This is a genomic window from Thermobacillus sp. (genome assembly GCF_003390775.1).
GTDB classification, from domain to species: Bacteria; Bacillota; Bacilli; order Paenibacillales; family Paenibacillaceae; genus Thermobacillus; species Thermobacillus xylanilyticus.
Genome location: NZ_QEWA01000039.1, coordinates 57,672 through 115,342, shown reverse-complemented (window position 1 = coordinate 115,342; position 57,671 = coordinate 57,672). Strand labels below are relative to the sequence as shown.

Here is a 57,671-nt window from a genome sequence, read left to right as displayed (position 1 = left end):
CGCGTCTCCGCCCCGGAGCAACCGCAGCTTCACCGGAAGACGGCACGGCTGCCCCGGCTTCCTTAACCTCATAAAATATTAATTTCGAAAATGGCTAACGGCAGCAGGAATCTGCTGTCAGGTGGCGAATAGAACATGCTAAGTGGTGGAAAGTGGGGCATAGTGGGAGACTTGGGGGAAGGAGTGGAGCGGCCGAATGTTCATGGGTGAATACCAACATTCCATAGACGACAAGGGCCGTCTCACGATTCCATCCAAGTTCCGCGAACATCTCGGCGTGAAATTCATCGTCACCCGCGGTCTCGACAACTGCCTGTTCGTCTATCCGTCCGCCGAGTGGAGCGTGCTCGAGCAGAAGCTCAAGTCGCTGCCGCTCATGAAGTCGGACGCCCGCGCGTTCGCCCGGTTCTTTTTCTCCGGGGCGGTCGAATGCGAACTGGACAGACAGGGCAGGGTAAATCTGCCGAATCATTTGATCGACTACGCCAAGCTCGAGAAGGAATGCGTTGTGATCGGCGTATCCAACCGCGTGGAAATCTGGAGCAAGGCGGCCTGGGAAGGCTACTACCGGCAGTCTGAAGAGACGTTCAACGAAATCGCCGAGAAACTGGTCGACTTCGACTTCAATCTGTAGCCAGCCGGATTCGGACGAACATGCCCCGGGAGGAAAGACCTTTGTTTCATCATGTGACGGTGCTGCTTGAAGAAGCCGTGGACGGCCTCAACGTGAAGCCGGACGGCATATACGTCGACTGCACGCTCGGCGGAGCCGGCCACAGCGAGTTGATCGCTTCGCGGCTCGGCGAAGCCGGCCGCCTGATCGCCTTCGACCAGGATGAGTCGGCGATCGAACATGCACGCGAGCGGCTCGCGCCATACATGGACCGCGTCACGCTGATCCGGAGCAATTTCCGCCGCCTCAAGGAAAGGCTTCTGGAAACCGGTGTCCCTACACATGAAGGCGTGCCGCAGGTGGACGGCATCCTGTTCGATCTCGGTGTCTCCAGCCCGCAGCTGGATGAAGCCGAGCGGGGATTCGGCTACCGGCACGACGCGCCGCTCGACATGCGGATGGATCGCGCGTCCGGCCTGACGGCGGCGGACATCGTCAACGGATGGGACGAGCGGGAAATCGCGGACATTCTCGACCGCTACGGCGAGGAACGGTTCGCCCGGAGAATCGCGAAGGCGATCGTCGAAGCCCGCAAGCGGCGCCCGATCGCCACGACCGGCGAACTGGCCGAGCTCGTGAAGGAAGCGATCCCCGCGGCGGCGCGGCGGACGGGCGGCCATCCGGCGCGGCGATCATTCCAGGCGCTCCGGATCGCGGTGAACGACGAGCTGGGCGCGGAGGAAGACGCGCTTCATCAGGCGGTCGCCTGTCTGAAACCCGGCGGACGGGTCGCGGTCATCACGTTCCATTCGCTGGAAGATCGAATCTGCAAGCAGATTTTCGCGAAATATGTCCAATCCTGCACCTGCCCGCCGGATTTTCCGATGTGCGTCTGCGGCGCGAGCAGCACCCTGCGGCTGGTCAACCGGAAACCGATCGAACCCGGAGCGGAAGAAATCGCGGCGAATCCGCGGGCGCGTTCGGCGAAGCTGCGGATCGCGGAGAAGCTGCCGCCCGGACCGTGAAATACGTGAATTGCGATCTGAACAAGCAAGGGGGATTGACAATGGCCTACATGCACGGCAACCTGGCCATGAAGCCGAACAAGCGGCCGGAACATAACGCTTCCGCCCAGGAAAGGCGGAAGACGGTCATCCGGCGCAAGCCGCTGCCCGTTCAGGAGAAGCTGCTGTATCTGTTCACCGTTGTCGTCTGCGTCATTACGGCCAGCGTCATCATTTTTCGATATGCGGAAATTTATCGCATGAATCTTGAAATCCGCGAACTGACGCAGCGTTACGAGCAATTGAATGTGCAGATCAAAGAACTGGAGCGGAAAGTGGAGACGCTCAGCGACCCGAACGAGATTACGGAGAAAGCGCTCGAGCTCGGCATGGTCTATCCGGAGTTCGATGACGTCATTTCGTTGCAAGTCAGCGGCGAATCGGCGCGCACGGCGATGAAAGATTAAGGTGATCACGTGATCAGGCGCATCAAGCTGAGATCCCTGGCGATCGGGGGGGTTATGACCCTCCTGTTTGTCGTTCTCGTCATCCGCATCTATGTCGTCCAGGTCGTACATGCCGAGTTCTGGCTTGCAAAAGCGAAGGAGACGTGGTCGGCATCCGAGAAGATCCCGGCGGTGCGCGGCAAGATTACCGACCGGGACGGCAATGTGCTCGCCATGGATGTCGCCGGCTATACCGTGGCGGTCAGCCCGGAGGTGCTGAACAAGCTCGGCATTGTCGACGAAGTCGTGGACAAGCTGCATGAGCTGCTCGGCAAGCCGAGGGACGAACTGTACGAAATTGCGACGAAGCGCAACGCGGAAGGCAAGTTCTACCGCCAGCGCGAAGTGCGCAATGAAGGCTGGAAGATCGACAAGGAACTGGCCGACCAGATCTCGGCTTACCGCGAAGAGCTGAGGAACAGGATCGGGGAGAAAGAAGTCGGCATCTACCTGCTCGAAGAGCAGAAACGCTTCTATCCGAAAAATTCGCTGGCCGCGCATGTGATCGGCTATGTGAACAAGGCCGGCGAAGCGATGAACGGCATCGAGCTGTCGCTGGACGAGCTGCTGCGCGGCAAGGACGGCCGCATCAAGTACGAGCGCGACGGCAACCGCGTGCAGATTCAGAACGGGCATGTTGAAATCGATCCGGTCGTGCACGGCAAGAACGTGCAGCTGACGATTGATGCGGACATCCAGTATTACCTGGAGAAAGCGATCAAGGATACCTACGACAAGTATCAACCGAAGAGCATCACAGCGATCGCGGCGGATCCGAAAACGATGAAAATTCTCGGCATGGCGTCGCTGCCGTCCTACAATCCGAACGAGTATTGGGAGACGAAACCGGGCGCCGATTTCGACTACGCGATCAAGGGATTGTACGAACCGGGCTCGACGTTCAAGATCGTGACGCTGGCTGCGGCGGTCGAGGAAGGCGTATTCGATCCGAACGAAACCTACATGTCCGGCAGCATCCGGGTCGCCGACCAGACGATCCGCGACCACAAGCGCGAGGGCTGGGGCGAAATCACGATGCTGGAGGGGCTCAAAAAGTCCAGCAACGTCGCGTTCGTCAAACTCGGCTACGAGAAAATGGAAACCTCCACGCTGAAACGGTACATCGACGCGTTCGGCTTCGGCCAGCCGACGGGCATTCCGCTCAAGGGAGAACTGTCCGGCATGGTTGCGCCGCGCTACGCAACGGAATGGGCGACGCTCACCTTCGGCCAGGGACGGGTGCAGGTGACGCCGCTCCAGCAGGTGGCGGCGGTTGCGGCCATCGCGAACGGCGGCGTGCTGATGCAGCCGCAGCTCGTGGAGAAGATCGAGGATCCGTCGGACGGCAAGGTGCAGCGTGTCGAACCGAAGGCGGTGCGCCGGGTCATCTCCGAAGAGACGGCGCGGAAAGTCGGCGAATATCTCGAACAGGTCGTCGCCGACGGAACGGGGCAGAACGCGTTCATCGAAGGCTACCGCGTCGCGGGCAAGACCGGCACGGCGCAGAAAGTCGTGAACGGGCAATACGAAGAAGGCAAGTACATCGTCTCCTTCATCGGGTATGCGCCGGTCGAAGACCCGAAGATCGTCGTCTACGTCGTCGTCGACGAACCGAACGACCCGTATGCGGGCGGCGGCTCGGTGGCGGCCCCGGTGTTCAAGGAAATTACGCTGCAAAGCCTGCGCCATCTGGGCATCGGTCCGTCGAACGCGGTGAAGGCGCTGAACACGGGCACGCGCAATGAGAAGGTGATTGCGGTCCCCGACGTGACAGAGCTCGCCGTATCGCAAGCCCGCGAGGAGCTGCGGGCACGCTCGCTCAATCTCGAAGTGGTGGGCGAGGGGACGACGGTGCTCCAGCAAATTCCGCAGCCGGGCACGAACATGTCGCTGTCGCAGCGGATCTATCTCATCACGGAGGAGCGGAGCAAGCTGCAGGTGCCCGACCTGACCGGGCTGCCGCTCCGCGACGCGCTCGAGATCTGTTCGCTGCTCGAGCTGAGCTGCCGCATCGAAGGCGAAGGTTTCGTTACCGCGCAGTCGCTGTCGGAAGAAGCCGGCGGACGGGTGCTGAGCCTGAAGCTCGAGCCGCCGGGAACGCCGGCCGTGCTTCCCGACGGCGCCGCCTCGGACGGAGACGAAGCGGAGGAAGACGGATCAACCGGAGAGGAAGGCGCATCGTCCGAAGCGGACGGCGAGCGGCAAGGCGAAACGGAGGATTAAGGCGACGGCGGAGGGGGATGAGGCCTGTTCTACTCGCGGACTCGTCCGAATAGGCTGTGAGAGAAGCGGTCCCACGCTTCGAATTCCGCCCGTTCGGAGGAGATCGGCATGCGCAACCGGATATCGGGCCTCACGGTCAGGCGGCGGCTGTTCCAGATTCTGCTCGGCGGAATCGCCCTGTTCCTGGCGCTCATCATCCGGCTCGGATACGTACAGCTCTGGGAAGGCGGGGAACTGGCCGCCCGCGCGGAAGAATCTTGGCGGCGGAACATTCCCGTCACGGCAAAGCGCGGCGAGATATTGGACCGAAACGGCGTCCGGCTCGCCTACAACATCAGTTCGCCGACGGTCATGGCCATTCCGGCGCAGATCGAAAATCCCGGTGAGACGGCCGAACGGCTGGCGCTCGCCCTGGACATGAAGAAGGAAGACGTCTACCGGCTCGTGACGAAGCGCGAGCTGATCGTCCGCATCCAGCCGGGAGGACGGAAAATTTCGGCGGAGAAGGCGGCGGAAATCCGCGACATGAACCTGCCGGGCATCGTTGTCGCCGAGGACAACAAGCGGTATTATCCATACGGCAGTCTTGCGGCGCATGTGCTCGGCTTCACCGGCATCGACAACCAGGGTTTGACCGGCGTCGAACTGTCGTATGACAAAATGCTGAGCGGCATTTCCGGCAGCGTATCCTTCCTGTCGGATGCGGGAGGCCGCAGAATGCCGGGGTCTTCTGATACGTACAACGAGCCGAAGGACGGACTCCATCTGCAGCTTACCATCGACTACATGATCCAGACGATCATCGAGCGCGAACTGGACGACGCGATGGTCCGGCTCCAGCCGAACGCCGCGCTTGCGATCGCGATGAATCCGAACACGGGCGAAATTCTCGGCATGGCGAGCCGGCCGACGTACGAGCCGGACCGATACCGGGAAGTGCCGTCCGAAGTGTATAACCGGAACCTGCCGATCTGGATGACCTACGAGCCCGGCTCCACGTTCAAGATCATCACGCTGGCCGCGGCGCTCGAGGAAGGGAAGGTCGATCTGCTGGGCGAGCGGTTCCACGACCCGGGCGCGATCGAGGTCGGCGGCGCGCGGCTCCGCTGCTGGAAAAAAGGCGGCCACGGCAGCCAGACGTTCCTCGAAGTGGTGGAAAATTCGTGCAACCCCGGCTTTGTGACGCTCGGACAGCGGCTGGGCAAAGACGTGCTGTTCCAATACATCCGCAACTTCGGCTTCGGCACGAAAACCGGCATCGATCTGAGGGGCGAAGAGAACGGCATCCTGTTCAAGCCGGAACGCGTCGGTCCGGTCGAGCTGGCGACGACGTCGTTCGGACAGGGGGTGTCGGTGACGCCGATCCAGCAGGTCGCGGCGATCTCGGCGGCGATCAACGGCGGCACGCTGTACCGGCCGCATGTCGCGAAGGCGCTCATCCGCCCCGATACCGGCGAAGTCGTGCAACAATTCGAGCCGGAGGCGGTGCGGCGGGTCATCTCGCCGGGGACGTCGGACAAGATCAGGGAAGCGCTCGAAAGCGTCGTGGCGCGGGGAACGGGCCGCAACGCCTTCATCGACGGCTACCGCGTCGGCGGCAAGACGGGCACGGCGCAGAAAGTGGTGAACGGCCGGTATTCGCCGACCGAGCACATCGTCTCGTTCATCGGCTTCGCGCCGGCGGACGATCCGCAGATCGTCGTCTATGTCGCCGTCGACAACCCGCGCGGCATCCAGTTCGGCGGCCTCGTCTCCGCGCCGATCGTGCGGAACATTCTCGCCGATGCGCTGCCGGAGCTGGGTGTGAAGCCGCGCAAAGAGCAATTGGAAAAGAAATTGAACTACGGCGACACGCCGATCGTCACCGTACCGAATCTGGTCGGCAAGACGGTGTCCGATCTGTATGAAGATCTGAACATGAACTTCAACCTGGCCGCCTCCGGTTCCGGCTCTGTGGTTATCCGGCAGGCGCCGGCGGCGGGCGAACGGGTGGAGCGGGGATCGACGATCCGCATCTACCTGGGCAAGGACGATGCCTAGATTCGGCCAGGCCCGTCTATAATGGAAAATATCAGGCTTGCTTGCAAGGAGGTACGGCGCATGCTGCTCAGCGAACTTGCGGGGCTGCTCGTCACGGCAAAACTGGAAGGCGGCGATCTTCGCCCCGGAGGGCTGTGCACCGATTCCCGCAAGGTGAAGCCGGGCGATCTGTTCTTCTGCCTGCCCGGCCATACGGTGGACGGCCACGACTATGCGGCGGCAGCCGTGGAGCGCGGCGCCGCGGCGCTCGTCGTCGAGCGCCGGCTGCCTCTGGACGTGCCGCAGATTGTGGTGAAGGACAGCCGGCTGGCGATGGCGGTCATGTCCGACCGGTTCTACGGTTCCCCGAGCGCGCGGGTGAAGCTGATCGGCGTCACCGGCACGAACGGCAAGACGACGACGACACATCTCATCGAGAGCATTCTGCAGGAAGCGGGAAGAACATGCGGTGTCATCGGCACGATCGAAGCGCGCTTCGGCGGCCGCTCCCTTCCGATGTCCGGCACGACGCCTGACGCGCTCGAGCTGCAGCGGCTGCTCGCCGGAATGGCGGCCGAGGGCACGGCCTACTGCGCGATGGAAGTGTCGTCACACGCGCTTGAGCAGGGCCGGGTCAAAGGCGCAAAATTCCGCACGGCGGTTTTCACCAATTTGACCCAGGATCATCTTGATTACCACGGTACGATGGAGCGATACGCCGCGGCGAAGGAGCTGCTGTTCGCCCGGCTCGGCAATGTCTATCCGGCGCAGCCGGACGAGCGGGCATACGCCGTGCTGAACGCCGACGATCCGGCGTCCGCCGCCTTCGCGCGGGCGACGGCGGCGGAGACGATCACCTACGGCATCGACCGTCCGGCCGACGTCCGCGCGGAAGACATCCGCATTACGGCCAGGGGTACGTCGTTCAAGGCGGTCACGTTCCGCGGCGAGGCGGACATCACGCTGCGTCTCGTCGGCAAGTTCAACGTGTACAACGCGCTGGCGGCGATTGCCGCGGCGCTCGTCGAGGACGTGTCGCTCGAGGACGTGAAAGAAGGGCTGGAGCGGGTGCAGGGCGTGCCGGGCAGGGTCGAGGCGGTCGACGCCGGGCAGCCGTTCGCGGTCATCGTCGATTACGCCCATACGCCGGACGGGCTCGAGAACGTGCTCAAGGCGGTGAAGGAGATCGCGGAGCGCCGGCTCATTCTCGTCTTCGGCTGCGGCGGCGACCGCGACCGCGGCAAGCGGCCGATCATGGGCCGCATCGGCGCCCGCTACGCCGACCATGTCATCCTGACGTCCGACAACCCGCGCACCGAGAATCCCGAGACGATCCTGGACGACATCGAGGCGGGGCTGCGGGAGGACGGCGTACCCGCGGAGCGCTACGAGCGGATCGCGGACCGGCGCGCGGCGATTGAAAAAGCGGTTGAAATGGCAAGCCCCGGAGATGTAGTATTGATTGCGGGCAAAGGTCATGAAACTTATCAGATTATCGGGGATCGCAAGATCGATTTCGACGACCGGCTCGTCGCCGGCGAAGCGATAAGGAGAAGACGGCCGTGATCAGACGAACGACGGTGCAGCTGGCCGCCATGTGCGGCGCGGAGATGAACGAAGCCGCGGCGCGGCGCGCGGACGCCGTGATCTGCGGCGTGGCGACGGATTCCCGGCGCCCCGCGGAGGGGCGGCTGTTCATTCCGCTCAGCGGCGAACGGTTCGACGCGCATGACTATGTGGGGGACGCGTTCGCCGGCGGCGCGGCAGCCTCGCTCTGGCAGGCCGGCCGCCCTGTGCCGGAAGCGCTGGCCGGCCGTCCGCTGCTGCTGGTGGACGACACGCTGGCCGCGCTGCAGCGGCTGGCCGCCGCCTACCGCGGCCAGCTGCCCGCAACGGTCATCGGCATCACAGGCAGCAACGGCAAGACGTCGACGAAGGACATGACGGCGTCCGTCCTTGCCCGGCGGCTGCGCGTCCACAAGACGGAAGGCAATCTGAACAATCATATCGGACTGCCGCTTTCAATTCTCGCGATGGACGAGAATACGGAGGCGGCCGTGCTCGAGATGGGGATGAGCGGCTTCGGCGAGATCGAGCGGCTCACCCGCATCGCCCGGCCCGATGTCGCCGTCATCACGAATATCGGCGACGCCCACCTGCTGCAGCTCGGCTCACGGGAGGGCATCGCGAAGGCGAAGCTCGAGATTGCCGCCGGACTGAAAGAAGGCGGCGTCCTGCTCATTAACGGAGACGAGCCGCTCCTCCGGGAAGGCGCGAAGCGGGCGGAGGGATACGGCAAGTGGCGCCTCGAGACGTTCGCGCTCGGCCGGGAGGACGGCTGGTCGGCGAAGCTGCTCGCTGCCACGGCGAAGGAATCGGCATTCACGATCCGGCCGCCCGAAGGTCCCGAGTGGCCTGGCGAGTTCCGGGTGCCGGTCCCGGGGCGCCACAACGTGGCGAACGCGCTGGCTGCCGCCGCCGTCGGCGCGCTGCTCGGCCTGGATCCGGAAAGCATCCGGCAGGGCCTCGGCGCGGTCAAGCTGTCGGCCATGCGGCTCGAGACGACGCATGCCGCGAACGGCGCGGTCGTGCTGAACGACACCTACAACGCCAGTCCGGCTTCCGTGAAGGCGATGATCGCGTTCGTCGGCGAGCTGACGGGCTACCGGCGCAAATGGCTCGTCCTCGGCGACATGCTGGAACTCGGACCGGACGAGAACCGGCTGCACTATGAGACCGGCGCGGCCGCAAACCCCGATCGGATCCACGCGGTGCTGGCCGTGGGCGAACGGTCGAAGCACACGGTCCGCGGCGCGGCGGAGCGGCTCGGGCCGGAGCGGGCGATCCATTTCGCGGACAAGGACGCCCTCGTCCGTCGGCTGCTCGCCGAACTTGCGCCGGACGATCTCGTTCTGGTCAAGGGATCGCGCGGCATGCGGATGGAAGAAGTCGTGCACGCGCTCGTCCGGGGTTAGGAGGAGACCTTTTTTGGATATACCTGTACTGTTGCTCCCGCTCGGCGTATCCTTCCTGCTCGCCGTGCTCCTGGGGCCGCTGGCCATCCCGCTGCTCAAGCGGCTCAAGTTCGGCCAGCAGGTGCGGTCCGACGGGCCGCAGACCCATCTGAAGAAGTCGGGCACGCCGACGATGGGCGGCATCATCATTTTGTTTGCCGCCGCCGTTTCTTTTCTTCGATACGCCGAATATACGGCGGAATTCTGGGTGCTGCTGATTGCAATGCTCGGGTTCGGCCTTGTCGGTTTTCTGGACGACTATATCAAGATCGCCCTGAAGCGTTCGCTCGGCCTGACCGCGCGGCAGAAGCTGCTGGGCCAGCTGCTGTTCGGGATCATCATCTGCATCATCCTGTACCGCGCCGGGCACGACACGTCGATCGCGCTGCCGGGGACGGATCTGAGCCTGGATCTGCACCTCTTCTATTATCCGTTCATCATTCTGATGTTCATGGCGGTCGGCAACGCCGTCAACTTCACGGACGGCGTCGACGGCCTGTTGTCCGGGACAAGCGCGATCGCGTTCGCCGCGTTCGCGATCGTGGCGCTCCGGGCCGCCGAGCCGGAAGCGGCCGTCTTCTCCGCCGCGATGATCGGCGCGGTGCTCGGGTTTCTCGTCTACAACGCCCATCCCGCGAAAGTGTTCATGGGCGATTCCGGCTCCCTCGGCATCGGCGGAGGACTCGCGGCCGTCGCGATCCTGACGAAAACCGAGCTGCTGTTCATTGTCATCGGCGGCATTTTCGTCATTGAAATGCTGTCCGTCGTGCTGCAGGTGGCTTCGTTCAAACTGCGCGGCAAACGGATTTTCCGCATGAGTCCGATTCATCACCATTTTGAAGTGGGCGGCTGGTCGGAATGGAAGGTCGTCACCATGTTCTGGGCGGCCGGATTTCTGTTCGCCGCCGCCGGCCTGATGCTGAACGGCGCGGTGTAGCCGTCCGGCGTCACGGTTCGACATCCAAAGGAGTGGCAGCATGCAACATCCCTCGACTTACCGGAACCGCCGGGTCGTCGTGCTCGGTCTGGCGCGGAGCGGCGTCAGCGTCGCCAAAGTGTTCCACGCGCTGGGCGCGGAGACGATCGCGAGCGATGTCAAACCGCCTGAACAGTGTCCCGAAGCGGCCGAACTGACCGCTTTGGGCATTTCCGTTCTCTGCGGCGGTCATCCGGAGGGGCTCGTGACGCCGGACACCGCCCTGGTGGTGAAAAATCCGGGCATTCCCTACTCGTCCCCGCCCGTGCGCGAAGCGCTTGAGCTGGGCATTGAAATCGTCACGGAAGTGGAAGTCGCCTGGTGGCTGACCGACGCGCCGATCATCGGCATTACGGGATCGAACGGCAAAACGACGACAACGACGCTGATCGGGAAGCTCCTCGAAGCGGCGGGGCGAAAGACGATCGTCGCGGGCAACATCGGCCGGCCGCTCACCGACGCGGCGCGGGAAGCGGGGGCCGACAGCTGGCTCGTCGCCGAACTGAGCAGCTTCCAGCTGAAAGGAACGTCCGCCTTCCGGCCGCGCATCAGCGTGCTGACCAACGTGGCGGAGACGCATCTTGACTACCATGGCGGCATGGACGATTATACGGCCTCGAAGGCGAAGCTGTTCGCCAACCAGACGGAGGAGGACATTGCGGTCGTCAATTGGGACGACCCGGAATGCCGGCGTCTGGCCGAAGGCATCCGGGCGCGGATCGTGCCGTTTGCCATCCGGCAGCGGCTCGAGGAAGGCGTCTTCGTCGATCCGCCTTATCCCCCGTCGCCGGAAGACGACGGTGCATCCCGGACGATCGTCCGGCGGACCGGCGGCGTCAGCACCGCCATCATCGCCGTGGACGAGCTGGGCATTCCGGGGCGCCACAACGCCGCCAATGCGGCCGCGGCGGCGGCGGCGGCGCTGGCCGCCGGCGTGCCCGCTGAAGCGCTCGCGGCACCGCTGCGCGCCTTCCGCGGCGTCGAGCACCGGCTCGAATTCGTGCGGGAGAAGGCGGGCATCCGCTTCTACAACAGCTCGAAGGATACGAATCCGACCGCCACGACGATGGCGATCCGCTCGGTGAAGGGGCCGGTTGTGCTGCTGGCCGGCGGACTGGACCGCGGATCGGACTACGCGGAACTGGTGCCGGTGCTGCGCGAGAAAGTGAAGGCGCTCGTCGCCATCGGCGAGACGCGGCGGAAGCTCGCGGAGGCGGCGGAAGCGGCTGGCATCCGGCATATCCGCGTCGTCGAGCCCGAAGCTAGCCCGGAAGCGACGCTCGAGCGGGCGGTGCGGGAGGCGGACGCGCTCGCCGAACCGGGGGACACCGTCCTGCTGTCGCCCGCCTGCGCCAGCTGGGACATGTTCAAGTCGTATGAAGAGCGGGGGCGTATTTTTAAGAAAGCGGCGCATATCTTGTAACGAAGGGGGCTGTCCCCCAATCTGATTGCAAGAGGTGTCGCATCATGCCGAAAGCCCGAACCGCCCCGGACATGTGGATGATCGGAGCCGTCCTGCTCATAATGGCCGCCGGCCTGGTCATGGTGTACAGTTCCAGCGCCGTGCTCGCGCTGCGCGAATACGGAGATGCTTTTTATTATTTGAAGCGGCAGCTGCTCTTCGCCGCGCTCGGAATCGGCATGATGATCTTCATGGCGGGTACCGACTACCGGGTATGGAAGAAATACGCCCTGGCGGTCCTCGTCGTCTGTTTCGCGCTGCTCGTCATCGTGCTCATTCCCGGCGTCGGCGTCGTGCGCGGCGGCGCGCGGAGCTGGCTCGGCATCGGCTCGTTCGGCATTCAGCCGTCCGAATTCATGAAGCTGGCCATGATCATCTTCATGGCGAAGTATCTCTCGGACCGGCAGAAGGAGATCGCCGTCTTTACGCGCGGACTGTTGCCGCCGCTTGCGATCATGGGCTGCGCGTTCGGCCTGATCATGCTGCAGCCGGATCTCGGCAGCGGCGCGGTCATGGTCGGCGCGACGATGTTGATCATCTATGCGGCAGGCGCCCGGCTGCTTCATCTCGGCGCATTGGCCGGGATCGGCGCGGCCGGCCTCGTCGGCCTCATCATCGCCGAACCGTACCGGATGAAGCGGATCACCGGTTTTCTCGACCCGTGGCAGGATCCGCTCGGCTCCGGCTATCAGATCATCCAGTCGCTGTACGCAATCGGCCCCGGCGGCCTGATCGGGCTCGGGCTCGGCGAGAGCCGCCAGAAATACAGCTACCTGCCGGAGCCGCAGACCGACTTCATTTTCTCCATCTGGGCGGAAGAACTGGGCTTCATCGGCGGGACGGCCCTCATCCTGCTGTTTCTCGTCCTGATCTGGCGCGGCCTGCGCACCGCGATCACCGCGCCGGATACGTTCGGCAGCCTGCTTGCCGTCGGCATCACCGGCATTATCGCCGTGCAGGTGTTCATCAACATCGGCGTCGTCATCGGCCTGCTGCCGGTCACGGGCATTACGCTGCCCCTCGTCAGCTACGGCGGCTCGTCGCTGACGCTGCTGCTGACGGCGCTCGGCATCCTGTTGAACATATCCCGATATTCGAGGTGAACGCGCAATGCGAGTTGTACTGACCGGCGGCGGCACGGGAGGCCATATTTACCCGGCCGCATCGATCGGCCGCCAGCTGAAGCGGGAAGATCCGGATACGGAACTGCTCTACATCGGTTCTTCCACCGGGCTGGAAAGCCGGATCGTGCCGAAGCTCGGCATTCCGTTCGAGACGATCGAGATCAGCGGGTTCAAAAGGAAACTGTCGCTCGACAACGTGCGCACGGTCATCCGCTTTCTGCGCGCCGTCCGCCGGTCGAGGGCGCTGCTCCGCGGCTTTCGTCCCGATGTCGTCGTCGGCACCGGCGGCTACGTGTGCGGACCGGTCGTCTACGCGGCCGCCCGGCTCGGCATTCCGACGCTCATCCACGAGCAGAACGTCGACCCGGGTATGGCGAACGCATTCCTGAGCCGCTATGCGGATACGATTGCGGTCAGCTTCCCGGAATCGAAAGCGCGGTTCCGCCGGGGGCGGCGGATCGTCCATACCGGCAACCCTTGCGCGACGAACGTGCTGCACGCGGACAAGGCGAAGGGGTACGCCTCGCTCGGCATCCCCGAAGGAAGCCGCATCGTCCTGGTCGTCGGCGGCAGCCGCGGGGCCAGGGCGCTCAATGAAGTCATTCCCGACATCGCCGGCGCCGTCGGCCGGCTGGACGGCGTCTGGCTGGTCGCCGTCACCGGGGACGTCCATTACGAACAGACGAAGGAGCGGCTGAACCGGCTGCCGGCGGAACTGTCCCGCCGGCTCCGCGTCGTGCCGTATCTCGACAATATGCCGGAAGTGCTCGCGGCGTCATCGCTCATCATCAGCCGCGCCGGCGCTTCCATGATCGCCGAAATCACCGCGCTCGGCGTGCCGTCGATTCTGGTGCCGTCGCCCAACGTGACGCACAACCACCAGGAAGCGAACGCGCGGAGCCTGGCGGATGCCGGGGCGGCGGTCATGATTCTCGAACGCGAACTTGCCGGTCAGAAACTGGCCGGAACGATCGCCCGCATCATGGGGGACGAGGCGGTCCGGCGCGCGATGTCGGAAGCCGCGAAGTCGCTTGCGATGCCGGATTCCGCGGAGCGGATCACGGCAGAACTCCGTACGCTTGCCGCCCCGAAACGCGGCTGTTGACGGCGCGTCTGGGCGATTGTCACACTCGACATGTGCCGGGCATAGACTGTCACATGATCGTGACCGCCGACTCCGCGGCAGCCGCGGCGCAAGGCCGCCGGGCGCCGGCTGCCCTACATGTCCATTCCGGCTGAGAGGAAGGAGGATCGTCCATGCAGCAGTTGATTGACGAATTGAAGCGCGCCGACATCGGCGAACTGCTGCCGAACGAACCGCTGGCCAAGTACACCACCTGGAAAATCGGCGGCCCCGCCGATCTGCTGATCATACCGAGAGGCAAGCGGGAGCTGGCTGCCGCCGTCGCGCTGCTTCACCGGCACGGCGTGCCGTGGACGAACCTCGGCCGCGGCTCCAACATGCTGGTTCTGGACAAGGGCATTCGCGGCGTTGTCATCAAGCCCGGACCCGGTCTCGATTACGCGCGGTTCGACGGGCATACGGTCATCGCAGGCGCGGCCTTCTCGTTCATCAAACTGTCCGTGCTCGCCGGCAAGCACGGACTGACCGGCCTGGAATTTGCGGGGGGAATTCCGGGATCGGTCGGCGGCGCCGTCTATATGAACGCCGGCGCCCACGGATCGGACGTGTCACGCATCTTCAAGTCGGCCGAGATTGTCACGGAAAACGGTGAAATTGTGCGTTTCGACCGCGAGGCGATGCAATTCGGCTACCGGCACTCCATTCTGCACGACATGCCGGGCATTGTCGCCGAGGCGACGTTCGAGCTTGCGCCCGGCGACCGGAAGGAAATCGCGGCGGCAATGGCGTCCTACAAGGACCGCAGGCAGCGGACGCAGCCGCTGCAGGCGCCGACCGCCGGTTCGGTCTTCCGCAACCCGCCCGGCGACTACGCGGCCCGGCTGATCGAAGCGGCCGGGCTCAAGGGCTGGCGGTCGGGGGGCGCGGCCATATCGGATGTGCATGCCAATTTCATCGTGAATACGGGGCAGGCGAAGGCCGAAGACGTCCTCACCCTCATGGAGCATATCCAGCGGACCGTCAAGGCGCGTTTCGGCGTCGAGCTGGTCCCCGAGGTATTGGTGGTGGGTGAGCGGTAAATCGGAGGTGTAGCTTTGGACACATTGGTGATTGAAGGCGGCAGGCCGCTCTCCGGTACTATCGCCATCCAGGGCGCGAAGAACGCCGCGCTGCCGATACTGGCGGCCGGCATGCTGGTGGAAGGCACGGTCATTGTCGATCAGGTGCCGAACCTGCTCGACATCGACGTGATGCTGGACATCCTTCGCTCGCTCGGATGCCGCGCGGAGCAGATCGGCCAGTCCGTTGTGCTCGACACGACCTCCGCGAATTCCGCGCACATTCCGGAATCGCTCATGGGACAGATGCGTTCGTCCATCTTTCTGATGGGGCCGCTGCTGGCAAGATTCGGGGAAGTGGAAGTGTACCAGCCCGGCGGCTGCGCGATCGGTGAACGGAAGATCGATCTTCATCTGCTCGGCCTGCGAATGCTCGGCGCCGAGATCCGCGAGGACGGCAACCGGATCGTCTGCCGCGCGAGCAGGCTGACCGGCACCGACATCCATCTCGATTTTCCGAGCGTGGGCGCGACCGAGAACCTGATGATGGCGGCCGTTCTGGCGGACGGTGTGACGACGATCACGAACGCGGCGCGCGAGCCGGAGATCGAGGATCTGCAAAACTTCCTGAACAGCATGGGGGCGCGCGTCACGGGCGCCGGCACGGGCACGATCAGAATAGAGGGCGTGAAGCGGCTTGTGCCTTGCCGCTACCGGATCATCCCGGACCGGATCGTCACCGGGACGCTGATGGTCGCCGCTGCGGCAACGCGCGGACAGGTGACACTGACGGGTGCGAATCCTTCCCACCTGACTTCGCTCATCCATGTGCTGCGCCGGGCCGGTGTTCAAGTGACCGTGGACGATGATATAATTAAGGTCGGGGGCGTTATCCGCCCGAAGGCGGTGGAACGGATCGTGACGAGTCCGTATCCGGCCTTCCCGACCGATCTGCAGGCGCAGATCATGGTGCTGCTCGCGCTGGCCGACGGCGTCAGCGTCGTGAAAGAGATGATCTTTGAAGGCCGTTTCAAACATGTCGACGAACTGGTGCGCATGGGCGCCGATATCCGCGTCGACCTGAACTCGGCGATCATCCGCGGCGTGCCGCGGCTATACGGGACAACGGTCGAAGCGACCGACCTGAGGGCCGGCGCGGCGCTCGTCATCGCCGGTCTGGCCGCGCAGGGCAAGACGGTCATCGAACAAGTCTATCATATCGATCGAGGTTACGAGCGGATCGAAGCGATGTTCGCGAGTCTCGGCGCACGGATCATGCGGTACGCCGCGGTGCCGAACAACCGCGTGATTCCCGGATGAAGGACCGCCGCCCGGCTTTCCCCGCTGGGAATGCCGGGTTTCATTTGTGGCGGCGTCGGACAAGCTTGCGATTCCCTCGTCAGGAGAATGGAAATGACGGAACGCATGCCCGTACTGAAGGAGCCGAGCCCCAAGCGAAGGAGCAACAGGCGGCTGCTCGGCGTAATCTACGCGCTGTTCATCGTGCTTCTCCTTGTCCTGTTCTTCCGCTCCAGTCTCAGCAAAATCTCGGAAGTGACCGTATCGGGCGGCCGGTTCGCCAGTGAAAGCGAGATTCTGGCCGCTTCCGGCGTCGAGCCGGGCGACCCGTTCTTCTGGCCGGCCGCGGACGCGATTGCCGGGCGGGTGGAGAAGCTGGAGCCGGTTGCGTCGGCGGTCGTCCGCAAGACGTTCCCGGGAAAGCTGCACATCGAGGTGACGGAATATCCGGCCGTTGCCTACGGACTGACGGCGGACGGCGCAATCACGGCCATCCTGTCGAACGGGAAAGAGCTGTCGATCGGCGCCGACTCCGTCGTGGACAGGCCGGTGCTGCGCAGCTGGAACGGACGGGAGGCGGACAAGCTCAAGCTCGTCGACGCGCTTTCCCGGCTGCCGGACGACCTGCTTGCCGATTTTTCGGAAATCGCGCCGTACCCGTCGGAAGCCTGGCCCGACCGGATCCGCATCTACACGCGCACCCGGTTCGAGATCATCACCGCCGTTTCCCTCCTCGAAGAGAAGGCGGAAACGATCCGCGCCGTCATCGAGACGCAGGAACCGGGCAGCATGACGCTGCTGCTGGCGGACCGCTACGTGCTTTACACGGAAGAAGGCGGAGACGGCGAAGAGGAAGCGCCGGATGCGGAAAACTCCCGGTAAACAGGACTAATAGCCACTACTCAAGCCGCGTGAACAATGGTACAATTTCGTTTATGAGTTCATCCTTGCTGGGTCCTTACCCACCAATTGCCAGTGTAAAAACTTTGTAGAAAAAAGAGGGAAAATATAAGGCGCGTTGAATTACTTGGACAAGGATATGCGCGTGAATATCGCCCGCTGGTAATCAATATGTTGGAACTTCGCACTTTAGATTACATTTTTTATCGGAGAAACGGAGGTGCCAGGGGTTGAGCAGCAGCGACTTGATCGTCAGCCTGGACATCGGAACATCCAAAGTCCGCGTCATTATCGGTGAAGTCCAGAACGGCACGATCAACATCATCGGCGTCGGATCTGCCGACTCGGAAGGCATTCGCAAAGGAGCCATCGTCGATATCGACCAGACCGTGCAGTCGATCCGCAATGCGGTGGATCACGCGGAACGCATGGTCGGGATTGAAATATCCGAAGTCTATGTCGGAATTCAGGGCAACCATATCGCGCTGCAGACGAATCACGGCGTCGTCGCGGTATCGAACGAGGACCGCGAGATCGGGGAAGACGACATTGAACGGGTGCTGCAGGCGGCGAGGGTCGTGGCGCTGCCGCCCGAGCGCGAGATCATCGGCCTGGTGCCGCGCCAGTTTCTGGTCGACGGTTTGGACGGCATCTCCGATCCGCGCGGCATGATCGGCGTACGGCTGGAAGTGGAAGCGACCGTCATCACCGGAGCGAAGACGGCGATACATAACCTGATGCGCTGCGTCGAGAAAGCGGATCTGCAGATCGCAGGCGTCATCCTGATGTCGCTCGCATCCGGCCAGATGGCGCTGACCAAGGACGAGAAGAACATGGGAACCGCCCTCATCGACCTCGGCGCCGGTTCCACGACGATCGCCATTTTCGAGCAGGGCAATCTGGCGGCGACGTCCACGCTGCCCGTCGGCGGCGAATACGTGACGAACGATATCTCTTACGGACTCCGAACGCAGACCGAGCAGGCGGAGAAGATCAAGCTGAAGTTCGGCTGCGCGTTGGTCAGCGACGCGGCGGAAGACCAGAAGTTCAAAGTCGTGCGCATGGGCAGCAACGTCGAGAAGGAATTTTCCCAGGTCGACCTGGCCAACATTATCGAGCCGCGCATGCAGGAGATCTTCCAGCTTGTCCGGCAGGAGATCATCCGGCTTGGCTACGAAGGCAAGGTGAACGGCTGCGTGCTCACGGGCGGAACGGCATCGATGCCGGGCGTGCAGGCGCTGGCGCAGCGGGAGCTTGAGACGAGCGTGCGGATCGCCGTTCCGGACTACATCGGCGTCCGGGATCCGGCGTTCACGAGCGGCGTCGGCATAATCCAGTACGTTTCCCGCTACATGCGGCCGCGCGCCGCAGGCTCCGCAAGGCGGGCAGCGGTGCGCAAGCCGGCCCCGGCTTCGCCCGTGGCGGCCAAACCGGGATTCTTCGAGCGGCTGAAGCGGATGTTCAGCGAATTCATTTGATCGGAGGAACTTCACTCATGCTGGAATTCGATATGGAAATGGAACCGCTGGCGTCGATCAAGGTGATCGGCGTAGGCGGCGGCGGCAGCAACGCGGTCAACCGGATGATTGAGACCGGCGTGCGCGGCGTCGAGTTCATCACGGTCAATACGGATGCGCAGGCGCTTCAGCAGGCGAAGTCCGAGCAGAAGCTGCAGATCGGCGAGAAGCTCACCCGCGGCCTCGGCGCAGGCGCCAATCCGGAGGTCGGCAAGAAGGCTGCCGAAGAATCGCGCGAAATGGTCGCCGAACGGCTCAAGGGCGCGGACATGGTGTTCGTGACGGCCGGCATGGGCGGCGGAACCGGCACCGGCGCGGCGCCGGTCATCGCCGAAATCGCGAAGGAATGCGGCGCGCTGACGGTCGGCGTCGTCACCCGTCCGTTCACGTTCGAAGGCCGCAAACGGTCGATGCAGGCCGAAATGGGCATCGAGGAGCTCAAGTCGAAGGTCGATACGCTGATCGTCATTCCGAACGACCGGCTGCTTGAAATTGTGGACAAGAAGACGCCGATGCTGGAGGCATTCCGCGAAGCCGACAACGTGCTGCGGCAGGCGGTGCAGGGCATTTCCGACCTGATCGCGGTGCCAGGGCTCATCAACCTCGACTTCGCCGACGTGAAGACGATCATGACCGAGCGCGGTTCCGCGCTCATGGGCATCGGCGTGGCGAGCGGCGAGAACCGGGCGGCTGAAGCGGCCCGCAAGGCGATCATGAGCCCGCTGCTCGAGACGAGCATCGACGGCGCGCGCGGCATCATCATGAACATCACCGGCGGCTCCAACCTGTCGCTCTATGAAGTGAACGAAGCGGCCGAGATCGTCATCGCGGCTTCCGATCCGGAAGTGAACATGATCTTCGGCGCCAGCATCGACGAAGACATGAAGGATGACATCAAGGTCACGGTCATCGCGACCGGTTTCGAGACGAAAGGCGGAACGGGACGCCGTCCGGCGTCGGCCGGCACCGGCGGATCGGAAACGCAAGAGAGCCGTCCGTCCGGCGGTTCGAACCTGCGTCCGTTCGGCCAGCTCCCGTCCAGCGACCAACTGGACATCCCGGCCTTCCTGCGCAACCGTCCGCGCAGCGAACGCGAATAATCCGGACTGATCATTATCCTTATGCTGCAACACCAAAGCTGTCCCAAGGCGGCGCCGGCCGCCTGATCGGGGCGGCTTTTTTAGTATGATCGGAATGTCTCCATAAGTCCGTGCGGCTGCCCCCTGCATTCCGCCTCTAACGGTACCGCGTTCCGTTAGAGGACGACGGCCGGCGGTGAACTCGTCTATAGCGAAACCCCGTTCCGTTAGGACGATACACAGCGGTCATGCCTTTCCTCCACTTGCGCTTTGCGCGCCGGAACATCGACAAAAATAGATTCTCCCTGACGGCGGCTTTAGACAGACTTCAGGCATGGTCCCCGCTATACTTAACCGTAAGACCGCCAAGCGATCGCTGGGCGCGCGAAAACGGAAAGCCGCGGAACGAAATCAACGGCGGGTGAAGCTGCTGGTCGTATACGTGGATCTTGTTTTTCTCTCGAATCTGATCATCGACGGCGCGGTGCTGTTGACGACGGCCTGGGTGAGGGGCATAAGGCCGAAGTGGTGGCGGCTTGCGGCGGCGGCCGCGGTCGGCGCCGCATACACCGCGCTGCTGTTCCTTCCCGGCGCCGGCTGGCTGCTGTCGGTGCTGGTGAAAATCGCGCTGTCGCTGCTCATGCTGCTGATCGCGTTCGGCTTCGGCGGGCTGCAGCGGTTCATCCGCATCGCGGTGGCGTTCTACGGCATCAATTTCGCCGCGGCGGGCGGCGTCATCGGGCTCCACTATCTGCTGCAGAGCCGCGGCGGCATGTGGGACAGGTTGTGGTTGACCGATGGGGGCGGCGTCGGCATTGAAGTGCAGTACGGACTGGCCTCGGTTCTTGCCGCCGCGGGAGCGGCGCTGCTCATCTGGCGCGCCGTCTGGAGCAGTCGGAAGCATACGGAGCGGACGCTGGGTAGCCTCGCGGAGGTGACCGTCGAAATCGGCGGCCGGACCGCGCGCTGCACCGGGCTCATCGATACGGGCAACCGGTTGTATGATCCGCTGACCCGGACGCCGGTCATGGTCGCGGAAGCCGCGCTCTGGAGCGGCGAGCTTCCCGAGGCCTGGATCGAAGCGCTGCGCAGCGGCGATGTCGAAGGCCTGCTGGCCCGGCTGGACCTGGGCGGCCATGCCTGGGGCGAACGGCTGAGATTCGTGCCCTATCGGGGCATCGGCGGCAGAACGCAGCTCATGCTGGCCGTAAAACCCGACAGGGTGTGCATCGAGCGGAACGGGCGCCGCAGCGAGACAAGCCGCGTGCTTGTCGGCCTGGAGGGCGGCACCCTGGCGTCCGACGGCGCCTACCAGGCGATCATTCATCCGTCCATGCTCGAGGACGACGGCAGCGGATGAATGCATCAACACGCATACGGAGGGGACTTGCGGACATGCCCGTGAAGTGGAAACTGATGCTGCAGTTATTCTATTATCGCGTTTTGTTTTTATTCGGTCTGAAGCGCGAAGAGGTTTACTACATCGGAGGCAGCGAAGCGCTGCCGCCGCCGCTGACGCGCGAGGAAGAGGAGTATCTGCTCAAGCGGCTGCCGTCCGGAGATGCGGCGATCCGGGCGATGCTGATCGAACGCAATCTCCGGCTCGTCGTCTACATCGCCCGCAAGTTCGAAAACACGGGCATCCACATCGAGGACCTGGTCTCCATCGGCGCGATCGGCCTCATCAAGGCGGTCAATACGTTCGATCCGGAAAAGAAAATCAAGCTGGCCACGTATGCCTCCCGCTGCATCGAGAACGAGATTCTGATGTACCTGCGGCGCAACAGCAAGACCCGCACCGAGGTGTCGTTCGACGAGCCGCTCAACATCGACTGGGACGGCAACGAACTGCTGCTCTCCGACGTGCTCGGCACCGAAGGCGACACCATCTACCGGAACATCGAGGAGCAGGTCGACCGGAAGCTGCTCCAGAAGGCGCTGGACAAGTTGACGGAGCGGGAACGGACGATCATGGAGCTCCGGTTCGGCCTCACGGACGGCGAGGAGAAGACGCAGAAGGATGTCGCCGATATGCTCGGCATTTCGCAGTCGTACATTTCCCGGCTGGAGAAGCGGATCATCAAGCGGCTGCGCAAGGAGTTCAACAAGATGGTGTAATTTCACGGGGCCCCGGACCGCGGGCATAAAGACCGCCTCCGGGGCCGCTTTGCGTCCAGAATAAAAACAAAGCCCAAGGGGATAATGTACAGTAATGTTTCTCCTTGGGAGGTTATCGCGTTGACCCGAAACAAAGTTGAGATCTGCGGAGTGGATACCTCGAAACTTCCGGTGCTGACGAATGCGGAGATGCGCGAGTTGTTCACGGCGCTGCAGACCCGGGGAGAACTGTCGGCCCGGGAGAAGCTGGTGAACGGCAACCTGCGGCTCGTGCTCAGCGTCATCCAGCGGTTCAACAACCGGGGAGAATTCGTCGACGATCTGTTTCAGGTCGGCTGCATTGGGCTGATGAAAGCCATCGACAACTTTGACCTCAGCCAGAACGTGAAGTTCTCCACCTATGCCGTGCCGATGATCATCGGCGAAATCCGGCGGTATCTTCGGGACAACAACCCGATCCGCGTCTCCCGAAGTCTGCGCGACATCGCCTACAAGGCGCTGCAAGTGCGCGACACGCTCACGAACCAGCATTCACGCGAACCGACCATCTACGAGATTTCGGAAGCGCTAGGCGTGCCCAAGGAAGACGTCGTATTCGCCCTGGACGCCATCCAGGATCCGGTCTCCCTGTTCGAGCCGATCTTCCACGACGGCGGCGATCCGATCTATGTGATGGACCAGATCAGCGACGACCGCAACAAGGATTCGTCCTGGATTGAGGAGATCGCACTGCGGGAGGCAATGACCAAACTCGGCGAAAGGGAGAAAATGATTTTATCCATGCGTTTTTTCGAAGGGAAAACCCAGATGGAGGTGGCGGACGAGATCGGCATCTCGCAGGCTCAGGTGTCGCGTCTCGAGAAGTCGGCCATCCAGCAGATGCAAAAACATGTGAAAGCCTGAAGACCTTAAGGCCGGGCGCGGAAGCGTCCGGCTTTGTTGCGGCCAAGGCTTGCCAGCGCCGCCATGCGGCTGCGCCCGCCCGGGAGGACGGCGCAGCCATTTTTCTTGCGCCGGTCGGACATTTCATGCCGCCTTCCGCGATAACATGGTAGAAGGGAAGATCAATCGAAGAGAGCGTGGTGGCGCGGATTGCGGATTTCCGAATTGCAGGAGAAGGATGTCATCAATATCGTGGACGGCCGGAAGCTCGGCCATGTCAGCGATCTGGAGCTGGATCTCAGGCAAGGCCGGATCGAATCGATCATCGTGCCGGAAAGCGGCCGTTTCTTCGGGCTGTTCGGCGGCGGCGGAGCCGATGTCATCATTCCGTGGCGCAGCATCGTCAAGGTAGGCGAAGACGTCGTGCTCGTCAGGCTGGACGACACCCGGCTGAATCGCGTTCAGGACGTGGAGCTGAGCGAACGGTGACGATTTCTTCGACGCAGCCGCTGTGGTACACTGGTTCTGCGAGGTGAACCCGATGGAACCGTTCGTTCGGATGGAAGGCAACGGTCCGGCGCTGTTTCTGCTGCGCGGCTGGATGGAAGAGTCGCCGGGCCTGACGGCCGGCATCACCGGCCGGGAAGGCGGCGTCAGCAGTCCGCCCTGGGCGTCGCTGAACTGCGGCCTGCATGTCGGCGATACGGCCGAGGCCGTCGTCCGCAACCGCGCCCTCGCGGCGGAGGCGGCCGGCTGGGACCCGGCTGCCTGGACGTGCGCGGAGCAGGTGCATGGCTGCCGCGTCCACCGCGTCGCAAGCGCGGACCGGGGCCGGGGCGGCAAGGATCTGGAATCGGCCATTCCCGGGGCGGACGCGATCATGACGGATGAGCCGGGCATTCTGCTCGCATCCTATTACGCGGACTGCGTGCCGCTCCTGTTCCACGATCCGAAGCGGGGCGCGGTGGCGCTCGCCCATGCCGGCTGGCGGGGAACGACGCTTGAAATCGCCGCGCGGACGATCGAGGCGATGGAGCGGGAATTCGGCAGCCGCCCGGCCGACATCCGCGCCGCGATCGGTCCGGCGATCGGCCCGTGCTGCTACGAGGTTGACGGCCCGGTGATCGGGAGCGCGCTGCCGCTGGCGGAGTCGCTCGCGCCTTCGGGCGGCGCGCCCCTGGACGCCATGATCCGCATGACGGATGATGGCAAAGCAAGGCTTAACTTGAAAGAAATGAACCGACAGATTATGATAAGATCAGGAATCATGCCGAGTCGCATCGCATTTTCGTCCTTCTGCACCGGATGCCGGCGCGATCTGTTTTTCTCCCACCGGCGGGAAGGCGGAAGGACGGGAAGGATGGCGAGTTTCATCGGCATGCGTGAGAGGTGAACCGACGTGTCAATCCGGGCGAGACTGGACGACGTCGACCGCCGCATCCGCGAAGCTTGCGCCCGCAGCGGCCGCCGGCGGGAAGAGATCGGCATCGTCGCCGTGACGAAATATGCCGGCGAAGCGGCCGCAAGGGAGGCGCTCCGCGCGGGGCTCGTCCATCTCGGCGAGAACCGGTGGCAGGACGCCGCGCCGAAGTGGCGCGCCTTGCAGGATGAGCAGCCGCAGCCGGTCTGGCATTTCATCGGTTCGCTGCAGACGAACAAGGTCAAGGACGTCGTCGGAAAGTTCGCTTACATCCATTCGCTGGACAGGCTCTCGCTTGCCCAGGCGATCGACAAGCGCGCCGAACAGCTGGGCATCCGCGTTCCCTGCTTCATTCAGGTGAACGTCTCCGGCGAAGCGTCGAAGCACGGCCTTGCGCCGGAAGATTTGATCGGCTTTGCGCGAACCATCGCGGATATGCGCGGCATCGCCGTGGCGGGCCTGATGACGATGGCGCCGTTTGGCGACGACCCGGAAGAGGCGCGGCCGGTATTCCGGGCGCTCCGCAACCTCCGGGATGAACTGAACCGGGCCGCCGTCTTGCGGGAGGAAGCAAGCGGGCTTTCCATGGGCATGTCGAACGATTTCGAGGTTGCGGTCGAAGAAGGGGCGACATGGCTCCGGCTGGGGACGATTCTGGTGGGGAAAGAGGAGGCTGTGTCATGAGCGTCATGAACCGATTCATGAGTTTTCTCGGGCTTCAGGAAGAAGAGGAAGTCGTCGAGCGCGGCCGGTCGTCCGCTGACGCGGAGCAGGAAATTGAAACGCCGGTCTTCGAATCGCGTAGAACCATGAAGGGCGGCAATGTCGTCAGCATCCATGCGCAGAAGAATGTCCGCGTCGTGCTGAACGAACCGCGTTCCTACGACGAGGCGCAGGAGATAGCCGATCATCTGCGTTCCCGTCGTTCCGTCGTCGTCAACCTGCAGCGGATCCGCACCGACCATGCGATCCGGATTGTCGATTTCCTGAGCGGCACGGTCTATGCGCTGAACGGGTCGATCACGAAGATCGGGCCGAACATCTTCCTGTGCACGCCGGATACGGTGGAAGTGCAGGGCTCGATCACGGACATGCTGACGGATGACAACGAATACAAGACGATGAGGTGACCTCGTGTCTGAAATTGAATCTTTAATTTGGCTTATTCACCGGATATACACGTTCGTCATTATCGCCTATGTGCTGCTGTCCTGGATTCCGAACGCCCGCGACAGCTTCATCGGCGAAATGCTCGGCAAACTGGTCGAACCGTACCTTGCGCCGTTCCGTCGGCTCATCCCGCCGATCGGGGGCATGCTGGACATTTCGCCGATCGTCGCCATCTTCGCACTGCAGTTCATCGCGATGGGGCTCATTGCGGTGATTGAATTCTTCATATGAGTCAGTCGCTCTATGTCCACTTCCATCCGGACGAGCGGCCGTTCGTCGACCGGGCGCTGGAGTGGGTGGAGCGGGCGGCCGAACGCCATGCGACGGTTGTGACCGACTTCCTGGACCCGCGCCAGCAGTTCATCCTGCAGTCGATCGCCGGCCGCGAGCCGGACGCGGTCTTGCGGCTGGACGGCGGCTATCCGGAAGCCGAGCGGAAGCGCGCCGTCATCGTCCCGGCTTACCGCGATCCGGAAGACGTGGATTGCGACATCGCCGTGCTGGCGGTCGAGGCTTCGGGCGGCAAGTTCCTCGAGCTCGACCACGGCGATTATCTCGGCGCCCTGCTCGGACTCGGCATCAAGCGGGACGTACTCGGCGACCTTCATGTGCGCGATGACGGCTGCCACTGTCTCGTGACGGAAGAGATGGCCGGATTTCTGCATACCCATTTGACACAAGTGCATCGTGTGCCCGTCCGCACGGACATTCTTCCCCGGGAGAGCCTCCGGGTCGTGCAGCCCGAGATGGACGTGACGGTTATCACGGTGGCTTCTTTGCGTCTGGACGGCGTGGCGAGCGACGCGTTCCGCGTCAGCCGGTCGAAGATTATGGATCCGATCCGGGCGGGCCGGTGCAGGGTCAACTGGAAGACGGAAGAAGATCCTTCTGCCCGGCTCGAGGAAGGTGACGTCGTCTCGCTCAAGGGTTACGGCCGGTTCAAAATTCTCAAGGTCGACGGACCGACGAAAAGCGGCCGGCTGCGCGTTGCGATTGGCAAATTTATTTGAAGCGAGGCAGGAATTCCATCGGAACCTGTCGAAAGGGTACGGTATCGTTCGGGCAATGTAAGGAGGAGGTGCGTCACCATGCCGTTGACGCCGCTGGATATCCATAACAAAGAGTTCGGCCGCCGCCTGCGCGGCTATGATGAGGATGAGGTCAACGAGTTTCTTGACCAGGTGATCAAGGATTACGAGGCGCTCATCCGCGAGAACAAGGAGCTGCAGAACCAGGTGCTGGCGCTGCAGGAGAAGCTGAATCATTTCGCCAATCTCGAGGAGACGCTGAGCAAGACGATCATCATCGCGCAGGAAGCCGCGGACGAAGTGAAGAACAACGCGAAGAAGGAAGCGCAGCTCGTGATCAAGGAAGCGGAGAAGAACGCCGACCGGATCATCAACGAGGCCCTGGCGAAATCGCGCAAGATCGCACTCGAGGTTGAGGAGATGAAGAAACAGGCGGCGATCTACCGGACGCGGTTCCGGACGCTCGTCGAAGCGCAGCTTGAGCTGCTCAGCCAGGACAGCTGGGATGCGCTCGAGGGGGTTGCAGCGACCCGCGAAACGCGCGAAATCGCGGGGCACGAATGAGGGCGCTTTCCGGTTGACAATCGTGGGGCGCAAGCGTATAATTATAGGATAGGTACAAACTGAATGCCGACCTCAAATTCGTTGACGAGAACGAGTAAGCTGCAGCGGTCGTTCCCCAGAGAGCCGGTACCCACGCTGAAAGCCGGTGTTCGATCCGCAGCCGAAAATCATCTCCGAGAAGCGCGGCCGAACCTTGACAAGAGCAGTAAGCCGCGCCGGAAATCCGCCGTTATCCGGATGCGCAGACTGCGGTCTGCGGTGAGGTGCCGTCTCAGGCCATGCGCTTCCAGGGCGCGCGGCGGAGGCGGAATGAGGGTGGTAACGCGAGCGAAGCTCGTCCCTTTCGGGGCGGGCTTTTTTCAGTTTTGATGACCTGAGTGACGGGAGTGGTTGACCATGCAACGCGTAGACGTGAAAGAGCGGGCCAGGACCCGCGAACAGCGCATTCTCGAAAAGTGGAGGAAGGAAAACACGTTCAAGCGGTCGATCGAAAACCGCGCCGGAAGGCCCAACTACGTGTTCTATGAAGGACCGCCGACGGCGAACGGCATGCCGCACATCGGTCACGTGCTCGGTCGGGTGATCAAAGACTTCATCGGCCGCTACAAGACGATGTCCGGCTACCGCGTCGTGCGCAAGGCGGGCTGGGACACCCACGGCCTGCCGGTCGAGCTCGGCGTCGAGAAGCAGCTCGGCATCTCCGGCAAGCATGAGATCGAGCGCTACGGCGTCGAGGCGTTCGTGAAGAAGTGCAAGGACAGCGTGTTCGAGTACGAGCGGCAATGGCGCGAGATGACCGAGGCGATCGCCTACTGGATCGATCTGGACGATCCGTACATCACGCTCGACAATCGTTACATCGAAAGCGTCTGGCACATCCTGTCGACGATCCACAAGAAAGGGCTGCTCTACCGCGGTCACCGCGTGAGCCCCTATTGCCCGAGCTGCCAGACGACGCTCAGCTCGCACGAAGTGGCGCAAGGCTACGAGGATGTGAAGGACCTGTCCGCCACGGTCAAATTCCGGCTGAAGTCGGAGGACGCGTCGATCCTCGCCTGGACGACGACGCCGTGGACGCTGCCGGCCAACACGGCGCTGGCCGTCAATCCGGAGATGACCTATGTCCGCGTCCGCAAGGACGGCGAGACGTACATCGTCGCCGAGGCGCTCGCCGAGTCGGTCCTGAAGGAAGACTACGAGATCGTCTCGAAGGTGAAAGGCTCGGAACTGGCCGGCCTCGCGTATGAGCCGCCGTTCCGCTATGTGCCGGTCAAGAACGCGCATGTCGTGATCGCGGCGGATTTCGTCAGCGATACGAGCGGCACGGGCATCGTGCACATTGCGCCGGCGCACGGCGAGGACGACTACAAGGCGGCCCAGGCGAACAACATCGACATGCTCGGCGTCGTCGACCCCGCGGGACGCTACATCGACGCGGTGACCGACTTCGCCGGCCGGTTCGTGAAGGATTGCGACGTCGACATCGTGCGGATGCTCAGCGATCGCGGCCTGCTGTTCGCGAAGGAGCGCTACGAGCACAGCTATCCGTTCTGCTGGCGGTGCAAGACGCCGCTGCTCTACTACGCGACGGAAAGCTGGTTCATCCGGACGACGGCGGTGAAGGACCAGCTGATCGCGAACAATCGCGGGATCGAGTGGTATCCGGGCCATCTGCGCGACGGCCGGTTCGGGAATTTCCTCGAAGACCTTGTCGACTGGAACATCAGCCGGAACCGCTATTGGGGCACGCCGCTCAACGTCTGGGTGTGCGGCAGCTGCCAGGGCGAATACGCGCCGGACAGCATCGCGGATCTGCGCGAGCGGGCCGCCGGACCGGTGCCGGAAGATCTGGAGCTTCACAAACCGTACGTGGATGAAGTAAAACTGCGCTGCCCGCACTGCGAGGGCGGCGTCATGACGCGCACGCCCGAAGTGATCGACGTCTGGTTCGACAGCGGCTCGATGCCGTTCGCCCAGTACCATTATCCGTTCGGCGATCGCGCGAAGTTCGAGGACCAGTATCCGGCCGACATGATCGTCGAAGGGATCGACCAGACGCGCGGCTGGTTCTTCAGCCTGCTCGCGGTGTCGACGCTGTATACCGGCAAGGCGCCGTACAAGCGGGTAATTTCGACGGGCCACGTGCTTGACGAGAACGGCCAGAAAATGTCGAAGTCGAAGGGCAACGTCATCGACCCGTGGGAGATTATCGAAGCTTACGGCACGGACGCATTCCGCTGGGCGCTGCTCGCGGACAGCGCGCCGTGGAACAGCAAACGGTTCTCGCGCGGCATCGTCGCCGAGGCGAAGTCGAAGGTGGTCGACACGATCGTCAACGCGCACGCCTTCTACGCCCTGTACGCGTCGATCGACGGGTTCCGTCCGGAAGAGCACCCGTACCGGAAGCCGGCGAGCAAGTTGGACCGCTGGATCATCTCGCGGCTGAACAGCCTGATCCGGGATGTGCGCAAGGGGCTTGAAGCGTACGATTTCCTGAACCCGGCGAAGCGCATCGAGACGTTCGTCGACGAGATGAGCAACTGGTACATCCGCCGCTCGCGCGACCGGTTCTGGGGCAGCGGGCTGACGGACGACAAAATCGAAGCTTATCAGACGCTGCACAAAGTGCTGCTTGATCTTGCGCGGCTCATCGCGCCGTTCACGCCGTTCGTCGCGGAGGACGTCTACGTCAACCTGGGCGGCGGCGAGAGCGTCCATCTGGCGGACTACCCGCAGGCCGACGAGTCGCTGATCGACGAAGCGCTCGAGCGCGATATGGAGACGACGCGCAGGATCGTCGAGCTGGCGCGCAGCGTGCGCAACGAATCGGGCATCAAGACGCGCCAGCCGCTCTCCGAGCTGATCGTGTCGCTCAGCCGGCCGTTCCCGCTGGAAGAATATGAGGCGATCATCAAGGACGAGATCAACGTGAAGCGGATCGTCGTGGAGACGAGCGACAGCGGGTTCGTCGAGTTCGACCTGAAGCTGAACCTGAAGGTCGCGGGCAAGAAGTACGGCCGCCATGTCGCGCCGATCCAGGCGCACCTGAAGTCGCTCCCCGCGGAGGACGCGCGGCGCGCGGTGCTGGAGGACGGCGGGCTCGACTGGACGTCTCCGGAAGGCGAGACGCTGCGGATCACCCTCGACGAGCTGCTGGTCGAGAAGCGGGCCAAGACGGGTTTCAAGGCGGCGTCGGGCGACGGCGTGACGGTCGCGCTCAACACGGACATCACGCCCGAGCTGGAGCAGGAAGGCTGGGTGCGGGAAGTGATCCGCGCCGTGCAGGATACGCGCAAGAAGCTTGATCTCCCGATCGAGGCGCGAGTCCGGTTGCAACTTGACGTGCCGCAGGAGCTGCAGGCCGCGCTGCAGACGTTCGATGAGCTGCTCAAGGCAAACGTGCTGCTCCGGGAGGTCGCGTTCGGTCCCGCGGACGGCATGGAGAAGGTGCAGGCGGGCGATTTTGCGATCGGAATCCGGATTGACGTCTGAGGACATACTGGAAAACAGACAAGCGAGGAAAACGGGCCACTGCGGCTCGTTTTTCGTTTCGCGGGAAGATGAGGCTGCCACGGCTCTGCGGCGGCTCCGGAAAGGGGCGGACGGCATGGACGAACGGACGGAAGATCGGTCCGGGCAGGAGGATGAACGGTCCGGGCAGGCGGCGGATCGGTTGCCGCGGTCGGATAAATGGATCGAACAGGCCGACGGACAGTCCGGGCGGGCGGAACCCGGTGAACGGGAACATCGGATGGAGCTGTTGGCCCGGGAGTTGGACCGGCTGTCGGTCAGGCTGGAGCGGGCGAAGATCTCGGAATACGTCGATTTGCTCAACCGTCCGCTGTCGCTTATCTGGCGCAATCTGGTCGCCGGGACGGCGCGGGGCATCGGCATCGCGATCGGCTTCACGTTCTTCGCCGCAACGATTCTGTATGTGCTGCAAATGCTCGGCAAGCTCAATCTGCCGATCATCGGGGACTACATCGCGGATATCGTGCGCATCGTGCAGCGGCAGCTGGAGGGGAGAACATATTGACAATTGTTGGAAAACACCCTATGATGGTGAAATAGGCCTCAAGTCAGAGAGAGTGGTGGGGAAACATGGCGGGCGGCGGCCGCCGTCCTGTACGGGATCGGGTGCGTCACCGTATTTTCGTTCATTTACGCGGAGTACAGGTTTCTGGCGGAGCCTTGGCAGCTTGCCGGCGCGGCTGTCGTCGCGGGATTGCTGATCGCCGCGGCTTTTGCCGTCGGGCGGGGCGGCGCTACGGAACCGGCCCCGGCTTCGGTCGGAGCCGGGGCCGACGTCCCCGCCGCCGGCAACGGGGTGCGCCCCTGGTTGATCGGACTGGGTGCCTTTCTTGCGTCCGGCGGGTTCGTTGCCCGTCCGGAGAAAAGCTGGACGGGATTGATCGGCGGCGTGTTTCTGCTCGTTGCGGCCTGGTATGTCGTGCGGCGCATGGCGCGTAGCCCCTGGTGGAACGTCCGGCACCGGCAGGCGCTCGTGTCCGGCACGCTGCTCACCTGCGCCTGGCTGGGGTTCTTCGTGACCTGGCTGCTCTGGCCCGAAGACCGGCGCATGGTTCGGCAACGTGTTGTTCGTGCTGGTTGCGATTGCGCTGGTGCTGGTCATGGTCAGGCGGACGCGTGAGGCGGAGAAAGGCGAGAACGGGCGGCCTGCCCCAAGGGAGCCGTTCGGCGAAGGCCAATAACGGCATTTCGTGCCGTTATTGCCCGCCCGCACGCGGTGCCGGGGCAAATTAACGGCACGACGTGCCGTTAAAGGCGGCAAGAAGCCGCGAGGTCGGCCTGACGAAGGCCAATAACGGCATTTCGTGCCGTTATTGGCCGCCCGCACGCGGTGCCGGGGCCGATTAACGGCACACTGTGCCGTTAATCGCGCGAGAATCCGCCAGGATGGTCCGACGGGGAACGTAACGAGACTGACACACCTTATTTTTCGCAAAGCATGGTGTTCCGGAAATGAAACGAAACCGAGACACGTTATTCGCGCCGGATCGGGCCAAGAATCACTTTGAACAGGCAAATAAGAACGCTCAGTTTCGTTGCCGCTTCAATTTCAATCGAGGCCAATGGCGCCAAATAACGACGCTCAGTTTCGTTAACGAACTCCGGTTGAACGCCCGCCGCAAAACCCCTCTCAGGCATCCCCGTCCACCCGGATATCGATCACCGGATCCGGTTCCAGCAGCGGCTCGCCTTCTCCCCGCTCCAAATAATCTTCATACGAGCGGCTGCGGACGACCGTAACATGCCGTCCCGTAATGTCGGTGGCCAGAAAACTTTCGATCGATTCGACAAATCCTTCGCGCTCTTCCGCTTCGATCGTGAGCTTCTCGTAGTCCGCCTCCGGGTCCTCCGCAAGCGCCGGCGAATCCGACGTGCCGTACGATTCGACGATCTGCCAGGCATCCTCGCCGTCAAAGCCGGTCCACGAGCTCTCGCCGTCGAGGCTGGTCCTGCCGAACGGGGGATCGAGGCTTTCTTCCTCGACCGGGCGCCGCTCCGACTCGAGCCGCTGCGGCGAATGGCGGACACAATACAGCGTCTCGGGCACGGCTTCGAGGCGTTCCGGCGGAATCGGCCCGCCGCATGTCCGGCAGACGCCGTACGTGCCGTTGTCCATGGCCTGCAGGGCCGCACGAATCCGCTGCAGTCTCAGTTCGTCGTTCTCGAGCAGCGCGAGGTCTTTGCCCCGTTCGAATGTCTCGGAAGCGATGTCGGCCGGATGGTTGTCGTACATGGACAGTTCGCCGGTATTGCCGCGCGCTTCCTCTTCGAGGCCGCGGCTGCCGCTTTCCCTCAGCCGCTCTTCCAGCTCACCGGCTTCCGCTTCAAGTTTCTGTCTCAGCGCCGTCAAACGGCTGCCGTCGAACGCCTTCATGCGGTCAGCTCCCTTCATCCGTAGCAGTCGGTCGTAGCTTGTGCGCGGCGGACCGATTTTACTATGGACGGGGGATTGTAACGCGTGACAGCTCAGGTTTTTTCTTCCTGATCCGGATGTGGAGCGGGCCGGCGCAGTTGTGATACAATGATTGGGACACGCACATTACAGGGCTTGCCGGGAGAGCATTTTCGATCTTTGGGGCGGAGGGACGCGAAAGTTGAAGCATTTGCGCTATTATGCCGTTGCGGCTGTCGTTTTTCTGTTGGATCAACTGACGAAGCAGATTATCGACGCGAATGTGGCCTTGTATGAACAGATCAGCGTCATCGGGCAATTTTTCCTCATTACGCACGTGTTGAACGACGGGGCGGCCTTCAGCATGCTGCCGGGCGCCCAGACGCTGTTCATCCTGATTACGATCGTTGTCGTCATCGGGATTGTCTGGTATATCGAGCGGAACTGGCGAACCGGCAGGCCGCTGCTGCTGACGGCGTTCGGCCTGGTGCTCGGCGGGGCGCTCGGCAATTTCATCGACCGGTTGCTGTACGGCCATGTGATCGATTTCCTGCAGTTCAATTTCGGCAGCTACACGTTCCCCATCTTCAACGTAGCGGACATGGGCATCGTCATCGGCGTCGGCCTCATTCTGCTCGACGCGGTGCTGGATATCCGCAGGGAACGGGACAAAGCCGCCGGCAGCCTGGAAGGAGACGAAAACGGAAAGACCCATGACATCACAAGCGGAACAGAAGCAGACGAACCCGCACGATGAATGGACCCAGGAGTGGGTCGTGACGGAAGCGGAGGCGGGCGAGCGGCTTGACAAGTTCGTCGCCGAATCCGCGGAGGAAGGCGTCTCGCGCACGCAGGTGCAGGAATGGATCCGCACGGGCGCCGTCACCGTGAACGGCGCGACGGTCAAACCGAATTACCGGCTGGAGCCGGGCGATGTCGTCGCCGTGACGCCGCCGGAGCCCGAGGATGCGGACATCCGGCCGGAGCCGATCCCGCTCCATGTCGTCTATGAAGACGGCGACGTCATCGTCGTCGACAAGCCGCGCGGCATGGTCGTCCACCCGGCGCACGGTCATGCATCGGGGACGCTGGTCAACGCGCTGCTCCATCATTGCCGGGATCTCTCCGGCATCAACGGAAGGCTGCGGCCGGGCATCGTCCACCGGATCGACAAGGACACGTCCGGCCTGCTGATGGCCGCGAAGAACGATCTGGCGCACGTGTCGCTGTCGGAACAGCTCAAGGCGCACACGGTCGAGCGGGCGTACATCGCGCTCGTGCACGGCAATCTGCCGCACGATCAGGGAACGATCGACGCGCCGATCGGCCGCGATCCGCACGATCGCAAGAAATTCGCCGTCACGGCCGGCGGCAAGCCGTCCGTGACGCATTTCGCGGTGCTGGAGCGGTTCGGCGACTACACGCTGGTCCGGCTTCAGCTCGAGACGGGGCGCACGCACCAGATCCGCGTCCACATGAAGTATATCGGCCATCCGCTGGCCGGCGATCCCGTCTACGGCCGGGCGAAGACCTTGCCGCTGGACGGGCAGGCGCTGCACGCCGTCGTGCTCGGTTTCGTCCATCCCCGCACGGGCGAGGCGCTGCGTTTCGAATCGCCGATTCCCGATGATTTTCAGCGCATTCTGGATATGCTGAGAAACAGGTAGGCGGTTCGGCGCATTGCCGCATGAGTGCAAATTTTAGAGGGATTATTCCATTACGATCCTCGCCTCTGGGCGTTATGCTGATAGACAGCATAAGCCGGGGCCGCGCGCAGTATGCGCGTTAGGATGCGGCCCGCTTGAAAGGTGATGAGCCCATGGCCAGGATCAATCCCCATTACAAAGATCTGCAAGGCAGCTATCTGTTCTCGGAAATTGCCCGCAGGCGCGCGGCATTCCTGAAGGAGCATCCGAACGCGGACATCATCAGCCTCGGCATCGGCGATGTAACGCGCCCGCTGCCCGAAGCGGCGGCCGGCGCGATGCGCGCCGCAGTCGACGATCTGACGAAGGCGGACACGTTCCGCGGCTACGGTCCCGAACAGGGCTACGATTTCCTGCGGGAGGCGATCGCCCGCCACGATTATCAGGCGCGCGGCATCGACATCCGTCCGGATGAGGTGTTCGTCAGCGACGGGTCGAAGTGCGACGTGGGCAACATCCAGGAGATTTTCAGCCAGGACGCCGTCGTCGCGGTGCAGGATCCGGTCTATCCGGTTTATGTGGACACGAACGTCATGGCGGGCCGGGCCGGCGCTTACGACAGGGAGACGAACCGGTATCAAGGCATCGTGTACCTGACCTGCAGTCGGGAGAACGGATTCAAGCCGGCGCTGCCCGAACGGAAGGTCGACCTGATCTATCTTTGTTACCCGAACAACCCCACGGGCATGACGCTGACGCGGGACGAGCTGAAGCTGTGGGTCGATTACGCGAAGCAAAACGGCAGCGTCATCCTGTACGACTCGGCGTATGAAGCGTACATCCGGGAAGAAGGTGTGCCGCACAGCATCTACGAGATTGAAGACGCGCGGGAAGTGGCGATCGAGTTCCGCAGCTTCTCGAAGACGGCCGGTTTCACCGGTGTGCGCTGCGCGTACACGGTGGTGCCGCGGGAGCTCAAGGCGAAGGATGCGGACGGGAACGATATTGTCCTCGCCGACCTCTGGAACCGCAGGCATACGACGAAGTTCAACGGCGTCTCCTACGTGACGCAGCGGGGAGCGGCGGCGCTCTATACGCCGGAAGGGAAGGCGCAGATCGCCGCGCTGGTCGACTACTACATGGCGAACGCAAAGCTGATCCTCGACGGACTGAAGGCAGTCGGCATCGAAGCTTACGGCGGCGTCAACGCGCCGTACATCTGGCTGAAGACGCCGGACGGGATCGACTCGTGGGCATTCTTCGACAAATTGCTCCGGGAAGCGCACATCGTCGGCACGCCGGGCGTCGGTTTCGGACAGGCCGGACAAGGTTACTTCCGGCTGACGGCCTTCGGCAGCCGGGAAAATACAGAGCGCGCGGTCGAGCGGATCACGAGGCTCGGCTGGTGACGGGCAAGCGGGAAAGCAGCGGTGCACGGGAACACGTGCGGTCATGCCTTCCCGCTTTTTGTCGGATCCGGCTATTGACTTCCGTGGACCAAAGTGTCATAATGCTGTTAATGAATGGTTGAACCTTTAATTCAGTCCCGTGAGGCTGACAAGGTAACGGCATATCGGACAGGCACAGGCCTGACGGCGGCGCTACCCGTGCGCGCGCCGAGGGTCGTGGTGTGGTGCGGCCTGACTCCTTGCGGCTTTTCGCAAGGAGTTTTTTTGTGGGTTCAATCAGGCGGAGGTGATGGCATTGGACGACATTCGACACGTCATCATGGACGAGACCGGCATCCGGCGGGCGCTTACGCGCATCGCGCATGAAATTCTGGAGAAAAACAAAGGCATAGACGGCTGCGTGTTCGCCGGCATTCGCACCCGCGGCGTCTACCTGGCACGGCGGGTGGCGGAGCGGGTGGCCGAGATCGAAGGCAAGCCGGTGCTCGCGTTCGATCTCGATATCACGTCGTACCGCGACGACCGGGACGGCGCGGGACAGGCCGAGGCGCCGGCCTGCGCCGGCATCGATCCGGCGGAGATCCGGGACAAGCACGTCATCCTGTTCGATGACGTGCTGTTCACGGGCCGGACGATCCGGGCGGCGATGGACGCGATCATGGATGTCGGACGTCCGCGTTCGATCCAGCTTGCGGTGCTGGTCGACCGCGGCCACCGCGAACTGCCGATCCGCCCGGACTATGTCGGCAAGAACGTGCCGACGGCGCGCTCCGAATCGATCGGCGTATCGCTCAAGGAAGTGGACGGCTCGGATATGGTGGCCATTTACGGATCAGGGAGGCGCACGCGATGACGACGGCAGCGAAACTGAGGCAGCGCAGCCTGCTCGGCGTGAAAGATCTGTCCGCGGAGGAGATCGAATCGATTCTCGACCGGGCGCAGTACTGGGAGTCCAGAGGAAAGAAGATCCACAACGCCGTGCCCGACGCGATCGTGGCGAACATGTTTTTCGAGAACAGCACGCGCACGCGGTTTTCGTTCGAAATGGCGGCGAAACGGCTCGGCGCGCAGGTGCTCAATTTCTCGGCTGCCGTCTCGAGCGTGAACAAGGGCGAGTCGATCTACGACACGGTTCGCACGCTCGAGTCGATCGGCATCGACGCCGGGATCATCCGGCTGAAGCCGATCGGCGTGCTGTCGGAGATCGCCTCCCGCGTCAATGTGCCGCTCATCAACGCCGGAGACGGCAACAACGAGCATCCGACCCAGGCGCTGCTCGATCTGTACACGATGCGGAAACATTTCGGCTCGCTCAAAGGCTTGCGCGTCGCGATCATCGGCGACATCCTGCACAGCCGGGTGGCGCGTTCCAACCTCTGGGCGCTCAGGAAATGCGGCGCGGACGTGGTCTTCTGCGCGCCGCCGAACCTCGAGGCGCCGGAGCTTGACGCGCCGTATGTGACGGTGGACGAGGCGCTCGGCGCGGACGTCATCATGATGCTGCGTGTTCAGCTCGAGCGGCACGAGTCCGGCATGATCAAGTCGGCGGAAGATTACCGGGAGCACTACGGCCTTACGGTCGAGCGCGCCGCAAGAATCAAGGGGCACGCGATCATCATGCACCCGGCGCCGGTCAACCGCGGCGTCGAGATCGACGACGAACTGGTCGAGCATCCGCAGTCGCGCATTTTCCAGCAGATGGCCAACGGCGTGCCGATCCGCATGGCCGTCATCGAGCGGGCGCTGCGCGGATAGAGACGGACACCATTGCGGACGAGGACGGATACAAGCGGCGCGGAGCAGCCGGCCGCGCGCGTCCGGAACAAGGCCGTGCGCACAAGCGAAAGGAGAGCGATCGAAAGCCATGACGTTATGGATTGTGAACGGCAAAATCTGGGACGATGAAGCCGGCGATCTCGTGACGGCCCACATCCGCGTCGAGAACGGGACGATCACCGCGATCGAGCGGGGCGGCGAGCCGGACACGGCCGGCGCCGAAACGATCGACGCCTCCGGCCTGCTCGTGTCGGCCGGCTTTATCGACATGCATGTCCATCTGCGCGATCCGGGCTTCACGCACAAGGAGGACATCGCCAGCGGCACGCGTTCGGCCGCGCGCGGCGGTTTCACCACGATCGCCTGCATGCCGAACACCCGCCCCGTCACGGACACGCCGGAGACGGTGCGGTACATCCTGGACAAGGCGGCCCGCGAAGGCGTCGTCAACGTGCTGCCGATCGCCGCGATCACGAAGAACGAGCTCGGCCGCGAGCTGACCGATTTCGCCGCGCTGAAGGAAGCGGGCGCGATCGGGTTCTCGGACGACGGCGTCGGCGTGCAGAACGCGCAGATGATGAAGGAAGCGATGGTTCGCGCCCGTGAGCTGGGCCTGCCGATCATCGCGCACTGCGAGGACGACTCGCTTGTGCAGGGCGCCTGGGTGACCGAGGGCGCGTTCAGCCGCAAGCACGGCCTGAAAGGCATCCCGAACGAGTCCGAGGCAATTCACGTCGGACGGGACGTGCTTCTGGCGGAAGCGACCGGCGCGCACTACCACGTCTGCCACGTCAGCACGGAGCAGTCGGTGCGGCTCATCCGGCTGGCGAAGTCGGTCGGCGTCCGCGTGACCGCGGAAGTGTGCCCGCACCATCTGGTGCTGTCGGACGAGGACATCCCCGGCATGGACCCGAACTGGAAAATGAACCCGCCGCTCCGGACGCCCCGCGACGTGCAGGCGGTCATCGAGGCGCTGGAGGACGGCACGATCGACATCATCGTCACCGACCATGCGCCGCATGCCGAAGAGGAGAAGGCGAAGGGCGTCGATCTCGCGCCGTTCGGCATCGTCGGATTCGAGACGGCGTTCCCGCTGCTCTACACGACGTTTGTCAAGACCGGCAGATGGAGCCTCGGCTTCCTGCTTCGCCGGATGACGAGCGACCCGGCACGGGTGTTCGGCCTGAAGGCCGGCCGGCTGGAAGCCGGCGCGCCCGCCGATCTGACGCTGATTGATCTGGACAGCGAGCAGACGGTCGATCCGGCGAAGTTTCTGTCGAAGAGCCGCAACACGCCGCTTACCGGACGGCGCCTTTCGGGCTGGCCGGTCCGCACGATCGTCGCCGGCCGCACGGTCTGGCAGGCGGACTGACGGCTCGGGCGAACTGACGGCTCAGGCGAACGGATTACATATACGTCATTCAGGGAGTGATACGGATGCAGGCAAGATTGTTGTTGGAGGACGGCACGCTGTTCACCGGCCGCTCGTTCGGGGCGGAAGGGGCCGTCATCGGCGAAGTGGTGTTCAATACCGGCATCACCGGTTATCAGGAAGTATTGTCCGACCCGTCCTATTGCGGGCAAATCGTGACGATGACCTATCCGCTCATCGGCAATTACGGCGTCACGCGCAACGACTTCGAAAGCATCGTCCCCTACGTCCACGGCCTCGTCGTGCGCCGGCATGAGCCGGTTCCGAGCAACTGGCGCGCCGAGACTCCGCTCGACGTCTTGCTGAAGGAAGCGGGCATTCCGGGCATCTCCGAAGTGGACACCCGGATGCTGACGCGCATCATCCGTCATCACGGCACGATGAAGGGGATCATCACCACCGGCAATGAAAGCGTCGAAGAGCTGATGGAACGCCTTCAGGCGACGCCGCTCATGCGCGATCAGGTGGCGCGCACGTCGACGAAGAGCTTCATCAATGTGCCGGGCGGCGGGGAACGGATCGTGCTGATGGACTTCGGCGCGAAGAGCGGCATCCTGCGCGAGCTGACCCGGCGCGGCTGCGACGTCATGGTCGTGCCGTACGACACGACGGCCGAACAGATCCGCCGTCTCAATCCGGACGGCATTCAACTCTCGAACGGACCGGGCGACCCGAAGGATGTCGGCGTCGCGGTGAAGACGATCCGCGAGCTGCTCGGCGAATATCCGATCTTCGGCATCTGTCTCGGCCATCAGCTGCTGGCGCTCGCCTGCGGCGCCGACACGGAGAAGCTGAAGTTCGGCCACCGCGGGGGCAACCATCCGGTGAAGGATCTCGTAAACGGCCGCTGCTACATCACGTCGCAAAACCACGGTTACACCGTGCGCGAAGACTCCATCGCCGGCACCGGCCTCGAAATTACGCACATCAACAACAACGACAAGACGATTGAAGGCCTCCGCCATACGAAATATCCGGCTTTCTCCGTCCAGTACCATCCGGAGGCGTCGCCGGGACCGTTCGATTCGAGCTATCTGTTCGACGACTTCCTCGCCATGATCCGCGAGCACAAGCGCCTGAACCCGCGCAAGCCGCGTCAGATCCATCTGGCGGAGACGCTGAAAGGAGAACTGCTGCATGCCCAGAAATAACGATCTGAAAAAAATTCTCGTCATCGGCTCCGGTCCGATCGTCATCGGCCAGGCAGCGGAATTCGACTACGCCGGCACGCAGGCTTGCCAGGCGCTCAGGGAAGAAGGCTATGAAGTCGTCCTGATCAACAGCAACCCGGCCACGATCATGACGGACACGAACATGGCCGACAAGGTGTACATCGAACCGATCACGCTCGATTTCGTCACGCAGGTGATCCGCCGGGAGCGCCCGGACGGCCTCCTGCCGACGCTCGGCGGGCAGACCGGGCTCAACATGGCGGTCGAGCTGGCGCGCGCGGGCGTGCTGGAGCGCGAAGGCGTGAAACTTCTCGGCACGCAGCTGTCGTCGATCGAGAAAGCGGAAGACCGCGAACTGTTCCGCGAACTGATGCGCGAATTGAACCAGCCGGTTCCCGAGAGCACGATCGTGACCAGCGTCGAGGAAGCGATCGAGTTCGCGAACAACATCGGCTACCCGATCATCGTCCGTCCGGCCTACACGCTCGGCGGTACCGGCGGCGGCATCTGCGTAAGCGAGGAGGAGCTGCGAGAGACGGTCGCGGCGGGCATCCGCTACAGCCCGATCGGCCAGTGCCTCATCGAGAAGAGCATCGCCGGCATGAAAGAGATCGAATACGAGGTCATGCGCGACTCGAACGACAACTGCATCGTTGTCTGCAACATGGAGAACGTCGACCCGGTCGGCGTCCATACCGGCGACAGCATCGTCGTGGCGCCGAGCCAGACGCTGTCCGACCGCGAGTACCAGATGCTGCGCTCGGCGGCGCTCAGCATCATCCGCGCGCTCAAGATCGAAGGCGGCTGCAACGTGCAGTTCGCGCTTGATCCTTACAGCTACCAATATTATGTTATCGAGGTCAACCCGCGGGTCAGCCGCTCGTCGGCGCTCGCGTCGAAGGCGACCGGCTATCCGATCGCCAAGATGGCGGCGAAGATTGCGGTCGGCTACACGCTCGACGAGATCATCAACCCGGTGACGGGCCAGACGTACGCAATGTTCGAGCCGACGATCGACTACATCGTGACGAAAATTCCGCGCTGGCCGTTCGACAAATTCACCACCGCCAACCGGAAGCTCGGCACGCAGATGAAGGCGACCGGCGAAGTGATGGCGATCGGCCGCACGTTCGAGGAATCGATGCACAAGGCGATCCGCTCGCTCGAGATCGGCGCTCACCGCTTCCATCTGAAAGGCGTCGAGTCGATCGACGACGAGACGCTGCGCAAGCGGCTCATCACGCCGGACGACGAGCGCATCTTCCTCGTGGCCGAAGCGTTCCGCCGCGGCTGGAAGCTGCAGGACATCCAGGACCTGACGAAGATCGACTGGTGGTTCCTGGACAAGATCGAAGGCATCGTCGCGTTCGAGCAGCGGATCAAGTCCGAACCGAAATTGACCAAGGAGACGCTGTACGAAGCGAAGCGGCTCGGCTTCGCCGACCGGTCGATCGCGGAGCTCAGGCGCGAGGCGAACCCGTCCGATCCGCACGCCGACGAGGCCGCGGTCCGGGCGTTCAGGCTCGAGCTCGACATCAAGCCGGTGTACAAAATGGTCGACACGTGCGCGGCCGAATTCGAAGCGACGACGCCGTACTACTACTCGACCTACGAGACCGAGAACGAGACGGTGCAGACGGACAAGCCGAAGGTCGTCGTACTCGGCTCCGGCCCGATCCGGATCGGCCAAGGCATCGAGTTCGACTATTCGACCGTCCACGCGGTCTGGGCGATCCGCAAGGCCGGGTATGAAGCGGTCATCATCAACAACAATCCGGAGACGGTGTCGACCGACTTCTCGACGTCCGACCGGCTCTACTTCGAACCGCTGTTCTTCGAGGACGTCATGAACGTCATCGAGCAGGAGCAGCCGGTCGGCGTCATCGTCCAGTTCGGCGGACAGACGGCAATCAATCTGGCCGCGCCGCTGGCCAAGGCCGGCGTGCGCATCCTCGGCTCGGATCTCGAAAGCATCGACCAGGCGGAAGACCGCAAGAAATTCGAGGCGCTGCTCCGCCGGCTGAACATCGCCCAGCCGAAGGGCAGCACGGTCACGTCGGTCGAGGAAGCGGTCGAGACGGCGCGCAGCCTCGGCTATCCGGTGCTCGTCCGCCCATCCTACGTGCTCGGCGGCCGGGCGATGGAGATTGTCTACTCCGACGAGGAGCTGCTCGGCTACATGGAGCAGGCCGTCAAGATCAATCCGGAGCACCCGGTGCTGATCGACCGGTACATGCAGGGCAAGGAAGCGGAAGTCGATGCGATCAGCGACGGCGAGACGGTGCTCATTCCCGGCATCATGGAACACGTCGAGCGGGCCGGCGTCCACTCGGGCGACTCGATCGCGGTCTATCCGCCGCAGTCGCTGTCGGAGGATGTGAAACAGCAGATCGTCGACATCACGATCCGGATCGCCAAGGAACTGAAGGTAGTCGGCATGATCAACATCCAGTTCGTCATTCACCAGGATCAGGTGTACGTCATCGAAGTCAATCCGCGCTCGTCGCGGACGGTGCCTTTCCTCAGCAAGGTGACGAACGTGCCGATGGCGAATCTGGCGACGCAGGCGATCCTCGGCAAGAAGCTGGCCGATCTCGGCTACAAGGAAGGGCTCTGGCCGGAAGACAAGCACGTCTCGGTGAAGGTGCCGGTGTTCTCTTTCGCCAAGCTGCGGCGCGTCGACCCGACACTGACGCCGGAGATGAAATCGACGGGCGAAGTGATGGGCCGCGACGAGCTGTATGCGAAGGCGCTGTACAAAGGGCTGATCGGTGCAGGCATGCGCATTCCGCCGACCGGTTCGATCATCGCAACGGTCGCCGACAAGGACAAGGAAGAAGCGGTCGGCATCCTGCGCGGCTTCTACGATCTCGGCTACAGCATCATCGCGACGGGCGGCACCGCCGATGCGCTGGAGCGCGCCGGCCTGTACGTGACGCGGGTGAACAAGCTGAGCGAAGGGTCGCCGAACATTCTCGACCTGATCCGCAGCGGCAAGGCGCAGTTCGTCGTGAACACGCTGACGAAAGGCCGCACGCCCGAACGCGACGGCTTCCGCATCCGGCGCGAAGCGGTCGAGAACGGCGTCGTCTGCTTGACGTCGCTCGACACGGTGCGGGCGCTGCTGGAAATGCTGCAGGCTCTCAGTTTCGCATCCCGGCCGATGCCGGTGCTTCAGCAGCAGTAACACGTCCGAACGGGAGGCGGTACGCTTGACATTGACGCGGGAAGAAGCGGCAGGGCGCATCATGGTGGCGCTGGACCGCCCGGATGAAGCCGCCGCGGAATCGCTGATCCGGGCGCTTGAAGGCATCCCCTGCTGGCTGAAGGTCGGCATGGAGCTGTTCTACGCGGCCGGCCCGGCGTTCGTCGCCGGACTGAAAGACCGGGGGTACCGCGTCTTCCTCGACGTGAAGATGCACGATATCCCGAATACGGTGAAGGGCGGCGCGGCCAGCGTGACGCGGCTCGGCGTCGACCTGTTCAACGTTCACGCGGCGGGCGGCGTCCGGATGATGGAAGCGGCGCTGGAAGGCGCCGAAGCCGCCTCGGGCGGCCGGCCGCGGCCGCGGGTCATCGCGGTGACGCAGCTGACGAGCACGAGCCAGGCGGTGCTGAACGACGAGATCGGCATTCCGGGCACGGCGGAAGAAGCGGTCGTCCGCTACGCGCGGCTGGCGCGGCGGGCCGGGCTGGACGGCGTCGTCGCGTCCGCCCGGGAAGTGCGCGCGGTGAAAGCGGCGTGCGGCGGCGGGTTTCTCGCCGTCACGCCCGGCATCCGGCCGGCATCCGCTTCGGCCGATGACCAGGAGCGGATCATGACGCCGCGGGAAGCGCTGGACGCGGGAGCGGACTTCCTCGTCATCGGCCGGCCGATCACGGCGGCGCCCGATCCGCGGGAAGCGTTCGAATCCATTGTGAGGGAGTTGACGCACGGATGACCCGACAAACGGCCAACGGCGCGGAGCTGTCCCGTGAAATCGCCCGCCGGTTGCTGGCAATCCACGCGGTCGAGCTTCGCCCGAACGATCCGTTCACCTGGTCGTCGGGCCTGAAGTCGCCGATCTATTGCGACAACCGGCTAACGATGTCCTATCCCGAGGTGCGCGGCCTGATCGCGGACGGATTCGCCTCGATCATCCGGGAACGGTATCCCGAATGCGAAGCGGTCGCCGGCATCGCGACGGGCGGCATTCCGCACGCCGCATGGACGGCGGAGCGGCTCGGACTGCCGATGCTCTACGTGCGGGACAAGGCCAAAGGCCACGGCAAGACGAATCAGATCGAGGGCGCATTCCGGCCCGGCCAGAAAGTCGTGCTGATCGAAGACCTCGTGTCGACCGGCGGCAGCTCGCTGCGGGCGGCCGTGGCCGTGCGCGACGCCGGTTGCGAGGTGCTCGGCACGATCGCGATATTCACGTACGAGTTCCCGCAGGCGGAAGCCGCGTTCGCCGAACAGGGCATTCCGCTTCAGACGCTGTCGTCCTACAGCGTGCTGCTGGAAGCGGCGCTGGAAGCGGGAAGCATCACGGAGGAAGACGCCGCGCTGCTCCGCGGCTGGAAGAACGATCCGGAAGGCTACAGCAGACGTTTCGCATAACGCATAAAGCGGCATAAACGCAAAAAGCCCGGCGCTTCAGGCGCTGGGTTTTTTTTCGCAATCGGGAGGGCGGCGGCCGTGTCGGGGAGAATCGCTGATAGAAGGCCTTATTTTATGCCCGAGATGGTGTAGTTGTCCATGATGTACCGTTGGAACAGCAGGAAGACGATGATGATCGGCACGACCATGACGGCGGAAAGCGTGTAATATTTGGCATCGTTGGCGATGATGAGCGGCCAGAGGAAGCTGTTCCATCCGGCAATGAACGTCAGAATGCCCTGCACGGCAAGCACCGAGACGGAAATCGGAAGCACGATCTGCAGGAAGATGCGGAACTCGCCCGCTCCGTCCAGCCGCGTCGCTTCCAGCAATTCGTCCGGAATCGTCGACATGAACTGCCGGAACAGGAAGATCGCGAATGCGCCGACCAGCGACGGGAGCACGATGCCGGTCATCGTATTCGTCAGCCCCATTTTGTTCAGGATGAGGTAAACCGGGATCATCGTCACCTGGCCCGGAATCATCAGCGTGGCGAGCACGAGGTAAAACAGCGGCTCCCTGCCTTTGAATTTGTACTTCGCGAACCCGTACCCGGCCATGGCGTTGAGCAGCATCCCGAGGAAGGAGAAGAACACGATGATGAGCGTGTTCCGCAGATAAACGCCGAAGTTCATCCGCTCGAACAGTTCGACATAGTGCTCCAGGGTGAACGTCTCCGGCCACAGCGTCGGGGGGAAGCGGGCAAATTCCGGTTCCGGCTTGAAGGCGGAGAGGATCATCCACAGGAACGGCAGCACCATCAGAAACCCTCCGACGGTAAGCAAAATGCCTGCGAGCCATTGCATCGTTTTCTGTTTTATCGTCATGGCACCCATCCCCCGATTTCAGTCTTCCTTGCGCTGCAGCCTGAACTGCAGCAGCGTCAGCGTGATGATGGCGAAGAACAGGATGAAGGAACCGGCAGCCGCATATCCGAATTCACTGAATTGGAAGCCGTTCTTGTAGACGAACAGCGCGACGGACATCGTGCCTTCCAGCGGGCCGCCGTCGGTCATGACGAACGGTTCCTCGAAGAACTGCAGCCAGCCGATCAGCGTCGTGACCGAGACGAAGAAAATCGCAAACCGGAGCAGCGGCACGGTGATGTGCCGGATTTGCTTCCACGTCCCGGCGCCGTCGAGCTGGGCCGCTTCGTAGTACGATTTCGGAATGCCCTTGATCGCGGCGAGGAAGATCAGCATATTCAGGCCGATGGCCCGCCACAGCGCAAGAATGATCAGCGAGATTTTGGCCATCACCGGATCTTGCAGCCAGCGGACATCGGGCAGGCCGAAGAAGTTCAACACGGTGTTGAACAAGCCCAGCGACGGGTTGTACAAATAGCTCCACACAACGGCTACCGCCACCACGTTCGTGACAGACGGCATGTAGAACGCGGCGCGGAAAATATCGAACACGCGGGATTTGCCGAAGTTGATGAGCAGCGCGATCGCCAGGGAGAACAGAATAACGAACGGTACGCCGAACACGACGTAAAAGAGCGTGTTGCCGATCGCTTTCAGAAATGAGCCGTCCCGCAGAATTTCCGTGTAGTTGGCCAGTCCGACAAAATGGATATTGGCATAATCCGCGAGTCCCGCCAGATCCATATCGGTGAAGCTGATAAGGAGCGCGATCAGGATCGGCAGCAGCGAGAACAGAAAGAGCAGAATCAGAGCCGGAGTAATGAAGAAGTAAGGTGCGCTTCTCGGTGTAAAAATTTTCATGCGTGAGCACTTCCTTTGCCGAACGTATAAGAGAAAGCCTGCCGGCTGTATGCGGTTGCCGGCAGGCCGCGGTCCACGCTTATTCGCTCAAGATTTGCTCGGCTTTCGCGTTGAACGCATCCAGCTCCGCCTGGATGTCGGCATTGGCGCGGACGATCCGCTCGAACGAATCCAGGTACGTTTGCGCGATTTTCTCCCATTGGACGATCATCGGCATATGCTCCGAATGACGGAGCTGCTCCTGGATCGCCTGATATTTCGGATCTTCCTTGAGCAGCGGAGCGTCCCATGCCGCAATGTTGGCCGGCAGCGACTTGGTGAGCTCGTTCCACTTCATTTGCGTTTCCTTCTTGCTCATGTACTGGATGAACGCCAGCTCTTCTTCCGGATGTTTCGTGTATTCGAAGACCGCCAGGTTCGATCCGCCGAGAACGGACAGGTTGTTCTCCTTCGCCGGAAGCGGGGCGACCGCCCATTTGCCTTCCAGATCCGGCGCCTGCGACTGGATCGCGTTGATCATCCACGGACCGCTGATGAACATCGGCACGATGCCTTCGCCCGCAAACGCCTGAACCGTATCGAGGCCGAGGTCCAGCGGAGCGGAGCCGTCATCGAAGAAGCCTTTCAAATATTCGACGGCTTCCTTGAATTCCGGCTGGTTGAACAGCGGCTTGCAGCGCAGCCTGGAACGGGAGGCGGAGCGGTACCGGGAATTTCTGTCGTCCGTCATGCGCGGATTCCGCCTCGCGGTACGCGGCGAAGAAACGCCGGAGATGCGTGGTGCGGGACATCTTGAAAATCGTCTTCTCCCACCAGTACGAAGACGATGGCGACTGGCCGCAATGGTTCATGTTCGACCGGTATGCGCCGATCCAGCAGGAGGAAAGCCACGGCGACATCATCGTCTGGCCGCTGAAGGTGCTCGGCGACTACCTGCTCGCGACGGGCGATGCCTCGATTCTGGACGATCGGGTTCCGTACACCGTGCGGGGGACGTTCGTGTTCACCGAGGGGAAAGTTTCGATCCGGGACCATGTCCGCAAAGCGGTCGGACATCTGCATCATCATTTCCTGCACGGGACGCGCCTGTCCTCTTACGGCGACGGCGACTGGGACGACACGCTGCAGCCGGCGAACCGGCAGCTCAAAACGGTACATGGTCAGCAGCTGGACGGTGGCGCTCACCTATCAGGCGATCCGTCAACTGTCGGAGGGACTGCCGGCGGACGAGCGGGAATGGGCGGAGGAGCTCGCCGCCCTGGCGGACGGCATCCGCGAAGATTTCCATCGCGTGATCATGCGGACGGACGTCGTGCCCGGCTTCATTTATATGGAGCGGCCGGATGAAGCGGAACTGATGCTGCATCCGACAGACCGGAAAACCGGCATCCGGTACCGCCTGCTGCCGATGCAGCAAAGCATCATTTCGGAGCTCTTCACCCGCGAGCAAGCGGAGTCCCATTACGGGATCATCAAAGAAAAGCTGTACCACCCGGACGGCGTGCGGCTGATGGACCGCCCGGCGAATTATGACGGCGGCAACAGCAAACATTTCAAAAGAGCCGAGCAGGCGGCGAACTTCGGCCGGGAAATCGGGCTGCAGTATGTGCATGCGCACATCCGGTTCGTCGAGGCCATGGCGAAGCTGGGGTATGCGGAGGAAGCGTGGAGCGGCCTGCTGAAGATCAATCCGGTCGGTCTGCAAAGCGCCGTGCCGAATGCGGAACTTCGGCAAAGCAACGTTTACTTCAGCAGCTCCGACGGAAAGTTCAACACCCGCTATGAAGCCGAGCGGCGGTTCGAGGAGCTGCGCACCGGCCGGGCGGCGGTGAAGGGCGGATGGCGGATCTACTCCAGCGGCCCCGGCATCTATCTCAATCAACTGATTGCGAACTGCCTGGGCATTCGGCAGGTGATGGGCGATCTGGTGATCGATCCGGTGCTGCCCGGCCATATGGACGGACTTGAGTTTGATTTCGTCTGGATGGAGACGCCGGTCCGGTTCGTCTACCATCTGAAATCGGGCAGCCGCCGGGTGGTCGTCAACGGCCGCGAAGTGCCCGCGCTGCCGATCGCCGGGATGTACCGTGAAGGCGGCCTTCGCATCGCCAAGGAGGAATTTGCCAAAGCCCGATCGAATGAAAGGAACAGGGTCGAGATTTTCATCTGATTCACGGAGGCGGATGAACAAGGAGTGCAAAAGCCTTGGTGAGCATAAAAGACATTGCCAAAAAAGCGGGGGTTTCCATCTCCACCGTATCCTACGCGCTCAACGGCAGCCCGAAGGTGACGGAGGAGACCCGGCAAAAAATTCTGGCGGTCGCCGAAGAGCTGAAATATGTGCCCAATGCGGCCGCCAGAACGCTCAAAACGCGGGAGACGAAGGTGATCGGGCTCTATCTGACCGATTTCGGCGGCGCCTTCTACGGCGATTTGCTGCAAGGCGTGAAAGAGGTTCTCAACCAGAAGGGGTACGATCTGATCGTCTGCAGCGGCAAGCGGTCCCACCGGTTTCTGCCGGAGCGGACAATCGACGGCGCAATCGTGCTCGACGCGACGTTCTCGGACAAAGAGCTGCTGAAATATGCGGAAATGGGAAAAAAGATCGTCGTACTGGACCGGGAACTCGATCACCCGAACATCAATCACGTCTTTCTGGACAACAAGGCGGGGGCGACGCTGGCTATGGAGTATCTGTGGGAGAACGGCCATCGCCGGATCTATGTCGTCACCGGACCGAAGGCGTCTTACGACTCGAATCAGCGGCTGAAGGCCGTCCGGCAGTTCGCCGAGCGGCATGAGCTGGACGTGAAGGAAGTCGAAGGGCGGTTCACGAAGGAGTCCGGCGAGCTGGCGGCGGAACGGATTTTTCAAGAGTACGAAGAACCGACGGCGGTGTTTTGCCTCAATGACGAGATGGCCGTAGGGTTGTATATGTTTTTTCGCAAAACCGATTTGGTGATCGGCCGCCACATCCACATCATCGGATTTGACAACATCGAGCTTGCGGAATACATCAGCCCCCGGCTCGCGACCATCGATTATTCGAAGCGGAAATGGGGTGCCCTGGCATCCGAGCAGCTGCTGAAAATGCTGAGCGGCAAAAGCGTGGAACACGAAAGGATATACGTCAAACTGGGCGAATCCGTGGGCAGTCTCTCGAATCGATGAAGATTCGGAGACTGCCATTCTTTTTTTGCTCGAGTAGGGAACCCGCCGATGGCATGACAATAACGCAAACAACATAACGTTATCATAACAAAACTTGAACAAATCTGTTTTTCATTTGCTTATGGCAGGCAATTTGTTATGATAGTTATGTAAGCGCATGCATCACGGGAACCGACTGATGACCGGAGAAGCAGTTTTGATGAAATGGTGACCATGACGAAGGAGTGGATCGGCTTGAACAAAGCGGAACAGGCCCGGGGGCCGCTGCTTGAAGCCCGCGGCGTCACGCGGGTGTTCGGAAAGGGCGGCAACCGGGTGTATGCGCTGCGCGGCGCATCGCTTGCCGTCGGCGAAGGCCGGCTGGTCGCGCTGAAAGGCCGTTCCGGCTCGGGCAAAACGACGCTTCTCAATATCATGGCCGCGCTGGATACGCCGACCGAAGGGACCGTCCTCTACGGCGGCAGGGATGCCGGCCGCATGTCGGAACGGGAGAAGAACGAACTGCGCAAGCGCGAGATCGGCCTCATTTTCCAGTCGTTCGCCCTCGTGCCGTACATGACCGCGTTCGAGAACGTCGAGTTCGGACTGCGCATCGCGGAAGTACCGGCGGCCGAAAGGCGCAAGCGGGCGGAAGAAGCGCTCAAGTTCGTTGGCCTGGCCGGCCGGATGCACCATATGCCGCAGGAACTGTCGGGCGGCGAACAGCAGCGGACGGCGATCGCGCGCGCCATCGCGCACAAGCCGAGACTGATCCTGGCCGACGAACCGACCGCCGAACTGGATTCGCGCATGGGCCGGCAGGTCATCGGCGTATTCCGCGAACTGGTCAGGAACGAAGGCGTGACGATTGTGCTGACGACCCACGACCCGAACATCATGGAAATGGTCGACGACGTTTACGCACTGGAGGATGGTCGAGTTGAACTGGAACGCGTCAACGGGGGCTAAACTTCGTCCGGCGGCGCTCGCGGGCCTGCTGGCGGCCGGCGCGGCGCTCGGCGGATGCAGCCTGCTGCCGAAAGATCCCGAACCGCTCAAGCCTCCGCTTGTCAAGCCGGCGCAGGCCGAGATCCGGACCGTGGAAGCGTCGCTGGGCACCATTGTCCGGCAGGTGACGGGATCCGGAACGTTCGTGCCGACCGAGGTGCAATACTATCAGTTCAAGGAAGGCGGCGTCCTCGAGACCGTCCATGTCCGCGCCGGCCAGGAGGTGAAGCGGGGCGATCTGCTCGTCACCCTGGAGAACAAGGGCATCGACATTGAACTGCTGCAGCGCGAGCTCGAGTACGAGAAGAAGAAGCTTGCCTTCGAAGAGGCGCTCAAGAGCGGCAACGAGCGCGAGGCGAACATCGCCCGGATCGAATTCGAGATCGCGCGGAGGCAGTTCGACCAGACGAAGGAGAAAGCGGAAAACGCGGTGCTCAAGGCCGAGCGGGAAGGCATCGTCTCCTATGCGACGGATCTGCAGCCCGGCGATTATGTTGACGGAGGCCGCGTGCTCGCGGCGGTGGCTTCCCCGGCCGGCATGCGGCTTGCGCTGCAGACCGCGGCCAATCCGGTGATGGCCGATATCCGCATCGGGATGGAAGCGGAGGTGACTTACAAGGGGCGGATCTATACGGGCACCGTGACGCAGACGCCGTCCACGGCGCCGCCGACGGACGACGACCGGCTGCGCGAGGAATATGCGCGCACGCTGTACATCGAGCTCGACGAGCTGCCGGAAGACGCGTCGTTCGGCTCCATTGCCGACGTCAAGATCGTTGCCGCGCGCCGCGACAATGTCGTCGTGGTGCCGAAGGGGGCCGTGCGGACCTACTTCGGCAGAACGTTTGTTCAGGTTCTGGACGGGGAACGGCGCAGGGAAGTCGATGTCGAGACCGGCATCGAGAATGCGACGGAATACGAAATCGTGCAAGGCGTGGAACCGGGCATGCTGCTCATCCTCCAGTAAACGCCGCGGATGAACGATCTGCCAGAAGAAATGAGGGAGTCCCGACATGTCCGTACTCATCATGCTGCTGCGCAAGATGGCGCGCAACCGATGGCTTGTCGGCAGCCTGCTGGCGGGGATGTTGTGCTGCATCGCGCTCACGTCCAGCATGCCGCTGTACAAGAACGCGGTTCTCCGCTACATGCTCGTCCAGGATCTGGACCGCAGCTACGCGCATACCGGCTATCATCCCGGCGTCATCTCGATCGACATCGGCATGCGGACCGACGACCGCAAGGCGCAGAAGACGATCGTCGAGCGGTATGAATCCTATTGGGATGCGGTCATTGTCCGCAATGACAGGCTGAATGTTCAACTTGATCAAAGGGTGATGGAGACCGTCCGGTTCGCGCTGACGCCTGTCGACCCGACGCGCATCGATCCGGATCCGAAACGCTCCGCGAAATTCGCGGCCCGCAGCGGTCTCGAAGACAAGGTGCGCATCGTCGACGGCCGCCTGCCGGAGAAGCGGCAGCCGGTGAACGGCGTCTACGAAGTCATGCTGACCGACGCGGCGCTCTCCGAACTGAACATGCTGCTCGGCCAGGAATTCCGGATCGAGGATCCCCGGGTCAGCCGCGGCGACATCGTGATCAGGCCGGTCGCCGTCATTGCGGAACACGATCTGAACGACCCGTACTGGAGCCGGTCGAATCTGCAGCAGGAGCGCAACACGCTGTTTCTGGCGGAAGAAGTGTTCCGCGGCAGTTTTCCGGCGGACGGGCCGATCGTCTACGGGAAGGTCGGTGCGCTGGCCGTCACGGACTACACCGCGTACGACACCGGAACCGCGGCGTTCGTGCTGAACCTGAAAGGGAAAATGGCGGCCGACATGATGGGGAATTTCAATTATTCCGTCAGCACCTCGGTGTGGATCCCCGGCAGCGACGCCATGACGGCCTATGCCGACCGCGAGATGACGCTGCGGAACCTGCTCTTGTCGCTGAATGTACCGCTGCTCATCCTGATCGGCTTCTACCTCTACATGGTGTCCGGCATGCTCATCGAGCGGCAGCAGGCGGAAATCGCGGTGCTCCGAAGCCGGGGAGCTTCGCGGCTGCATATCATCGCCATCTATGCCATGGAGTTCGGCCTGTTGACCGCCGCCGCCCTGGCCGCCGGGCCCTGGATCGGCGCCGCATTCACGCGGGTGCTCGGGTCGACCGGCACGTTCCTGAACTTCGTCGACCGCGGCGCGCTGAGCGTCGAGATGACCGCCGAGAGCTGGCTGTACGCGGGAATGGCCGCCGTCTTCGCATGGGGCGTCAATCTGACGCCGGTCCTGACCGCGACCCGTGTGACGATCGTCGACCAGAAGCGGGCAAGGGCGCGCGAGGGCAAGCGGCCGGCCTGGATGACGTTCGGGCTGGATGTCATCCTGATCGGCCTCGCGTTCTACGGCTACTGGCTGTTCACCGAGCGGATGAAAGATCTTGTGAAACTCGGCCTGGACGGGAAGTCGCTGTCGGCCGATCCGCTGCTGTACACCGTGCCAACCCTGTTCGTGCTCGGCGCCGGGCTGCTGCTGATCCGGATTTATCCGCTGCTCGTCGCGCTCATCTACCGGATCGGGCGCAAAGCCTGGCCGCCGCAGCTCTATTCGACGCTGCTCCTGGTCAGCCGGCGCAACCGCGTCTATCACGGACTGATGCTGTTCCTCGTCCTGACCATCGGCACGGGAGTCTACAACGCCAACGCGGCCCGGACGATCAACGTCAACATGGAGGACCAGGTCTGGTACGCGGGCGGCGCGGACATCGTGCTGCGCCAGCATTGGGTGAACGATGCGCCCGTATCGGCGCCTGGTGCCGGTGGTCCGTCGGGGCCGGCGGTCGTCTCGTCCAGGATCAACTACCTGGAGCCGCCGTTCGAGTTGATCGAGAGCCTGCCCGGCGTCCGGCGGGCGGCGAAGGTGTTCAAGCGGGAAGACGCGGACGCCTGGTTCGGCACGAAGAGCGGCAAAGTGACGCTGATGGGCATCGAGACGGACGCCTTCGGCGAGACGGCCTGGATGAAGGACGGTCTGTTGCCCCATCATTTTTACGAATATTTGAACCTGATCGCGCCGGACCCGCGGGCGGTGCTGGTCTCCCGGACGGCGGCGGAATATTTCGGCCTTGCGTCCGGCGACCCGATCGACATCGGCTGGGAAGGCCGCCGGCCGACGCGGCTGACGGTGTACGGCGTCGTCGATTACTTCCCGTCGTTCAATCCGAATCCGACGGCCGCGCAGGGCAGGCCGTCCGGCCAGGCGCCGATGCTGGTCGTCGCGCATCTCGACACGATCCAGCAATCCATCGGGCTGGAGCCTTACGACGTCTGGGTGAAGCTGGAGGAAGGCGCGGACCGGCAGGCGCTGCTCGATGCGATTACCGAGCGGAACATCCGGCTCGAGAAGTTCGAGGATACGGTCGGCGCGGTCGCACAGAGCCGGCTCGATCCGTTCCGCATGGCGGTCAACGGTGTCATGAGCCTCGGCTTTATCGTATCGCTGATCGTCAGCTTCATCGGCTTCATGCTGTTCTGGCTGCTGTCCCTGCAGGGGCGGATGCTGCAGCTCGGCATCTATCGGGCGATGGGCATTTCGTTCCGCCAGCTGCTCGGTATGCTGGTCGTCGAACAGCTCCTCACGACCGGCGCCGGCTTCCTGATCGGTCTCGGGACGGGACTCGCGGCCGGAAGGATCTTCGTGCCGCTGCTTAAGCTTTCGTTCGATCCGGGCAAAATCGTGCCGCCGTTCGAGGTCGTAGCGGACCATTCCGACATCATCCGGCTGGCGATCGTGACGGCGGTCATGCTTGCCGCGGCGCTTCTGATTCTCGTCTGGCTGCTGAAGCGGATGAACATCCACCAGGCGGTCAAACTCGGGGAGGATTGATCCGATGATCAGTTGCGAGAATCTGGTGAAGATTTACAAGACGGCCGATATTGAAGTCGTGGCGCTCCAGGGGCTCAATCTGCAGGTCGAACAGGGCGAGATGATGGCAATCATCGGCAACTCCGGCAGCGGCAAGTCGACGCTGCTGAACATGCTGGGCGGACTGGATCGCCCGTCTGCGGGAAAGCTGCATGTCGACGGCAAGGACATGCTGAAGCTGACGGACAAGGAGCTGACCCGCTACAAGCGGGAGACGGTCGGTTTCATCTGGCAGAACAAGGCGCGCAACCTGATTCCCTATCTGACGGCGCGGGAAAACGTCGAAATCCCGATGTTGCTGCACGACCGGAAGCAGAAGCGGATGCGCGCGATGGAACTGCTTGATGCGGTGGGACTCGGCCATCGGGCGAACAACCGCCTGGAGCAGCTGTCGGGAGGCGAGCAGCAGCGGGTCGCGATCGCCATCGCCCTGGCCAACCGGCCAAAACTGCTGCTGGCGGACGAACCGACGGGCGCGCTCGATACCCGGACGTCCGCGCAGATCATGGGACTGCTGTGCAAGCTGAACGCCGAGCTCGGGCTGACGATCGTCATCGTCACCCATGACCTCAGCCTGGCGAAGCAGGTGAAACGGGTGGTTGCGATTCGCGACGGGCGGACGTCATCCGAGATGATCCTCCGGCAGAGCGGGGACGCCGGAGCGGGCGTCGGGGCGGACGACGCCTTCGACACCCATATTGAATACGCCGTCATGGACCGTTCGGGCCGCATCCAGGTCCCCGAGCATTACCTGGAAGCGGTCGGCGCAAAGGACGCCGACAAGGTGCTGCTCAGGCTCGAGAACGACCGGATTGTGCTGCTGCCCGCGGATGCGGGAAATAAGGAACAGTGAGACGAAAATTGGTATAATGATAGGAGCAATCCAGATTCGACACGAAATTTCGGGGAATGGATGGGAATGGATGAGGGAAGATGAAACGGAGAGTGACGATCCAGGAGATTGCCGATCTCGCCGGTGTTTCGAAATTTGCGGTATCGCGGGCGCTTACGGGCAAAAGCGGCGTCAGTGCGGCGACCCGGGAGATGATTTTGAAGGCGGCGGGAGAGCTAGGTTACTTCAAGAACAACGAACCGAAGCGGTTCTCCGGGGAATTGCACGATGAAGTCGACCGCAAATGGACGGGGACGATTGTCATTCTGTTTCCGAACATCCGGTACCAGAACAAGGAGTCCGTTTACTGGGGGCCGGTGTTCGAAGGCATTTCGTCCCGGCTCAACCAGAAAGGCATCGACATCCTGACGCTTACCGAACCGTCGCGGGACAATATTTTCTCGCTGGTCAAGCCGGAAGCGATCCAGGGCATCATCACGATCGGCACGATCTCGACGCCGATTCTGCTGGAAATCCGCCGTCTGAACATTCCGGTCGTCATGGTCGACCACGCCGACCCGGCGTTCCACTGCGACACCGTCTTCACGGACAATTACAACTGCATGAAGGATCTGACGACCAAGCTGATCGGCAAAGGATATCGGCGCTTCCAGTTTGTCGGCACGATCAACGATGCGCAGAGCTACTTCGAGCGCTGGCTGGCGTTCCGGGCGACGCTGGAAAGCTACGGCATCGAGCACAAGCAGGATCCCGCACTGATCAGTCCTGATGCGAGCGAGCGGCTGTACAAGCTGATTCCCGAGCTGCCGCTTGACGAATTGCCGGAAGTATTCGTCTGCGTCAACGACACGATCGCCGAGTTCATGATCGATGAACTGCGCAAACGCGGCTTCGACGTGCCGCGCGACTGCGCGGTAACGGGATTCGACAACACGAACACGACGCACCCGATCTACGCCACGGTGAATGTCAACAAAGAATTGCTCGGCATGCGCGCCGTCGACCAGATGCTGTGGCGTATTCTGAATCGGGATTCGGCCGTCGAGCGGAAGCTGCTGTACGGCGATGTCATCATCCGCGAATCCCACGCTTATACCGGAAACCATTCGCCGGGTTCCTGACGGGGCGGCGCGCCGTTCCGGCAGCGTGACGGATGCAGTGTGCGCGTAACATTTTTGACGGATGGCCCGGGGCGGGCGATGCAATCAGGCGGTTCTTCCGAAGCGGCATGCGGCAGCGCCGTTTCGGAAGAACCGCCTGATGTTGTTTGACTAACAAACAAGCATGCACAACAAAACAAAACCAAACAAAATTAAAAAATAATTGACGCAACAAACCAAATAAATATTGACTGAATATACTTGCGGTGATATGATTGTTTTGCAATAAATCCGAATATAGGTTGCGGTGGTGATGGGCAGCTGTAGTGTCGGGCGTTTTGTTGTAAACGTTTCCTCGGGGGATTGGCCGATGTCGATCGGCCGCTCAAGTGCCGTCAATCGGCGCTTACAGAGCAACTCGATCTTGAATTGGGAGGTTTGGCGATGAAAAAAATGAAAGTGCTTTCGCTGTTGCTTGTCGCGGTCATGCTGGTTCTGGCAGCGTGCGGCGGCGGGGGCAAAAAAAGCAACAACGAAAGCGGCGGCAGCGCAAACAGCGGTACGCAGACCGAAAACAGCGGCTCCAACAGCGGCGGCAGGGCAAACAATGGCAGCTCGGAGCAGCCCGCGGATGAGCCGGAGCCGGTCGACCTCGGCGGCCGCACGATCCGCGTAGCCGCATGGTGGGACCCGAAACCGGCGGGCAACACGGTCGATGAGCAGGCGCGTCTCGACAAGATTGCCGAACTGGAAGAGAAATACAACTTCACGTTTGAATGGATCAACATTCCGTTTGAAGAATACATGGACAAACTGACGACGTCCACGCTCGCGGGCGAGCCGTTCGCCGACA

Annotated in this window: 50 protein-coding genes, 1 pseudogene and 1 other annotated feature (1 of these 52 only partly in view); of the genes and pseudogenes, 47 read left to right on the top strand and 4 right to left on the bottom strand. The window is 62.7% G+C overall.

Features of this window, described 5'->3' with window-relative positions; translation table 11 throughout:
* Positions 1 to 196 precede the first annotated feature (196 nt).
* From mraZ to C6W55_RS10880, 29 genes are all read left to right on the top strand, one after another.
* The gene (gene mraZ / locus C6W55_RS11020; protein WP_286892659.1) at positions 197 to 634 is read left to right on the top strand and encodes a division/cell wall cluster transcriptional repressor MraZ; all 438 of its coding nucleotides are present in this window, start codon (positions 197 to 199) and stop codon (positions 632 to 634) included.
* Between the two features lie 41 nt (positions 635 to 675).
* Positions 676 to 1,638, top strand: coding sequence for a 16S rRNA (cytosine(1402)-N(4))-methyltransferase RsmH (gene rsmH, locus C6W55_RS11015; protein WP_286892658.1), 963 nt, complete (start codon positions 676 to 678; stop codon positions 1,636 to 1,638).
* Between the two features lie 41 nt (positions 1,639 to 1,679).
* Positions 1,680 to 2,084, top strand: a complete 405-nt coding sequence (gene ftsL2, locus C6W55_RS11010) for a cell division protein FtsL (protein WP_015255180.1) — start codon at positions 1,680 to 1,682, stop codon at positions 2,082 to 2,084.
* A gap of 54 nt (positions 2,085 to 2,138) precedes the next feature.
* Entirely contained in the window at positions 2,139 to 4,346 is a 2,208-nt protein-coding gene (locus C6W55_RS11005; protein WP_157373712.1) for a PASTA domain-containing penicillin-binding protein, read from the top strand.
* Between the two features lie 108 nt (positions 4,347 to 4,454).
* Entirely contained in the window at positions 4,455 to 6,386 is a 1,932-nt protein-coding gene (locus C6W55_RS11000) for a stage V sporulation protein D (protein ID WP_015255178.1), read from the top strand.
* A gap of 60 nt (positions 6,387 to 6,446) precedes the next feature.
* Positions 6,447 to 7,931: a UDP-N-acetylmuramoyl-L-alanyl-D-glutamate--2,6-diaminopimelate ligase gene (locus C6W55_RS10995; protein ID WP_286892657.1), complete on the top strand. Its 1,485-nt coding sequence runs from the start codon at positions 6,447 to 6,449 to the stop codon at positions 7,929 to 7,931.
* Positions 7,928 to 9,340, top strand: coding sequence for a UDP-N-acetylmuramoyl-tripeptide--D-alanyl-D-alanine ligase (locus C6W55_RS10990; protein WP_015255176.1), 1,413 nt, complete (start codon positions 7,928 to 7,930; stop codon positions 9,338 to 9,340). Before C6W55_RS10995 ends, C6W55_RS10990 begins: the two co-directional genes overlap by 4 nt.
* A gap of 13 nt (positions 9,341 to 9,353) precedes the next feature.
* Complete coding sequence (gene mraY, locus C6W55_RS10985) at positions 9,354 to 10,316, top strand: phospho-N-acetylmuramoyl-pentapeptide-transferase (RefSeq protein ID WP_015255175.1); 963 nt, start codon at positions 9,354 to 9,356, stop codon at positions 10,314 to 10,316.
* 40 nt (positions 10,317 to 10,356) lie between these two features.
* On the top strand, positions 10,357 to 11,778 hold the full coding sequence (murD, locus tag C6W55_RS10980; RefSeq protein ID WP_015255174.1) for a UDP-N-acetylmuramoyl-L-alanine--D-glutamate ligase: 1,422 nt from the start codon (positions 10,357 to 10,359) through the stop codon (positions 11,776 to 11,778).
* A 44-nt stretch (positions 11,779 to 11,822) separates the two neighbouring features.
* Complete coding sequence (gene spoVE, locus C6W55_RS10975) at positions 11,823 to 12,920, top strand: stage V sporulation protein E (RefSeq protein WP_015255173.1); 1,098 nt, start codon at positions 11,823 to 11,825, stop codon at positions 12,918 to 12,920.
* Positions 12,921 to 12,927: 7 nt separating this feature from the next.
* Positions 12,928 to 14,046: an undecaprenyldiphospho-muramoylpentapeptide beta-N-acetylglucosaminyltransferase gene (gene murG, locus C6W55_RS10970; RefSeq protein WP_015255172.1), complete on the top strand. Its 1,119-nt coding sequence runs from the start codon at positions 12,928 to 12,930 to the stop codon at positions 14,044 to 14,046.
* Positions 14,047 to 14,198: 152 nt separating this feature from the next.
* Positions 14,199 to 15,104, top strand: coding sequence for a UDP-N-acetylmuramate dehydrogenase (gene murB / locus C6W55_RS10965; RefSeq protein ID WP_015255171.1), 906 nt, complete (start codon positions 14,199 to 14,201; stop codon positions 15,102 to 15,104).
* Between the two features lie 15 nt (positions 15,105 to 15,119).
* On the top strand, positions 15,120 to 16,403 hold the full coding sequence (murA, locus tag C6W55_RS10960; protein ID WP_213484031.1) for a UDP-N-acetylglucosamine 1-carboxyvinyltransferase: 1,284 nt from the start codon (positions 15,120 to 15,122) through the stop codon (positions 16,401 to 16,403).
* A 93-nt stretch (positions 16,404 to 16,496) separates the two neighbouring features.
* Positions 16,497 to 17,264: a cell division protein FtsQ/DivIB gene (locus tag C6W55_RS10955; RefSeq protein ID WP_015255169.1), complete on the top strand. Its 768-nt coding sequence runs from the start codon at positions 16,497 to 16,499 to the stop codon at positions 17,262 to 17,264.
* 248 nt (positions 17,265 to 17,512) lie between these two features.
* Positions 17,513 to 18,760 carry a cell division protein FtsA gene (gene ftsA / locus C6W55_RS10950; RefSeq protein WP_015255168.1) on the top strand — a complete coding sequence of 416 codons (1,248 nt, stop codon included), beginning with the start codon at positions 17,513 to 17,515 and terminating at the stop codon, positions 18,758 to 18,760.
* Between the two features lie 17 nt (positions 18,761 to 18,777).
* Positions 18,778 to 19,899, top strand: coding sequence for a cell division protein FtsZ (ftsZ, locus tag C6W55_RS10945; RefSeq protein ID WP_015255167.1), 1,122 nt, complete (start codon positions 18,778 to 18,780; stop codon positions 19,897 to 19,899).
* 400 nt (positions 19,900 to 20,299) lie between these two features.
* Entirely contained in the window at positions 20,300 to 21,238 is a 939-nt protein-coding gene (gene spoIIGA / locus C6W55_RS10940) for a sigma-E processing peptidase SpoIIGA (protein ID WP_286892656.1), read from the top strand.
* Positions 21,239 to 21,273: 35 nt separating this feature from the next.
* Positions 21,274 to 21,996, top strand: a complete 723-nt coding sequence (gene sigE / locus C6W55_RS10935) for an RNA polymerase sporulation sigma factor SigE (RefSeq protein WP_015255165.1) — start codon at positions 21,274 to 21,276, stop codon at positions 21,994 to 21,996.
* A 120-nt stretch (positions 21,997 to 22,116) separates the two neighbouring features.
* Positions 22,117 to 22,899, top strand: a complete 783-nt coding sequence (gene sigG, locus C6W55_RS10930; RefSeq protein WP_015255164.1) for an RNA polymerase sporulation sigma factor SigG — start codon at positions 22,117 to 22,119, stop codon at positions 22,897 to 22,899.
* A gap of 189 nt (positions 22,900 to 23,088) precedes the next feature.
* Positions 23,089 to 23,367: a PRC-barrel domain-containing protein gene (locus C6W55_RS10925; RefSeq protein WP_015255162.1), complete on the top strand. Its 279-nt coding sequence runs from the start codon at positions 23,089 to 23,091 to the stop codon at positions 23,365 to 23,367.
* Between the two features lie 52 nt (positions 23,368 to 23,419).
* Positions 23,420 to 24,271 carry a peptidoglycan editing factor PgeF gene (gene pgeF, locus C6W55_RS10920; protein WP_015255161.1) on the top strand — a complete coding sequence of 284 codons (852 nt, stop codon included), beginning with the start codon at positions 23,420 to 23,422 and terminating at the stop codon, positions 24,269 to 24,271.
* 6 nt (positions 24,272 to 24,277) lie between these two features.
* Positions 24,278 to 24,982, top strand: a complete 705-nt coding sequence (locus tag C6W55_RS10915; RefSeq protein WP_286892655.1) for a YggS family pyridoxal phosphate-dependent enzyme — start codon at positions 24,278 to 24,280, stop codon at positions 24,980 to 24,982.
* Positions 24,979 to 25,428 carry a cell division protein SepF gene (locus tag C6W55_RS10910; protein WP_286892654.1) on the top strand — a complete coding sequence of 150 codons (450 nt, stop codon included), beginning with the start codon at positions 24,979 to 24,981 and terminating at the stop codon, positions 25,426 to 25,428. Before C6W55_RS10915 ends, C6W55_RS10910 begins: the two co-directional genes overlap by 4 nt.
* Before the next feature lie 4 nt (positions 25,429 to 25,432).
* Positions 25,433 to 25,699 (top strand): YggT family protein, encoded by a 267-nt coding sequence (locus C6W55_RS10905; protein WP_015255158.1) that lies wholly within the window; start codon positions 25,433 to 25,435, stop codon positions 25,697 to 25,699.
* Positions 25,696 to 26,478 carry a YlmH family RNA-binding protein gene (locus C6W55_RS10900; protein WP_286892653.1) on the top strand — a complete coding sequence of 261 codons (783 nt, stop codon included), beginning with the start codon at positions 25,696 to 25,698 and terminating at the stop codon, positions 26,476 to 26,478. Before C6W55_RS10905 ends, C6W55_RS10900 begins: the two co-directional genes overlap by 4 nt.
* A 78-nt stretch (positions 26,479 to 26,556) precedes the next feature.
* Complete coding sequence (locus C6W55_RS10895) at positions 26,557 to 27,060, top strand: DivIVA domain-containing protein (protein ID WP_015255156.1); 504 nt, start codon at positions 26,557 to 26,559, stop codon at positions 27,058 to 27,060.
* A gap of 72 nt (positions 27,061 to 27,132) precedes the next feature.
* Positions 27,133 to 27,405 (top strand) — a binding site (T-box leader).
* A gap of 51 nt (positions 27,406 to 27,456) precedes the next feature.
* Positions 27,457 to 30,552, top strand: coding sequence for an isoleucine--tRNA ligase (gene ileS, locus C6W55_RS10890; protein WP_286892652.1), 3,096 nt, complete (start codon positions 27,457 to 27,459; stop codon positions 30,550 to 30,552).
* Between the two features lie 259 nt (positions 30,553 to 30,811).
* On the top strand, positions 30,812 to 31,096 hold the full coding sequence (locus C6W55_RS10885; RefSeq protein WP_086010552.1) for a DUF5665 domain-containing protein: 285 nt from the start codon (positions 30,812 to 30,814) through the stop codon (positions 31,094 to 31,096).
* Positions 31,097 to 31,399: 303 nt separating this feature from the next.
* Positions 31,400 to 31,711 (top strand): hypothetical protein, encoded by a 312-nt coding sequence (locus tag C6W55_RS10880; protein ID WP_286892651.1) that lies wholly within the window; start codon positions 31,400 to 31,402, stop codon positions 31,709 to 31,711.
* A 510-nt stretch (positions 31,712 to 32,221) separates the two neighbouring features.
* On the opposite strand, the gene C6W55_RS10875 is transcribed toward C6W55_RS10880, so the two are convergent.
* Entirely contained in the window at positions 32,222 to 32,965 is a 744-nt protein-coding gene (locus C6W55_RS10875; RefSeq protein ID WP_286892650.1) for a TraR/DksA C4-type zinc finger protein, read from the bottom strand.
* Between the two features lie 229 nt (positions 32,966 to 33,194).
* Between C6W55_RS10875 and lspA the strand changes: the two genes are divergently transcribed.
* From lspA to pyrE, 10 genes are all read left to right on the top strand, one after another.
* Positions 33,195 to 33,740, top strand: a complete 546-nt coding sequence (lspA, locus tag C6W55_RS10870; protein ID WP_052835988.1) for a signal peptidase II — start codon at positions 33,195 to 33,197, stop codon at positions 33,738 to 33,740.
* On the top strand, positions 33,697 to 34,650 hold the full coding sequence (locus C6W55_RS10865; protein ID WP_015255150.1) for an RluA family pseudouridine synthase: 954 nt from the start codon (positions 33,697 to 33,699) through the stop codon (positions 34,648 to 34,650). The genes lspA and C6W55_RS10865 overlap by 44 nt, the downstream gene beginning before the upstream one ends.
* A 152-nt stretch (positions 34,651 to 34,802) precedes the next feature.
* Entirely contained in the window at positions 34,803 to 36,038 is a 1,236-nt protein-coding gene (locus C6W55_RS10860) for an LL-diaminopimelate aminotransferase (protein ID WP_015255149.1), read from the top strand.
* 289 nt (positions 36,039 to 36,327) lie between these two features.
* Entirely contained in the window at positions 36,328 to 36,891 is a 564-nt protein-coding gene (gene pyrR / locus C6W55_RS10855; protein ID WP_015255148.1) for a bifunctional pyr operon transcriptional regulator/uracil phosphoribosyltransferase PyrR, read from the top strand.
* On the top strand, positions 36,888 to 37,793 hold the full coding sequence (locus C6W55_RS10850; RefSeq protein ID WP_015255147.1) for an aspartate carbamoyltransferase catalytic subunit: 906 nt from the start codon (positions 36,888 to 36,890) through the stop codon (positions 37,791 to 37,793). The genes pyrR and C6W55_RS10850 overlap by 4 nt, the downstream gene beginning before the upstream one ends.
* A gap of 109 nt (positions 37,794 to 37,902) precedes the next feature.
* Positions 37,903 to 39,186: a dihydroorotase gene (locus C6W55_RS10845; RefSeq protein WP_015255146.1), complete on the top strand. Its 1,284-nt coding sequence runs from the start codon at positions 37,903 to 37,905 to the stop codon at positions 39,184 to 39,186.
* A gap of 65 nt (positions 39,187 to 39,251) precedes the next feature.
* Positions 39,252 to 40,397 (top strand): carbamoyl phosphate synthase small subunit, encoded by a 1,146-nt coding sequence (locus C6W55_RS10840; RefSeq protein WP_015255145.1) that lies wholly within the window; start codon positions 39,252 to 39,254, stop codon positions 40,395 to 40,397.
* Entirely contained in the window at positions 40,384 to 43,605 is a 3,222-nt protein-coding gene (gene carB, locus C6W55_RS10835; RefSeq protein WP_015255144.1) for a carbamoyl-phosphate synthase large subunit, read from the top strand. Before C6W55_RS10840 ends, carB begins: the two co-directional genes overlap by 14 nt.
* A gap of 25 nt (positions 43,606 to 43,630) precedes the next feature.
* Positions 43,631 to 44,359: an orotidine-5'-phosphate decarboxylase gene (gene pyrF / locus C6W55_RS10830; protein WP_015255143.1), complete on the top strand. Its 729-nt coding sequence runs from the start codon at positions 43,631 to 43,633 to the stop codon at positions 44,357 to 44,359.
* On the top strand, positions 44,356 to 45,018 hold the full coding sequence (gene pyrE / locus C6W55_RS10825) for an orotate phosphoribosyltransferase (RefSeq protein ID WP_015255142.1): 663 nt from the start codon (positions 44,356 to 44,358) through the stop codon (positions 45,016 to 45,018). Before pyrF ends, pyrE begins: the two co-directional genes overlap by 4 nt.
* Before the next feature lie 107 nt (positions 45,019 to 45,125).
* On the opposite strand, the gene C6W55_RS10820 is transcribed toward pyrE, so the two are convergent.
* From C6W55_RS10820 to C6W55_RS10810, 3 genes are all read right to left on the bottom strand, one after another.
* The gene (locus C6W55_RS10820) at positions 45,126 to 45,893 is read right to left on the bottom strand and encodes a carbohydrate ABC transporter permease (RefSeq protein ID WP_041853886.1); all 768 of its coding nucleotides are present in this window, start codon (positions 45,891 to 45,893) and stop codon (positions 45,126 to 45,128) included.
* Between the two features lie 9 nt (positions 45,894 to 45,902).
* The gene (locus C6W55_RS10815) at positions 45,903 to 46,784 is read right to left on the bottom strand and encodes a carbohydrate ABC transporter permease (RefSeq protein WP_015255140.1); all 882 of its coding nucleotides are present in this window, start codon (positions 46,782 to 46,784) and stop codon (positions 45,903 to 45,905) included.
* 79 nt (positions 46,785 to 46,863) lie between these two features.
* A complete protein-coding gene (locus C6W55_RS10810) occupies positions 46,864 to 47,514 on the bottom strand; it encodes an extracellular solute-binding protein (RefSeq protein WP_083883206.1) in 651 nt (216 codons plus the stop codon).
* On the opposite strand from C6W55_RS10810, the pseudogene C6W55_RS10805 reads away from it, so the two are divergent.
* The 8 genes and pseudogenes from C6W55_RS10805 to C6W55_RS10770 form a co-directional block, all read left to right on the top strand.
* A pseudogene (locus C6W55_RS10805) lies at positions 47,469 to 48,954 on the top strand (GH36-type glycosyl hydrolase domain-containing protein); the annotation flags it as partial. The gene C6W55_RS10810 and the pseudogene C6W55_RS10805 overlap by 46 nt on opposite strands.
* Before the next feature lie 35 nt (positions 48,955 to 48,989).
* On the top strand, positions 48,990 to 49,955 hold the full coding sequence (locus tag C6W55_RS10800; protein WP_286892649.1) for a LacI family DNA-binding transcriptional regulator: 966 nt from the start codon (positions 48,990 to 48,992) through the stop codon (positions 49,953 to 49,955).
* A 234-nt stretch (positions 49,956 to 50,189) separates the two neighbouring features.
* Positions 50,190 to 50,903, top strand: coding sequence for an ABC transporter ATP-binding protein (locus C6W55_RS10795; RefSeq protein ID WP_483316362.1), 714 nt, complete (start codon positions 50,190 to 50,192; stop codon positions 50,901 to 50,903).
* Positions 50,875 to 51,909, top strand: a complete 1,035-nt coding sequence (locus C6W55_RS10790; protein WP_286892648.1) for an efflux RND transporter periplasmic adaptor subunit — start codon at positions 50,875 to 50,877, stop codon at positions 51,907 to 51,909. Before C6W55_RS10795 ends, C6W55_RS10790 begins: the two co-directional genes overlap by 29 nt.
* 46 nt (positions 51,910 to 51,955) lie before the next feature.
* The gene (locus tag C6W55_RS10785) at positions 51,956 to 54,826 is read left to right on the top strand and encodes an ABC transporter permease (protein ID WP_015255136.1); all 2,871 of its coding nucleotides are present in this window, start codon (positions 51,956 to 51,958) and stop codon (positions 54,824 to 54,826) included.
* Positions 54,827 to 54,830: 4 nt separating this feature from the next.
* On the top strand, positions 54,831 to 55,718 hold the full coding sequence (locus C6W55_RS10780) for an ATP-binding cassette domain-containing protein (protein ID WP_015255135.1): 888 nt from the start codon (positions 54,831 to 54,833) through the stop codon (positions 55,716 to 55,718).
* Between the two features lie 80 nt (positions 55,719 to 55,798).
* Positions 55,799 to 56,839 (top strand): LacI family DNA-binding transcriptional regulator, encoded by a 1,041-nt coding sequence (locus C6W55_RS10775; protein ID WP_015255134.1) that lies wholly within the window; start codon positions 55,799 to 55,801, stop codon positions 56,837 to 56,839.
* Between the two features lie 423 nt (positions 56,840 to 57,262).
* Positions 57,263 to 57,671, top strand: the 5' end (the start) of a protein-coding gene (locus tag C6W55_RS10770) for an ABC transporter substrate-binding protein (RefSeq protein ID WP_286892647.1). It continues 980 nt past the right edge of the window; 409 of the gene's 1,389 nt are visible here — the first part of the coding sequence; the start codon lies at positions 57,263 to 57,265; its stop codon lies off the right edge, out of view.

Bases quoted from the DNA above. Each gene is read 5' to 3' on its own strand.
- mraZ (WP_286892659.1), top strand. From the start codon at position 197: ATGTTCATGGGTGAATACCAACATTCCATAGACGACAAGGGCCGTCTC.
- C6W55_RS11000 (WP_015255178.1), top strand. From the start codon at position 4,455: ATGCGCAACCGGATATCGGGCCTCACGGTCAGGCGGCGGCTGTTCCAG.
- pgeF (WP_015255161.1), top strand. From the start codon at position 23,420: ATGGAACCGTTCGTTCGGATGGAAGGCAACGGTCCGGCGCTGTTTCTG.
- murB (WP_015255171.1), top strand. From the start codon at position 14,199: ATGCAGCAGTTGATTGACGAATTGAAGCGCGCCGACATCGGCGAACTG.
- C6W55_RS10820 (WP_041853886.1), bottom strand. From the start codon at position 45,893: ATGGGTGCCATGACGATAAAACAGAAAACGATGCAATGGCTCGCAGGC.
- ileS (WP_286892652.1), top strand. From the start codon at position 27,457: ATGCAACGCGTAGACGTGAAAGAGCGGGCCAGGACCCGCGAACAGCGC.
- C6W55_RS10810 (WP_083883206.1), bottom strand. From the start codon at position 47,514: ATGACGGACGACAGAAATTCCCGGTACCGCTCCGCCTCCCGTTCCAGG.
- murG (WP_015255172.1), top strand. From the start codon at position 12,928: ATGCGAGTTGTACTGACCGGCGGCGGCACGGGAGGCCATATTTACCCG.
- pyrR (WP_015255148.1), top strand. From the start codon at position 36,328: ATGGCATTGGACGACATTCGACACGTCATCATGGACGAGACCGGCATC.
- C6W55_RS10885 (WP_086010552.1), top strand. From the start codon at position 30,812: ATGGAGCTGTTGGCCCGGGAGTTGGACCGGCTGTCGGTCAGGCTGGAG.
- ftsL2 (WP_015255180.1), top strand. From the start codon at position 1,680: ATGGCCTACATGCACGGCAACCTGGCCATGAAGCCGAACAAGCGGCCG.
- C6W55_RS10900 (WP_286892653.1), top strand. From the start codon at position 25,696: ATGAGTCAGTCGCTCTATGTCCACTTCCATCCGGACGAGCGGCCGTTC.
- C6W55_RS11005 (WP_157373712.1), top strand. From the start codon at position 2,139: ATGACCCTCCTGTTTGTCGTTCTCGTCATCCGCATCTATGTCGTCCAG.
- C6W55_RS10845 (WP_015255146.1), top strand. From the start codon at position 37,903: ATGACGTTATGGATTGTGAACGGCAAAATCTGGGACGATGAAGCCGGC.
- carB (WP_015255144.1), top strand. From the start codon at position 40,384: ATGCCCAGAAATAACGATCTGAAAAAAATTCTCGTCATCGGCTCCGGT.
- murD (WP_015255174.1), top strand. From the start codon at position 10,357: ATGCAACATCCCTCGACTTACCGGAACCGCCGGGTCGTCGTGCTCGGT.
- C6W55_RS10865 (WP_015255150.1), top strand. From the start codon at position 33,697: ATGACATCACAAGCGGAACAGAAGCAGACGAACCCGCACGATGAATGG.
- C6W55_RS10780 (WP_015255135.1), top strand. From the start codon at position 54,831: ATGATCAGTTGCGAGAATCTGGTGAAGATTTACAAGACGGCCGATATT.
- sigE (WP_015255165.1), top strand. From the start codon at position 21,274: ATGCCCGTGAAGTGGAAACTGATGCTGCAGTTATTCTATTATCGCGTT.
- C6W55_RS10895 (WP_015255156.1), top strand. From the start codon at position 26,557: ATGCCGTTGACGCCGCTGGATATCCATAACAAAGAGTTCGGCCGCCGC.
- C6W55_RS10910 (WP_286892654.1), top strand. From the start codon at position 24,979: ATGAGCGTCATGAACCGATTCATGAGTTTTCTCGGGCTTCAGGAAGAA.
- ftsZ (WP_015255167.1), top strand. From the start codon at position 18,778: ATGCTGGAATTCGATATGGAAATGGAACCGCTGGCGTCGATCAAGGTG.
- C6W55_RS10850 (WP_015255147.1), top strand. From the start codon at position 36,888: ATGACGACGGCAGCGAAACTGAGGCAGCGCAGCCTGCTCGGCGTGAAA.
- C6W55_RS10840 (WP_015255145.1), top strand. From the start codon at position 39,252: ATGCAGGCAAGATTGTTGTTGGAGGACGGCACGCTGTTCACCGGCCGC.
- C6W55_RS10955 (WP_015255169.1), top strand. From the start codon at position 16,497: ATGACGGAACGCATGCCCGTACTGAAGGAGCCGAGCCCCAAGCGAAGG.
- C6W55_RS10785 (WP_015255136.1), top strand. From the start codon at position 51,956: ATGTCCGTACTCATCATGCTGCTGCGCAAGATGGCGCGCAACCGATGG.
- C6W55_RS10815 (WP_015255140.1), bottom strand. From the start codon at position 46,784: ATGAAAATTTTTACACCGAGAAGCGCACCTTACTTCTTCATTACTCCG.
- C6W55_RS10995 (WP_286892657.1), top strand. From the start codon at position 6,447: ATGCTGCTCAGCGAACTTGCGGGGCTGCTCGTCACGGCAAAACTGGAA.
- C6W55_RS10875 (WP_286892650.1), bottom strand. From the start codon at position 32,965: ATGAAGGCGTTCGACGGCAGCCGTTTGACGGCGCTGAGACAGAAACTT.
- spoVE (WP_015255173.1), top strand. From the start codon at position 11,823: ATGCCGAAAGCCCGAACCGCCCCGGACATGTGGATGATCGGAGCCGTC.
- C6W55_RS10775 (WP_015255134.1), top strand. From the start codon at position 55,799: ATGAAACGGAGAGTGACGATCCAGGAGATTGCCGATCTCGCCGGTGTT.
- pyrE (WP_015255142.1), top strand. From the start codon at position 44,356: ATGACCCGACAAACGGCCAACGGCGCGGAGCTGTCCCGTGAAATCGCC.
- C6W55_RS10860 (WP_015255149.1), top strand. From the start codon at position 34,803: ATGGCCAGGATCAATCCCCATTACAAAGATCTGCAAGGCAGCTATCTG.